The 56,652-nt window shown below is 63.0% G+C and carries 49 protein-coding genes, 2 tRNA genes and 5 pseudogenes (2 of these 56 cut by a window edge); 36 read left to right on the top strand and 20 right to left on the bottom strand.

What is annotated here, in order from left to right; all coding sequences use genetic code 11:
* Positions 1-97, top strand: partial view of a uracil-xanthine permease family protein gene (locus tag LN139_RS16645; protein WP_236360469.1) — the end only. Its footprint begins 1,145 nt before the window's first position; only the last 97 of its 1,242 coding nucleotides appear in the window; the start codon falls outside the window, past its left edge; it ends in the stop codon at positions 95-97.
* An 18-nt stretch (positions 98-115) separates the two neighbouring features.
* On the opposite strand, the gene hemH is transcribed toward LN139_RS16645, so the two are convergent.
* Together hemH and LN139_RS16655 are read right to left on the bottom strand one after the other, a co-directional pair.
* A complete protein-coding gene (gene hemH / locus LN139_RS16650) occupies positions 116-1,138 on the bottom strand; it encodes a ferrochelatase (protein WP_236355264.1) in 1,023 nt (340 codons plus the stop codon).
* A gap of 24 nt (positions 1,139-1,162) precedes the next feature.
* Entirely contained in the window at positions 1,163-2,065 is a 903-nt protein-coding gene (locus LN139_RS16655; RefSeq protein ID WP_236355265.1) for a TIGR01777 family oxidoreductase, read from the bottom strand.
* A gap of 210 nt (positions 2,066-2,275) precedes the next feature.
* Between LN139_RS16655 and LN139_RS16660 the strand changes: the two genes are divergently transcribed.
* The 4 genes and pseudogenes from LN139_RS16660 (at position 2,276) to phrB (ending at position 6,701) form a co-directional block, all read left to right on the top strand.
* On the top strand, positions 2,276-3,268 hold the full coding sequence (locus LN139_RS16660) for an NAD(P)/FAD-dependent oxidoreductase (protein ID WP_236355266.1): 993 nt from the start codon (positions 2,276-2,278) through the stop codon (positions 3,266-3,268).
* A 103-nt stretch (positions 3,269-3,371) separates the two neighbouring features.
* Positions 3,372-4,337 carry a 2-thiouracil desulfurase family protein gene (locus LN139_RS16665; RefSeq protein WP_236355267.1) on the top strand — a complete coding sequence of 322 codons (966 nt, stop codon included), beginning with the start codon at positions 3,372-3,374 and terminating at the stop codon, positions 4,335-4,337.
* Between the two features lie 2 nt (positions 4,338-4,339).
* Positions 4,340-5,272 carry a MerR family transcriptional regulator gene (locus LN139_RS16670; protein ID WP_236355268.1) on the top strand — a complete coding sequence of 311 codons (933 nt, stop codon included), beginning with the start codon at positions 4,340-4,342 and terminating at the stop codon, positions 5,270-5,272.
* Positions 5,269-6,701, top strand: a pseudogene (phrB, locus tag LN139_RS16675) (deoxyribodipyrimidine photo-lyase). The gene LN139_RS16670 and the pseudogene phrB overlap by 4 nt, the downstream one beginning before the upstream one ends.
* On the opposite strand, the gene LN139_RS16680 reads toward phrB, so the two are convergent.
* From LN139_RS16680 to hemA, 6 genes and pseudogenes are all read right to left on the bottom strand, one after another.
* Positions 6,702-7,220 carry an acyloxyacyl hydrolase gene (locus LN139_RS16680; RefSeq protein WP_236355269.1) on the bottom strand — a complete coding sequence of 173 codons (519 nt, stop codon included), beginning with the start codon at positions 7,218-7,220 and terminating at the stop codon, positions 6,702-6,704.
* Positions 7,221-7,341: 121 nt separating this feature from the next.
* Positions 7,342-8,138: pseudogene (gene murI / locus LN139_RS16685) on the bottom strand (glutamate racemase).
* A complete protein-coding gene (locus tag LN139_RS16690; RefSeq protein WP_236355270.1) occupies positions 8,131-8,886 on the bottom strand; it encodes a molybdopterin-synthase adenylyltransferase MoeB in 756 nt (251 codons plus the stop codon). Before LN139_RS16690 ends, murI begins: the two are co-directional and overlap by 8 nt.
* Positions 8,880-9,710 carry a peptide chain release factor N(5)-glutamine methyltransferase gene (gene prmC / locus LN139_RS16695; RefSeq protein ID WP_236355271.1) on the bottom strand — a complete coding sequence of 277 codons (831 nt, stop codon included), beginning with the start codon at positions 9,708-9,710 and terminating at the stop codon, positions 8,880-8,882. Before prmC ends, LN139_RS16690 begins: the two co-directional genes overlap by 7 nt.
* Complete coding sequence (gene prfA, locus LN139_RS16700; protein ID WP_236355272.1) at positions 9,711-10,793, bottom strand: peptide chain release factor 1; 1,083 nt, start codon at positions 10,791-10,793, stop codon at positions 9,711-9,713. It lies immediately after the preceding gene.
* On the bottom strand, positions 10,790-12,067 hold the full coding sequence (gene hemA / locus LN139_RS16705) for a glutamyl-tRNA reductase (RefSeq protein WP_236355273.1): 1,278 nt from the start codon (positions 12,065-12,067) through the stop codon (positions 10,790-10,792). Before hemA ends, prfA begins: the two co-directional genes overlap by 4 nt.
* Positions 12,068-12,247: 180 nt before the next feature.
* Here hemA and LN139_RS16710 point away from each other — a divergent pair, with 180 nt between their 5' ends.
* The 8 genes and pseudogenes from LN139_RS16710 to ychF all read left to right on the top strand — a co-directional run bounded on the left by LN139_RS16710 (position 12,248) and on the right by ychF (position 19,070).
* Positions 12,248-13,978: a tetratricopeptide repeat protein gene (locus tag LN139_RS16710; RefSeq protein ID WP_236355274.1), complete on the top strand. Its 1,731-nt coding sequence runs from the start codon at positions 12,248-12,250 to the stop codon at positions 13,976-13,978.
* Between the two features lie 3 nt (positions 13,979-13,981).
* Positions 13,982-14,598, top strand: a pseudogene (lolB, locus tag LN139_RS16715) (lipoprotein insertase outer membrane protein LolB).
* Position 14,599: 1 nt separating this feature from the next.
* A complete protein-coding gene (gene ispE, locus LN139_RS16720; protein ID WP_236355275.1) occupies positions 14,600-15,451 on the top strand; it encodes a 4-(cytidine 5'-diphospho)-2-C-methyl-D-erythritol kinase in 852 nt (283 codons plus the stop codon).
* Positions 15,452-15,485: 34 nt separating this feature from the next.
* Positions 15,486-15,560 (top strand) — tRNA-Gln (locus tag LN139_RS16725).
* A gap of 47 nt (positions 15,561-15,607) precedes the next feature.
* Positions 15,608-16,549, top strand: a complete 942-nt coding sequence (locus tag LN139_RS16730; RefSeq protein WP_236355276.1) for a ribose-phosphate pyrophosphokinase — start codon at positions 15,608-15,610, stop codon at positions 16,547-16,549.
* A gap of 138 nt (positions 16,550-16,687) precedes the next feature.
* Positions 16,688-17,296 (top strand): 50S ribosomal protein L25/general stress protein Ctc, encoded by a 609-nt coding sequence (locus LN139_RS16735; protein WP_236355277.1) that lies wholly within the window; start codon positions 16,688-16,690, stop codon positions 17,294-17,296.
* A gap of 68 nt (positions 17,297-17,364) precedes the next feature.
* Positions 17,365-17,948: pseudogene (pth, locus tag LN139_RS16740) on the top strand (aminoacyl-tRNA hydrolase).
* A gap of 21 nt (positions 17,949-17,969) precedes the next feature.
* Positions 17,970-19,070: a redox-regulated ATPase YchF gene (ychF, locus tag LN139_RS16745; RefSeq protein ID WP_236355278.1), complete on the top strand. Its 1,101-nt coding sequence runs from the start codon at positions 17,970-17,972 to the stop codon at positions 19,068-19,070.
* 53 nt (positions 19,071-19,123) lie between these two features.
* Here ychF and LN139_RS24930 read toward each other — a convergent pair whose 3' ends face one another.
* From LN139_RS24930 to LN139_RS16755, 3 genes are all read right to left on the bottom strand, one after another.
* Positions 19,124-19,444, bottom strand: a complete 321-nt coding sequence (locus LN139_RS24930; protein WP_268944765.1) for a DUF4276 family protein — start codon at positions 19,442-19,444, stop codon at positions 19,124-19,126.
* Positions 19,445-19,511: 67 nt separating this feature from the next.
* Positions 19,512-19,790, bottom strand: coding sequence for a DUF4276 family protein (locus LN139_RS24935; RefSeq protein ID WP_268944766.1), 279 nt, complete (start codon positions 19,788-19,790; stop codon positions 19,512-19,514).
* Entirely contained in the window at positions 19,787-20,890 is a 1,104-nt protein-coding gene (locus tag LN139_RS16755; protein WP_236355279.1) for an AAA family ATPase, read from the bottom strand. Before LN139_RS16755 ends, LN139_RS24935 begins: the two co-directional genes overlap by 4 nt.
* Positions 20,891-21,080: 190 nt before the next feature.
* On the opposite strand from LN139_RS16755, the gene LN139_RS16760 reads away from it, so the two are divergent.
* From LN139_RS16760 to LN139_RS16790, 7 genes are all read left to right on the top strand, one after another.
* Complete coding sequence (locus LN139_RS16760) at positions 21,081-22,280, top strand: GGDEF domain-containing protein (RefSeq protein WP_236355280.1); 1,200 nt, start codon at positions 21,081-21,083, stop codon at positions 22,278-22,280.
* Between the two features lie 205 nt (positions 22,281-22,485).
* Positions 22,486-23,337 (top strand): STAS domain-containing protein, encoded by an 852-nt coding sequence (locus tag LN139_RS16765; RefSeq protein ID WP_236355281.1) that lies wholly within the window; start codon positions 22,486-22,488, stop codon positions 23,335-23,337.
* A gap of 3 nt (positions 23,338-23,340) precedes the next feature.
* Entirely contained in the window at positions 23,341-23,703 is a 363-nt protein-coding gene (locus LN139_RS16770; protein WP_236355282.1) for an STAS domain-containing protein, read from the top strand.
* On the top strand, positions 23,700-24,104 hold the full coding sequence (locus tag LN139_RS16775; protein WP_236355283.1) for an anti-sigma regulatory factor: 405 nt from the start codon (positions 23,700-23,702) through the stop codon (positions 24,102-24,104). The genes LN139_RS16770 and LN139_RS16775 overlap by 4 nt, the downstream gene beginning before the upstream one ends.
* Positions 24,101-25,111 carry an ATP-binding protein gene (locus LN139_RS16780; RefSeq protein ID WP_442964331.1) on the top strand — a complete coding sequence of 337 codons (1,011 nt, stop codon included), beginning with the start codon at positions 24,101-24,103 and terminating at the stop codon, positions 25,109-25,111. The genes LN139_RS16775 and LN139_RS16780 overlap by 4 nt, the downstream gene beginning before the upstream one ends.
* Positions 25,104-25,955: a sensor histidine kinase gene (locus tag LN139_RS16785; RefSeq protein ID WP_236355285.1), complete on the top strand. Its 852-nt coding sequence runs from the start codon at positions 25,104-25,106 to the stop codon at positions 25,953-25,955. Before LN139_RS16780 ends, LN139_RS16785 begins: the two co-directional genes overlap by 8 nt.
* On the top strand, positions 25,945-27,888 hold the full coding sequence (locus LN139_RS16790; protein WP_236355286.1) for a response regulator: 1,944 nt from the start codon (positions 25,945-25,947) through the stop codon (positions 27,886-27,888). The genes LN139_RS16785 and LN139_RS16790 overlap by 11 nt, the downstream gene beginning before the upstream one ends.
* On the opposite strand, the gene rmuC is transcribed toward LN139_RS16790, so the two are convergent.
* A complete protein-coding gene (gene rmuC, locus LN139_RS16795) occupies positions 27,885-29,444 on the bottom strand; it encodes a DNA recombination protein RmuC (protein WP_236355287.1) in 1,560 nt (519 codons plus the stop codon). The genes LN139_RS16790 and rmuC overlap by 4 nt on opposite strands.
* A gap of 133 nt (positions 29,445-29,577) precedes the next feature.
* Here rmuC and LN139_RS16800 point away from each other — a divergent pair, with 133 nt between their 5' ends.
* From LN139_RS16800 to LN139_RS16830, 7 genes are all read left to right on the top strand, one after another.
* A complete protein-coding gene (locus tag LN139_RS16800) occupies positions 29,578-30,411 on the top strand; it encodes an EamA family transporter (RefSeq protein WP_236355288.1) in 834 nt (277 codons plus the stop codon).
* A gap of 294 nt (positions 30,412-30,705) precedes the next feature.
* Entirely contained in the window at positions 30,706-31,203 is a 498-nt protein-coding gene (locus LN139_RS16805; RefSeq protein ID WP_236355289.1) for a cupin domain-containing protein, read from the top strand.
* A gap of 117 nt (positions 31,204-31,320) precedes the next feature.
* Positions 31,321-32,247 (top strand): 3-oxoacyl-[acyl-carrier-protein] synthase III C-terminal domain-containing protein, encoded by a 927-nt coding sequence (locus tag LN139_RS16810; RefSeq protein ID WP_236355290.1) that lies wholly within the window; start codon positions 31,321-31,323, stop codon positions 32,245-32,247.
* A gap of 117 nt (positions 32,248-32,364) precedes the next feature.
* Positions 32,365-33,927, top strand: coding sequence for a non-ribosomal peptide synthetase (locus LN139_RS16815; RefSeq protein WP_236355291.1), 1,563 nt, complete (start codon positions 32,365-32,367; stop codon positions 33,925-33,927).
* Between the two features lies 1 nt (position 33,928).
* Positions 33,929-34,369, top strand: a complete 441-nt coding sequence (locus tag LN139_RS16820; RefSeq protein WP_236355292.1) for a VOC family protein — start codon at positions 33,929-33,931, stop codon at positions 34,367-34,369.
* A 10-nt stretch (positions 34,370-34,379) separates the two neighbouring features.
* Complete coding sequence (locus tag LN139_RS16825) at positions 34,380-34,829, top strand: GNAT family N-acetyltransferase (RefSeq protein WP_236355293.1); 450 nt, start codon at positions 34,380-34,382, stop codon at positions 34,827-34,829.
* 76 nt (positions 34,830-34,905) lie between these two features.
* Positions 34,906-36,300 carry a lysine N(6)-hydroxylase/L-ornithine N(5)-oxygenase family protein gene (locus LN139_RS16830; protein ID WP_236355294.1) on the top strand — a complete coding sequence of 465 codons (1,395 nt, stop codon included), beginning with the start codon at positions 34,906-34,908 and terminating at the stop codon, positions 36,298-36,300.
* 35 nt (positions 36,301-36,335) lie between these two features.
* On the opposite strand, the gene LN139_RS16835 is transcribed toward LN139_RS16830, so the two are convergent.
* Positions 36,336-37,373, bottom strand: coding sequence for a UV damage endonuclease UvsE (locus LN139_RS16835; protein WP_236355295.1), 1,038 nt, complete (start codon positions 37,371-37,373; stop codon positions 36,336-36,338).
* A 69-nt stretch (positions 37,374-37,442) separates the two neighbouring features.
* Positions 37,443-40,477: pseudogene (ydiJ, locus tag LN139_RS16840) on the bottom strand (D-2-hydroxyglutarate dehydrogenase YdiJ).
* A gap of 154 nt (positions 40,478-40,631) precedes the next feature.
* Here ydiJ and LN139_RS16845 point away from each other — a divergent pair.
* Positions 40,632-41,504 carry a LysR substrate-binding domain-containing protein gene (locus LN139_RS16845; protein ID WP_236355296.1) on the top strand — a complete coding sequence of 291 codons (873 nt, stop codon included), beginning with the start codon at positions 40,632-40,634 and terminating at the stop codon, positions 41,502-41,504.
* Positions 41,505-41,640: 136 nt separating this feature from the next.
* Here the strand turns inward: LN139_RS16845 and LN139_RS16850 are convergent, their stop codons facing one another.
* The 4 genes from LN139_RS16850 to LN139_RS16865 form a co-directional block, all read right to left on the bottom strand.
* Positions 41,641-42,006 carry a type II toxin-antitoxin system VapC family toxin gene (locus tag LN139_RS16850; protein WP_236355297.1) on the bottom strand — a complete coding sequence of 122 codons (366 nt, stop codon included), beginning with the start codon at positions 42,004-42,006 and terminating at the stop codon, positions 41,641-41,643.
* Positions 42,000-42,224 carry a ribbon-helix-helix protein, CopG family gene (locus LN139_RS16855; protein WP_236355298.1) on the bottom strand — a complete coding sequence of 75 codons (225 nt, stop codon included), beginning with the start codon at positions 42,222-42,224 and terminating at the stop codon, positions 42,000-42,002. Before LN139_RS16855 ends, LN139_RS16850 begins: the two co-directional genes overlap by 7 nt.
* An 85-nt stretch (positions 42,225-42,309) precedes the next feature.
* Positions 42,310-43,533 (bottom strand): MFS transporter, encoded by a 1,224-nt coding sequence (locus tag LN139_RS16860; protein WP_329610968.1) that lies wholly within the window; start codon positions 43,531-43,533, stop codon positions 42,310-42,312.
* Positions 43,534-43,627: 94 nt separating this feature from the next.
* Positions 43,628-45,685: a methyl-accepting chemotaxis protein gene (locus tag LN139_RS16865; RefSeq protein ID WP_236355299.1), complete on the bottom strand. Its 2,058-nt coding sequence runs from the start codon at positions 45,683-45,685 to the stop codon at positions 43,628-43,630.
* A 219-nt stretch (positions 45,686-45,904) separates the two neighbouring features.
* Between LN139_RS16865 and LN139_RS16870 the strand changes: the two genes are divergently transcribed.
* The 6 genes from LN139_RS16870 (at position 45,905) to acpA (ending at position 53,184) form a co-directional block, all read left to right on the top strand.
* A tRNA-Met gene (locus tag LN139_RS16870) sits at positions 45,905-45,981 on the top strand.
* Positions 45,982-46,093: 112 nt separating this feature from the next.
* On the top strand, positions 46,094-46,768 hold the full coding sequence (creB, locus tag LN139_RS16875) for a two-component system response regulator CreB (protein ID WP_236355300.1): 675 nt from the start codon (positions 46,094-46,096) through the stop codon (positions 46,766-46,768).
* Entirely contained in the window at positions 46,768-48,198 is a 1,431-nt protein-coding gene (gene creC, locus LN139_RS16880) for a two-component system sensor histidine kinase CreC (protein ID WP_236355301.1), read from the top strand. Before creB ends, creC begins: the two co-directional genes overlap by 1 nt.
* A gap of 91 nt (positions 48,199-48,289) precedes the next feature.
* Positions 48,290-49,627, top strand: a complete 1,338-nt coding sequence (gene creD, locus LN139_RS16885; protein WP_236355302.1) for a cell envelope integrity protein CreD — start codon at positions 48,290-48,292, stop codon at positions 49,625-49,627.
* A gap of 341 nt (positions 49,628-49,968) precedes the next feature.
* A complete protein-coding gene (gene proP / locus LN139_RS16890; RefSeq protein WP_236355303.1) occupies positions 49,969-51,414 on the top strand; it encodes a glycine betaine/L-proline transporter ProP in 1,446 nt (481 codons plus the stop codon).
* 78 nt (positions 51,415-51,492) lie between these two features.
* Positions 51,493-53,184, top strand: coding sequence for an acid phosphatase (acpA, locus tag LN139_RS16895; protein WP_236355304.1), 1,692 nt, complete (start codon positions 51,493-51,495; stop codon positions 53,182-53,184).
* On the opposite strand, the gene LN139_RS16900 is transcribed toward acpA, so the two are convergent.
* The gene (locus LN139_RS16900) at positions 53,165-53,863 is read right to left on the bottom strand and encodes a TerC family protein (protein ID WP_236355305.1); all 699 of its coding nucleotides are present in this window, start codon (positions 53,861-53,863) and stop codon (positions 53,165-53,167) included. The genes acpA and LN139_RS16900 overlap by 20 nt on opposite strands.
* 117 nt (positions 53,864-53,980) lie before the next feature.
* Between LN139_RS16900 and LN139_RS16905 the strand changes: the two genes are divergently transcribed.
* A complete protein-coding gene (locus LN139_RS16905) occupies positions 53,981-54,922 on the top strand; it encodes a 2-hydroxyacid dehydrogenase (RefSeq protein WP_236355306.1) in 942 nt (313 codons plus the stop codon).
* Between the two features lie 2 nt (positions 54,923-54,924).
* Here the strand turns inward: LN139_RS16905 and LN139_RS16910 are convergent, their stop codons facing one another.
* On the bottom strand, positions 54,925-55,476 hold the full coding sequence (locus LN139_RS16910; protein ID WP_442964447.1) for a YcbK family protein: 552 nt from the start codon (positions 55,474-55,476) through the stop codon (positions 54,925-54,927).
* A 49-nt stretch (positions 55,477-55,525) separates the two neighbouring features.
* Between LN139_RS16910 and LN139_RS16915 the strand changes: the two genes are divergently transcribed.
* Positions 55,526-56,652, top strand: the 5' portion of a protein-coding gene (locus tag LN139_RS16915; RefSeq protein ID WP_236355308.1) for a hypothetical protein. 40 nt of this gene lie beyond the right edge of the window; 1,127 of the gene's 1,167 nt are visible here — the first part of the coding sequence; the start codon lies at positions 55,526-55,528; its stop codon lies beyond the right edge, outside the window.

Below are 56,652 nucleotides of genomic sequence, written 5' to 3' on the forward strand. Positions count from 1 at the left end.
CGGTACTGGCGCAGGGGATTTTGGCCTCAAAGGCATCGCGCTGTGCGCCATCGTGGCGATCGCGCTGAACCTGCTGCTGCCCAAGGCGCAGGCCTGAGCCCGCGCCTGGCGCGCCTCACACCGAGGCGCGCTGGGCCAGCTGCGCCAGGGCCTGAGCCCAACCTGGGTGGTCATTCAGGCAAGGCACCAGCACAAGCTCCTCTCCCCCCGCTTCGCGGAACTGTTCCTGCCCGCGAATGCCGATCTCTTCCAGAGTTTCGATGCAGTCGGCCACGAAGGCCGGGCACATCACCAACAGGCGCTTCACGCCACGGGCAGCCAGCTCGTCCAACCGCGCATCGGTGTAGGGCTCGATCCATTTGTTCTTGCCCAGCCGCGACTGGAACGCTACCGACCACTTGCCCTCCGGCAACCCCAGTGCCTGGGCGACGGACTTTGCAGTCGCCAGGCACTGCCCGCGATAGCGCACGGCACGTTCTTCAGCAGTAGCCTGCGCGCAGCAGTCGGCGGTGCGCAGGTCATGCTTGCTGCCCTTGGGGAGCAACTTGCGGATGTGGCTTTCCGGCAGGCCGTGAAAGCTCAGCAGCAGGTGGTCGTATTCGTGCTCCAACCAGGGGCGTGCGCTGTCGGCGAGGGCCTGGATGTAAAGCGGCTCGTCATAGAACGGCTTGAGCGTTGTGAAGGTGATCGGCAACTTCTGCTCGGCAATTACCTGATGAGCCATTTGCACGACGGTTGTGACCGTGCTGTCGGCAAATTGCGGGTAAAGCGGCGCCAGCGTGACGTTGCGCACGCCCTGATCGGCCAGCTTCTGCAGCACATTTTGCAGCGACGGCTCGCCGTAACGCATGGCGATCTCGACCGGCCCGTGCGGCCACAGCCCGTGCATCTGCTGTTGCAGGCGGCGCGTAAGCTCCACCAGCGGCGAGCCTTCCTTCCACCAGATCGACGCATAGGCATGCGCCGACTGCGCAGGACGTTTTATCAGGATCAACGACACCAGCAGGCGCCGCAGAGGCCACGGCAGGTCGATGACATAAGGGTCCATCAGGAACTGGTTCAGGTAGCTGGCCACGTCACTTACTTCAGTGGAAGCCGGTGAGCCCAGGTTGACCAGCAGCAGCGCGTGATCGGTCATGCACAATCCTGTTTCGGTTCGAGTTCAACGCTGGCGGAATATATCGCCCAGCGCCGTTTGCAATTCGGTGTAGCGAAAGCTGAAGCCGGCCTCGGTGAGGCGAGCGGGCACCGCATGCTGGCCACCGGTGAGCAGGCCGGCCATTTCGCCGAGCATGAAGCGCAACAGCGAGCCGGGCATGGGCAGCACCGCAGGCCGGTGCAGCGCCTTGCCCAGGCGCCCGACGAATTCGCGGTTACGCACCGGGTGCGGCGCGCACGCATTATAGGGGCCGTCGGCGCTCTCCCGGTTCAATAAAAAATCTATCAGTGCTACCTGGTCGTCGATATGAATCCACGGCATCCACTGGCGGCCAGTGCCCAGCCTGCCGCCCAGCCCCAGGCGAAACGGCAATGCCATGCGCTTGAGCATGCCGCCTTCAGGCGCCAGCACCAGCCCGGTGCGCACCAGCACCACCCGCACGCCCAGGCTCCGGGCGCGCTCTGCGGTCTCTTCCCAGGCAATGCACAGCTGGCTGGCGAAATCCTCGCTGACCGGTGTGCAGGTCTCATCCAGCGTGCGCTGCCCTCCATCACCGTACCAGCCCACAGCGGAGCCTGAGATCAGCACGGTGGGCCGCTGCTTGCGATGGCCAAGCCACGCCACCAGCTCCTCGGTCAAGCCAATGCGGCTGGCCCACAACAGCTTGCGACGTGCAGCCGTCCAGGGCCGATCCGCGATGGGTGCACCCGCGAGGTTCACCACCGCGTCGAGCGGGTCGTCGTCCAGTTCGCTCAGATGGGCAACGCCGCGCACTCCGGCGCCGCAGCGCGCAGCCACCTGGGCCGGATCGCGGCTGAGCACTGTCAACCGATGCCCTCGTTCGGCCCAGAAACGGCACAGCCGCTGGCCGATCATCCCTGTACCACCGGTCAGCAAAATGTGCATGGCAGTTACCTCGTAGTGGCCGGCCCGGGGGCCTTTGTGATGTATTGCAGTTGAGGCGGGGCACTAATGGCCTCGTTCGTTCTCAGATAAAACATAGGACACCTCAACACGTATAGGTTTTAAGGACGCTCGAACTTATACCTGTTTTTCTGAATGTACCGGCTCCCGCAGCAAGCGTAGCCTGTGCATCGAGACGTATAGAGGTCACCCATGACGACTGTACCCATCGCAATCATCGGCACCGGCATCGCCGGCCTTTCCGCTGCTCAGGCCTTGACGCAGGCCGGGCACACGGTGCACCTGTTCGACAAGAGCAAAGGGCCAGGCGGCCGGATGTCGAGCAAGCGCAGCGACGCAGGTTCTCTGGACCTGGGCGCCCAATACTTCACGGCGCGTGATCGCCGTTTCGTTGCGCAACTCAGGCAATGGCAGGTTCAAGGGCATGTTGCCGAGTGGGCGCCTTCCCTCTACACCGCCGGCAGCAATGGCATGGCTTTTTCGCCGGACGAGCAAACCCGCTGGGTCGGCACCCCGCGCATGGGAGCGCTCTGCCGCGCCCTCGCCGCTGATGCGCAGGCCACCTACAGCTGCCGAATCGTCGAGGTGTTTCGCGGCAGGGACTATTGGCAACTGCTCGACGCCGATAACAACAGCCATGGCCCCTTCAGCCACGTGATTTGCGCAGTGCCCGCGCCCCAGGCCACAGCCCTGCTGTCAGCCGCGCCCAAGTTGGCGGCTCTGGTAGCGGGGGTGAAGATGGACCCGACCTGGGCAGTCGCCCTGGCCTTCGACACCCCGCTCGACACTCGCATGCAGGGCTGCTTTGTACAAGGCAGCCCGCTGGATTGGCTGGCCTGCGACCGCAGCAAACCGGGGCGCAGCAGCACGCTCGACACCTGGGTGCTGCATGCGAGCGCGCAGTGGAGCCGGCAACATATCGACCTGCCGAAAGAATCGGTGATCGAGCTTTTGTGCGGCGCCTTCGCTGAGCTGATCAATTGCCCTGTGCCGGAACCACAGCTCAGCCTGGCGCACCGATGGCTCTACGCCCGGCCTGCCGGCGCACATGAGTGGGGCGCGCTGGCGGACTCCGACCTGGGGCTTTATGTATGTGGCGACTGGTGCCTGTCGGGCCGAGTCGAAGGCGCCTGGCTCAGCGGCCAGGAGGCGGCACGCAAATTGATCGAACATCTGGAAGCCTGAGCGAGCGCCCCGCTGATCGGGGCTGGCTGCAATCGGCCTGAGTGAACCTGCACAACTTGTACAAATCTTTTAAGCTTGTACAACTCTACGTGCAGAGGTCTCCATGCTCGCCAACGTGCCTACTCGTAAACCCAAGATCGCCATCAGCGCTTGCCTGATGGGCGACGAGGTCCGTTACAACGGCGGGCATAAGCAGTCGCGCTACTGCCGCAACCTGCTCAGCGATCATTTTCAGTTCGTCAAGGTGTGCCCAGAGATGGCCATCGGCCTTGGCGTGCCGCGCCAGCCCATTCGCCTGGTAGGCGACCCCGAGTCGCCCAAGGCGCGCGGTACTGTGGACAAAAGCGTTGAGGTGACTCAAGCGCTTGCAGATTACGGTAAGGAAATGGCCGACACCCTGGGCGACATCAGTGGCTACATCTTCATGCAGAAGTCCCCCTCCTGTGGTGTAGAGCGGGTGAAGGTTTACCGTGAAGACGGCATCCCCCAGATGGAGGGTGGCAGCGGCGTCTACGCCAAGGCGTTCTGCGAAGCCCGGCCCGACCTGCCTGTGGAAGAAGAAGGCCGTTTGTGCGACCCAGTACTGCGGGAAAACTTCGTCACACGCGTTTACGCCTACGCTGACTGGCAGGCGTTGAAGGTAAATGGGCTGAGCCGCCGTGCCATCACCGAATTCCACGCGCGCTATAAATACCAGCTGATGGCGTGCAATCCCGAACAGTACAAAGTGCTTGGCGCCTTGCTGGGCAGCAGCGGCCAGCGCCCCCTGGAAGAAGTTGCCGAAGAGTATTTCCACGGCTTGATGCAAGGCCTGCGGCGCTGCGCGACGCGGGGCAATCATGCCAATGTGCTCATGCACATCAGTGGCTACCTGCGCCGCCACATGGATCCGCAAGACAAAGCGGAAATTCGCGACCTGATCCTGCAATACCGCGATGGGACAGTTCCACTGGTGGTCCCCCTGACATTGCTCAAGCACTTGTTTCGCTTGCATCCGGACCCTTACATCGCGCAGCAGGTCTATCTACAACCCCATCCTGAAAAACTCAGCTTGAGAAACGCAATCTGACCATGAGCCCTGCACTCGCTCTCGACAATGATTACAACCAGGCGCTGGCCGAAGGTTGGCTGCCTATTCGTGAAGTATCGCGCCGTACCGGAGTGAACCCGGTCACTTTACGTGCCTGGGAACGCCGCTATGGGCTGGTCGTGCCACACCGCACGCCTAAAGGCCACAGGCTCTACTCTGCCGAACATCTGGCTCGCATCGAGTCTGTGCTGACGTGGCTCAACCGGGGAGTGCCGGTAAGCCAGGTGAAGGTTCTGCTGGAAGCACCTGCCGAGCGCTTGCGGCAGCGTTCCGAGAACGAGTGGCAACCGATGTGCCAGCACCTGATCACTGCTGTTGCAGAGCTCGCGGAGCGCAAACTCGACGACAAACTCAACCAGGCCATGGCGCTCTACCCGCCCAGCACGCTGTGCGAGCAGCTACTCATGCCGCTGCTGCGGGAGCTGGAGTTGCGCTGGCAGGGCCAGCCTGGCAGCGCTGCCCAGCGGATCTTCTTCCTGAGCTGGCTGCGCAGCAAATTGGGCGCGCGGGTTTACCACAACAACCGCCAGGTCAGTGGCAAGCCTGCGCCGCCGATCAATCAATCGGACCTGCCCATGGAGCCTGCGCTGTGGATCACCGCCTGGCTGATCAGCAGCGCCGATTGCCCCGTTGAAGTGTTCGATTCCGCCTTGCCGCCTGGCGAACTGGCGGCCACCGCAGCGTTGCTGGAGGCCAGGGCGACGGTGCTGTATTCGAGCCGGCCGATCAGTGTCGAACGCCTTGCCATCCAGGTGGAGGGCGCTGGCCACGTGCTGTTGGCAGGGCCTTGTGTTGAAATCCACCGCAGCGAACTGGCGATGCACACAAGCCTCTCGAGCCTGCCGCTCGCCAGCGCGCCCTGGATGCCTACCAACAGCTTCAAACGGCCAACGTTTTCTAAGGGGTTTGCATGACAGCTTCGGCACCACGTCAACTGGCCTGGCTGCGCACAGACCTGCGCATTCACGACAACACGGCCCTTGCGCATGCCTGCTCTGCAGGGCCTACGATTGCACTGTTCATCCTGAGCCCTGGCCAGTGGCTGAGCCACGACGACGCTGCCAGCAAAGTGGATTTCTGGTTGCGTAACCTGCGCGAACTCGGCTCGCAGTTGGCGGAGCTGAACATCCCCCTGTTGATCAAACGTGCCGACACCTGGGACAAAGTGCCCGCTCTGATAGAGCGCCTGTGCAATGAACACAAGATCGAGGCAGTGCACTGCAACCGCGAGTATGGCGTCAACGAAGGCCGCCGTGATGCCGCGACCGCTGAAGCCTTGAAGCACAGTGACGTTCGGTGGCACAGCTGGCTGGACGGCACCTTGTTCGAACCGGGCGCGATCCTCACGAATTCGGGGGCTACTTCAAGGTCTTCAGCCAGTTCAAGAAACAGTGCCTGGCACGGCTCGAACACGGCTTGCCCAGCATTCACCATCGCCCCAGCAAGCAGGCCGCGCTCGATGTGCCCAGCGACGAGGCGCCGGCGACGCTCAAAGGCTTCGACGCGCCAAGCGAGGCCCTGCGCAAGCTTTGGCCGGCCGGCGAAGCGGAGGCCCGCAAGCGGCTTGATCATTTCACCGATGCCAACATCGATGACTATGACACCGAACGTGACCTGCCCGCGCACCCCGGGACCAGTACCCTCTCCACGTATCTCAATGCCGGCGTGGTGTCGATCCGCCAGTGCCTGCACGCCGCACTGCGTCATAATCGGGGTGAACTCTATTCAGGCAGCAGCGGTGCAACGACCTGGATGAGTGAGCTGATCTGGCGGGAGTTCTACCGGCACATCCTCGAAGGCTTCCCGCGTGTCTCGATGCACCGTGCATTTCGCCCAGAAACCGAAGCGCTGCCCTGGCGCGATGCACCTGATGAATTGGCCGCCTGGCAGGAAGGCCGTACCGGTATTCCACTGGTTGATGCGGCAATGAAGCAGTTGGTCGAAACCGGATGGATGCACAACAGGCTGCGAATGGTCACTGCGATGTTCCTGACCAAGAACCTGTTGATCGACTGGCGGGAAGGTGAGCGGTTTTTCATGAGCCACCTGATCGATGGCGACCTGGCGGCGAACAATGGCGGCTGGCAGTGGAGTGCTTCTACCGGCACTGACTCTGTGCCCTACTTCCGGCTGTTCAATCCGTTGAGCCAGTCACAGCGCTTCGACCCGCAGGGGGTGTTCCTGAAGCAGTGGCTGCCACAACTGGAGCCGCTATGCGCCAAGACCGTTCATGAGCCGGCCAAAGTCAGCGGTGGGCTGTTTGCGCAAGTGGACTATCCCAAGCCGATCGTCGACCTCAAGCGCAGCCGGGAGCGCGCGCTCAGCGCCTTTCGCAATCTGTGATCAGAGCGGCAGTTTGTAGTTGAGCGAGTAGGCTTCGATACCGTCGTTAGGCTCTTTGATGCCACCGTTCGAGTAATGGATCGCACGAACGCTCAACTCGTGGCCGCCCGGCAATTGAACGCCCAGGCCCAGGCGATCTTCGAAGTTGAAGGACGACCCGAGCTTGTTGTCTTCGACCTGGGTTTGCGAGAACAGCGATACCCCGATGCCCGCCTCGATGAAAGGCTTGATCGAGCCATTGCCGAACTCATAGCGGAACACCGGCGCGAATGAAACGCTGTGGACGCTGGAGTGCTTGTCGCCATCCCAGTAGGTATAGCCGGCGTCCCAATAGCCCGTCAGGCGGCCGGCACCGCTTTGCAGCCAGCTTTTGTCCCAGTCGATCTGGTAACCCAGGCGATAGACCTGAGTGGACTCGCCGGTTTCGCCGGCGGAGAACGTCACGCCATCGGCCTGTGCACCTACGCTGTACCCCAGAACCAACACCGCCGTGGCGGCCAACCCCATCAAGCGTTTCATCGACGTACTTCCTGTGTAGTGTTCTTTTCAGGTACGTAAAAGGTGCAAAGCCGAACTCAGCTATAGAAGCTTGGCCTGCGTTATAAGTTCACTGCTGCACAACGACCTTTTCACATCTTTTTTACACTGGCAATAGGCAGACAGGACCTGGCTCACACCCCAGTGCTGGGAGCACGGCCTGCAGAGCCTTCGGGGCACCGCTGGTCCAGTACTGCACCTTGCCCTCGCCTTCTTCACTCAACATCACATGCTGGCTCAACAGACGGTGCGCCTGCCGGGCCACCGCTGCCCCGGTGTCGATCAGGACCATGTCGGGCGGCAACAAGGTGGCGAGCAGTGGCCTCAAGAACGGATAGTGCGTACAGCCCAGGATCAGGGTGTCGCAACCGGCCTCCAGCAGCGGCCCCAGGTAACCTTGCAGCAAACGCAGCAATGCCGGGCTATGCAACTTCCCGGTTTCTATCAGCTCGACCAGCCCCGGGCAGGGCTGAGTGAACACCTGCACGTCGCTGGCGAACTGATCCAGCAAAGCTGCAAAACGAGCGCTCTGCAAGGTCCCGGTGGTCGCCAGCACTCCGACCTTGCCATTACGCGTGGCGCTGGCAGCCGGCTTGACTGCTGGCTCCATGGCGACGATCGGCCAATCAGGGTAGCGCTGGCGCAGGTCTGCGCAGGCGGCGACGGTTGCGGTATTGCAGGCGATCACCAGCGCCTTGGCGCCCTGCTCGCGCAAAAAGGCGGCCACGTGCGCCATGCGCTCGCGGATGTATTCGGGCTCTTTTCACCGTAGGGGCAGTGCCCGCCATCGGCGACGTAAAGCCAGTTTTCCCGAGGCAGCAACGCCTTGAGCTCGTGCAGCACCGACAGGCCGCCAACCCCTGAATCGAACACGCCAACGGGGGCGCTCGCCTCAGCCATGGGGGCCTCCACACACCGGGCACGCCGGGTCACGCTTGACCCTCAGCTCGCGAAAGCGGGTGCCCAGCGCATCGATCAGCAACAGCCTGCCCACCAGCGGTTCCCCGAAACCGGCCAGCAGTTTCAATGCCTCCAGCGCCTGCAGGCTCCCGACCAGCCCGACCAGCGGCCCGGCGACACCTGCCTGGCTGCAGGTGAGTTCCTCTTCACTGCCATGGCCGTACAGGCAGTGGTAGCACGGGCTGCTCGCCTGCCGAGGGTCGAACACCGAGAGCTGGCCCTCCAGGCGAATCGCAGCGCCGCTGACCAACGGCACCCTGGCGGCCACGCAGGCAGCATTGACCGCCTCCCGCGTGGCGAAGTTATCACTGCAATCGAGCACCAGGTCCACGCCGCCGATTACCTCAGCCAAGCAAGCTTCGCTCAATGCCTGGCGATGCGGCACCAGCTCGATACAGGGGTTCAATGCCTTCAGGCGTGCCAGCGCGGAGTCGACCTTGGGCAGGCCAATGTCGGCATTGCCGTGCAGCACCTGGCGCTGCAGATTGGTGACATCGACGCTATCGAAATCGGCCAGATGCAATTGGCCAATACCAGCGGCGGCCAGATAAAGGGCAACCGGCGAACCCAGCCCACCCAGCCCGACGATCAGCACGCGCGCCTGCTTCAGGCGCAGTTGCCCCGCTACGTCGATCTGCGGCAACAACACCTGCCGGCTGTAGCGCAGCAGTTCGTCGTCGCTCAGCATGCCCGCCGGCCCAGGCTGATGCGCTCGTGGCCGCCGAGGTCTTCGCGGCTTTCTATCTGTTCGAAACCGTGTTTGGCCAGCAACTCACGCACGCGCGGCGCCTGGTCGTAGCCATGCTCCAGCAGCAGCCAGCCGCCCCTGGCCAGGTATGCGGGGGCCTGAGCGATGATCTGGCGGATATCATCGAGCCCGTCCGTGCCTGAAACCAGCGCACTGGCAGGCTCGAAACGCACATCACCCGCCACCAGGTGCGGGTCTTGCTCTGCGATATAGGGCGGGTTGCTGACGATCACCTCGAAACGTTCATCGGTAAAGCCGGAGAACCAGTGGCTCGCCAGCACCTGAACGTTGTTCAGGCCAAGGCGCTGCCGATTGCGCTCAGCCAGGGCAACCGCCTCCTCGACACGGTCCACGGCGGTCACCTGCCAACCCGCACGCTCGCGGGCCATGGCCAGGGCGATAGCGCCGGTGCCGGTGCCCAGGTCCAGCGCCCGAGCACTTGGCGCCGGCACCAACTCAAGAGCAGTTTCCACCAGCAGCTCGGTCTCCGGGCGCGGGATCAGGGTGTGCGGCGCGACTTCGAGGTCGAGCGACCAGAAACCCTGCTGGCCAAGAATGTAAGCCACCGGCTCGCCTTCATTGCGCCGCGCCACGTAGCCCGCGAAGGCCTGGGCCTGGTCGTTGGCGACGATGCGCTCGGGCCAGGTGCGCAGGTAGCTGCGGGTTTTGCCCAGGGCAGCGGCGAGCAGCAACTCGGCGTCCAGGCGCGCGGTAGGCGACTGTGGGATCTGCGCTTCGCGCAGCAGGCTGGCAATAATGGTCATTCAGTCACCCAAAGCGGCCAGTTGATCGGCCTGGTATTCGGCCAGCAAAGGTTCGATCACCGCTTCCACGCCGCCTGCGAGTACTTCATCGAGCGCGTAGAGGGTCAGGTTGACGCGATGGTCGGTGACCCGGCCCTGCGGAAAATTGTACGTGCGGATGCGCTCGGAGCGGTCACCCGAGCCGACCAGCAGCTTGCGCTCGCTGGCAATGGCGTTCTGTTGCGCGCTGGTCTGCATGTCGTCCAGCCGTGCCTGCAGCCAGGACATCGCCCGCGCACGGTTCTCGCGCCGCGAGCGCTCCTCCTGGCACTCCACCACCATGCCGGTGGGCAAGTGGGTGATGCGGATCGCCGAGTCGGTCTTGTTGATGTGCTGCCCGCCCGCGCCGGAAGCGCGGTAAGTGTCTACCCGCAGGTCGGCCGGGTTGATCTGGATCGCTGCCTGCTCATCGGGCTCGGGCAGCACCGCCACGGTACAGGCCGAGGTATGAATGCGGCCCTGGGATTCGGTTTCCGGCACTCGCTGCACGCGGTGCGCGCCGGACTCGAACTTGAGCTTGGCGTAAACGTTGTCGCCTTCGACCCGGGCGATCACCTCTTTATAGCCGCCGTGCTCGCCTTCGTTTTCCGACATCACCTCGACCCGCCAGCCCTGGCGCTCGGCATAGCGCGAATACATGCGGAACAGGTCGCCGGAGAAGATCGCAGCCTCGTCACCGCCGGTGCCGGCGCGGATTTCCAGGAACACGTTACGGCCGTCGTTGGGGTCCTTGGGCAGCAGCATGCGTTGCAAGGCGCTTTCGAACGCGGCGATCGTGTCCTTGGCTTCGGCCACTTCCAGCACAGCCATCTCGCGCAGGTCCGGGTCGCTGTCCTTGAGCAGCGCCTGGGCGCCCTCGAGATCAGCCTGCGCCTTGCGCCAGCCGGCGAAGGCCTGCACGACCGGCTCGACTTCGGCGTATTCGCGCGAATAGGCGCGGAATTTGACCTGATCGGTAATGATCTCGGCGTCACCCAGCAGCGCGGTGAGTTCCTCGTAGCGATCCTGGAGGGTCTCCAGCTTGTTGAGCAGCGACGCTTTCATTGCGGGGGGTTATCCGGTGAGCCCTCGTTGAGGGCGAACAATTCCTGGGCCGTGGCCAGCGCTTCGACGCGGCCCTCGGCGGAAAACTTCTTCAGTTGCACGCTTGGGGCGTGCAGCAGTTTGTTGGTCAGGCCCCGTGCCAGCAGCGCCAGGGCCTGCTCGGCGGTGGCGCCATTGGCCAGCGCCCGCTGGGCCTTCTGCAGCTCGTCGTCGCGCAACCGCTCGGCCTGCTGGCGGTAGGCTCGCAGCACGTCCACCGCGGCCAACCCGCGCAGCCTGCCCATGAAATCGCCCACGCCGGCGGCGACCATGTCTTCGGCCGCTTGTGCAGCGCCCTGGCGGCTCTTGAGGTTTTCGGCGACCACTTCATGCAAGTCGTCCACCGAATACAGATACACGTCTTCGAGCTCGCCGACTTCCGGCTCGATGTCGCGCGGTACGGCGATGTCGACCATGAAGATCGGCTTGTGCTTGCGCAGCTTCAGCGCGCTTTCCACTGCGCCCTTGCCCAGGATCGGCAACTGGCTGGCCGTGGAACTGATCACGATGTCGCTGCCGGCAAGCTCCTGCGGGATGTCGGAGAGCAGAACGGCACGCGCGCCGAACTCCTCTGCCAGCAGGCACGCACGCTCCAGAGTGCGGTTGGCCACAACGATACGCTTTACACCCTGCTCATGCAGGTGCCGGGCGACCAGCGTGATGGTTTCGCCGGCGCCGATCAACAATGCCTGGCTGCGTTGCAGGTCGCTGAAGATCTGCCGCGCCAGGCTCACGGCGGCGAACGCCACCGACACCGGGTTTTCACCTATCGCGGTATCGGTGCGCACCTGCTTGGCGGCATTGAAGGTGGCCTGGAACAGCCGCCCGAGCAGCGGGCCGACCGTACCGGCCTCGCGCGCCACAGCGTAGGCCGACTTCATCTGGCCGAGGATCTGCGGCTCGCCGAGCACCAGCGAGTCGAGCCCTGAGGCGACTCGCATCATGTGGCGCACGGCGTCGTCGTCCTGGTGCACATAGGCGCTGGCCTGAAGCTCTTCGACACTCAGCTGGTGATAATCGGCCAGCCAGCGCAGCACCGCCTCCGCGGCGGGGCTCTCCTGTTCCAGGTAAAGCTCGCTGCGGTTGCAGGTAGAGAGGATGGCAGCTTCGCGGCTATCGGTGTGCCGGCAGAGCTGCTGCAAGGCGTCGACCAGTTGCTCGGGGGTGAACGCAACGCGCTCGCGCACGTCCACCGAAGCAGTCTTGTGGTTGATACCGAGGGCGAGGAAGGCCATTCAATGTCGCTGATGAGGACGAACAAGCCGGCAATTGTCCTACTTCGCAGAGCACAGAACAACCACCGTGCTCTATTGTCCCAATAGACGGCTCGGCCCACCGGCCTGTCGCTGGGTTTTGTGCAGTCGCTTGTGTCATCATGCCCGTCAATCGCAGGTCAATCGTTTGAATGCCCTTATATGAATAGATCCCCCGCGTTGCTTCTCGCCCTCGCCGTGCTCAGCGGTTGCCAGGCCCTGCCGCCAGTCGGCCAGCCCAACGGCCCGCAAGCCGACGAAGAAGCCCCGGCAAGCACTCCCGCCAAGCCCGAGAAATACGCAAGTTTTCCGCCTGGTGCCGTCTATAGCCTGCTGGCAGCCGAATTGGCAGGGCAACGCAACCGCTTCGACATTGCCTTGGCCAACTACGTCGACCAGGCGCGCAAAACCCACGATGCTGGCGTCGCCGAGCGCGCCTACCGTATCGCCGAATACCTGGGGGCCGACCAGCCCGCTATCGAGATGGCGTTGCTGTGGGCGAGCGAAGCGCCGGAAAGCACCGATGCACAGCGTGCGGCAGCCATCCAGCTCGCGCGCTCCGGCCGTTACGACCAGTCCATGGTGTACATGGAAAAGGTGCTGCAGGGCCGCGGCGAAACCCATTTCGATTTCCTTGCGCTGAGCGCGGCAGAAACCGACAAGCCAACCCGCGACGGCCTGAAGCAGAGCTTCGACCGGCTGCTCACCAAGTACCCCAACAACGGCCAGCTGATTTTCGGCAAGGCTCTGCTGTTGCAACAGGACGGTGACACCGCCGGGGCGCTGAAGCTGCTCGAAGACAACCCGCCCAAAGATGGCGAAGTGGCGCCGGTGCTGCTTGAGGCACGCCTGCTTCAGGCCACCGATCAGGGCAAGAAGGCCGTGCAATTGCTGGAGAAGTACATCCGCAAGAGCCCGGACGACAAACGCTTGCGCCTGACCTACGCACGCACTCTGGTGGAGCAGAACCGCATCGCCGACGCCAAGGTGCAGTTCGACCAGTTGCTCCAGCAGTACCCCGACGATGACGACCTGCGCTATTCGCTGGCGCTCATCTGCCTGGAGGAAAAGGACTGGGACCAGGCTGAAAGCCTGCTCAACGACCTGGTCGAGCGTGAAGCTCATGTGGACTCGGCGCATCTGAACCTCGGCCGGCTTGCCGAAGAGCGTGGCAACCTGGAACGCGCAGTGAACCAGTATTCGCTGGTGACGCCTGGCCCTGACTACCTGCCTGCCCAATTGCGCCTGGCCGATATCCTGATCGCCAATGGCCGCGCTGCCGATGCTTCCCGGCGCCTGGCCGACAATCGCCTGGCGGCCCCTGACTATGCCGTGCAGCTGTGGCTGGTCGAAGCCGAGGCGCTGGCCGACAACGACAAGGACTCGCTGGCCATGGGCGTGCTGAACAAGGCTCTGACCCAGCACCCGAATGACCCGAGCCTGCTGTATACCCGCGCGATGCTGGGTGAAAAACGCGGCGACCTGGCGCAGCTGGAAAAAGACCTGCGCGCCATCATCGCCCACGATCCGGACAACGCCATGGCCCTAAACGCCCTGGGTTATACGCTGTCGGACCGCACCCAGCGCTACGCCGAAGCCAAGGAACTGATCGAAAAAGCTCACCGGCTGACGCCGGAAGATCCGGCGATTCTCGACAGCCTGGGCTGGGTCAACTTCCGCCTGGGCAACCTCGAACAGGCCGAAACCTACCTGCGCCAGGCCTTCAGCCAGTTCCCCGACCACGAAGTGGCCGCGCACCTGGGCGAAGTGCTCTGGGCTCGTGGCAAACAGAAAGAAGCCCGCGACGTGTGGGCACAAGGCCTTAAAGATCAACCTGACAGCCCCGTCCTGCGCAGCACCCTGCAGCGCCTGACCGGCTCCGAGACCCTCTGACCCATGCAATTGCGCCACTGCCTCGCCCTGTTCTGTTTTTCCCTGCTCGCCGGCTGCGCCGGCCTTGGTCAACAGGAGGCGGTGCAGGGCAGCGGCTCTCCTGAGCAGTGGGCTGCGCACAAGGCCCAGGTGGGCACGGTCAATGGCTGGGAAATCAACGGCAAGATCGGCATCCGGGCACCGCAGGATTCCGGCAGCGGCACGCTGTACTGGCTGCAGCGTCAGGACTATTACGACATCCGCCTCTCCGGCCCATTGGGCCGCGGCGCCGCGCGCCTGACCGGCCGCCCGGGCAAGGCCAGCCTGGAAGTGGCCAACCAGGGCCGCTTCGACGCCGACAGCCCCGAGCAGTTGTTGCGTGACCAACTGGGCTGGAACCTGCCGGTTTCGAACCTGATCTATTGGGTGCGCGGGCTGCCCGCCCCGGCAGCAAGGCATCGATCACGCTCGACGGCGACAGCCATCTCGCTCACCTGGAACAGGACGGCTGGCGGCTGGACTACACCCGCTACAGCGAACAGGGCCCTTATCAACTGCCAGAGCGCATCAAGCTGCAAGGCCATGACCTGGACGTGACCCTGGTGATCAAGGACTGGCAGCCGCGCCAGCTGGGCCGCTGAAATGCCCAGCGAACGCCTGACGCTGCCCTCTCCGGCCAAGCTCAACCTGATGCTGCACATTCTTGGCCGCCGCCCCGACGGCTACCACGAACTGCAAACGCTCTTTCAGTTTCTCGATCATGGCGACGAGCTGGATTTCGCCGTGCGTGACGACGGTGAGATACACCTTCACAGCGACCTCGCCGGCGTGCCGCACGAGAGCAACCTGATCGTGCGCGCCGCACGGGCACTGCAACAGGCCAGCGGCACTTGCCTGGGCGCCGACATCTGGCTGCGCAAAGTGCTGCCCATGGGCGGCGGGATCGGTGGCGGCAGTTCGAACGCTGCCACCACTCTGCTGGGGCTGGATTACCTATGGGGCACGCAACTGGGCGAAGACCGGCTGGCGGCGCTTGGGCTGAAGCTGGGGGCAGACGTACCGGTTTTCGTGCGCGGCAAGGCCGCCTTTGCCGAGGGCGTCGGGGAAATCCTCACCCCTGTGGAACCTGAAGAACCGTGGTATCTGGTGCTCGTCCCGCAAGTCTCTGTAAGTACAGCAGAAATTTTTTCAGATCCGCTGTTGACACGTAACTCGAAGCCCATTAAAGTGCGCCCCGTTCCCAAGGGAAACAGTCGAAATGACTGCCAACCGGTGGTAGAGCAGCGTTACCCAGAAGTACGTAACGCACTGAATTTGCTAAACAAATTCACATGCGCTAGACTCACCGGCACTGGAAGTTGTGTGTTTGGGGCCTTCCCAAACAAGGTCGAAGCTGATAAGGTTTCGGGCCTTCTGACAGAGACCCTAACAGGGTTTGTAGCGAAGGGAAGCAACACTTCGATGTTGCATCGCAAGTTGCAGAGTCTGTTCTAAAGAACCGAGTGCCCAGCACTCGATGATCCGCTACAGGGGCGTCGCCAAGCGGTAAGGCAGCAGGTTTTGATCCTGCCATGCGTTGGTTCGAATCCAGCCGCCCCTGCCATTTTCCTATACTCATCCAGGTATACCCTCAGCCGGCAGGTACTGCGCGTGTCCAAGATGATGGTCTTTACGGGGAATTCCAACCCCGATCTGGCTCGGCGTGTCGTACGTCAGCTTCATATCCCCCTGGGTGATGTCTCGGTCGGCAAGTTCTCCGACGGTGAAATCAGTGCTGAAATCAACGAAAACGTTCGCGGTAAAGACGTCTTCATCATTCAGCCCACCTGTGCACCGACCAACGATAACCTGATGGAACTGGTAGTGATGGCAGACGCCTTCCGCCGCTCCTCGGCATCGCGAATCACCGCCGTGATCCCCTATTTCGGTTATGCCCGCCAGGACCGCCGCCCGCGCTCCGCACGTGTTGCGATCAGCGCCAAGGTCGTGGCCGACATGCTCACCGTGGTCGGTATCGACCGGGTGCTCACTGTCGACCTGCATGCCGATCAGATTCAGGGCTTCTTCGATATCCCTGTCGACAACATCTACGGCTCGCCCGTGCTGGTCGATGACATCGAAGATCAACGTTTCGAAAACCTCATGATCGTTTCCCCCGACATCGGTGGCGTCGTGCGTGCACGTGCCGTAGCCAAGTCGCTGGGCGTCGATCTGGGTATCATCGACAAGCGTCGCGAGAAAGCCAACCACTCCGAGGTGATGCACATCATCGGTGACGTGGAAGGCCGTACCTGCATCCTGGTCGATGACATGGTCGATACCGCCGGCACACTCTGCCATGCCGCCAAGGCGCTGAAAGAGCATGGCGCGGCCAAGGTGTACGCCTATTGCACCCACCCGGTGCTGTCGGGCCGCGCCATCGAGAACATCGAGAATTCCGTGCTTGACGAGCTGGTGGTGACCAATACCATCCCGCTGTCTGCCGCAGCACAAGCCTGTGCACGTGTCCGCCAACTGGACATCGCACCGGTCGTCGCCGAAGCGGTTCGCCGCATCAGCAACGAAGAATCGATCAGCGCGATGTTCCGCTGAGGGCCCTGCCCTCTCGGCATCACGCTGACGAAACGCGCCCCGCCCGAGCATTGTTTGCCGGGCGGGGCTTTTTTGCCTTGAAAGCCCTTGCGCTGGTCGCAAACGCAAGCGCCCAAAAGGCCAATCTGGAGATACAAAATGACTGATTTCATCCTGAATGCCGAAGCGCGTTCCGATTCGGGGAAAGGTGCGAGCCGCCGCCTGCGTCGCAATGCTGGCCAGATCCCTGCCGTTGTATACGGTGGTAACCAGGCCCCCGAGTCGATCACCCTGATCGCCAAGGACTTCAGCAAACTGCTGGAAAACGAAGCCACCTTCGCTCACGTCATCGAGCTGAACGTCGGCGGCAAAAAGCAGAACGTCCTGATCAAGGCACTGCAGCGTCATCCAGTAAAAGGCTTCCCGCTGCACGCTGACTTCGTTCGCGTCGTTGCTGGCCAGAAACTGACCGCCAAGGTCCCGGTTCACTTCATGAACCAGGAAGCTGCTGTCAAGAAAGGCGGCGAGATCTCGCACACCGAGACCGAGCTGGAAGTGTCCTGCCTGCCCAAGGACCTGCCTGAGTTCATCGAAGTGGACATGGCCGATGCTGAAATCGGTACCATCGTTCACCTGTCCGATGTCAAAGCGCCCAAAGGCGTCGAGTTCGTGGCCCTGGCCCACGGCAACGACCTGGCTGTCGCCAACGTTCACGCTCCGCGCGTGCAGGTTGAAGACGGCGAAGAAGGCGAAGAAGCCGCCGAGTAATCGAGCCGCTTGCGCCCACGGCCACCTTCGGGTGGCCTGACAGCGTGCAAAAAGGAAGAGCCCCTGACGTGACCGCCATCCAGTTGATCGTTGGCCTGGGAAACCCCGGCCCCGAATACGAACAGACCCGGCATAACGCAGGGGCTCTTTTCGTTGAGCGTATCGCCCGCGACCAGAACGTGAACCTGGCGGCTGATCGCAAGTATTCAGGCCTGGTGGGGCGTTTTACCCACAAAGGCCAGGACGTTCGTCTGCTGATCCCTACCACCTACATGAACCGCAGCGGCCAGTCGGTCGGTGCGCTGGCGAATTTCTTCCGCATTCCGGTAGACGCCATCCTGGTGGCTCACGACGAACTCGACATGCCCCGGGCGTTGCCAAACTCAAGCAGGGTGGCGGCCACGGCGGCCATAACGGGCTTCGCGACATCATCGCCTCGCTCGGCAACAACAACGGGTTTCACCGCCTGCGGCTGGGTATCGGCCACCCCGGTGATGCCAGCAAGGTGTCTGGGTTCGTTCTGGGCCGCGCTCCGCGCGAAGAACAGGACAAGCTCGACGCCAGTATCGATTTCGCCCTCGGCGTGCTGCCGACCATCCTCGCCGGCGACTGGCCGAAAGCGATGCGCGACCTGCACAGCCAGAAGGCCTGACTCTTCGAAGAGGGAAGCACCATGGGTTTCAACTGCGGCATCGTCGGCCTGCCCAACGTAGGCAAATCCACCCTGTTCAACGCGCTGACCAAATCCGGCATCGCAGCGGAGAACTTTCCGTTCTGCACCATCGAGCCCAACAGCGGCATCGTACCGATGCCCGATGCGCGCCTCGATGCACTGGCGGCAATCGTCAAGCCTGAACGGGTGATCCCCACCACCATGGAGTTCGTGGACATCGCGGGCCTGGTGGCCGGTGCCTCCAAAGGTGAAGGCCTGGGCAACAAGTTCCTCGCCAACATCCGCGAAACCGATGCCATCGCCCACGTGGTGCGCTGCTTCGAAGACGAGAACGTGATTCACGTTTCCAACAGCGTCGACCCCAAGCGCGACATCGAGATCATCGACCTGGAGCTGATCTTCGCCGACCTCGACAGTTGCGAGAAGCAACTGCAGAAGGTCGCCCGCAATGCCAAGGGCGGCGACAAGGACGCGCTGGCGCAGAAGGCCATTCTGGAAAAACTCATTCCGCACTTCACCGAAGGCAAGCCTGCGCGCAGCCTGATGAAGAACATGAGCCCAGAGGAAAAGGCCGTTATCCGTGGCTTCCACCTGCTGACCAGCAAACCGGTGATGTACATCGCCAACGTGGCTGAAGACGGCTTCGAGAACAACCCGCTGCTGGATGTGGTCAAGGCCATCGCCGCCGAGGAAGGCGCCATCGTGGTACCGGTCTGCAACAAGATCGAGGCCGAGATCGCCGAACTCGACGACGGCGAGGAGAAGGACATGTTCCTCGAAGAACTGGGCCTGGAGGAACCCGGCCTGAACCGCGTGATCCGCGCCGGCTACTCGCTGCTGAACCTGCAAACCTATTTCACCGCTGGCGTGAAGGAAGTCCGTGCCTGGACCGTACGTGTAGGTGCTACTGCGCCGCAGTCCGCTGCCGTGATCCACACCGACTTCGAGAAAGGCTTCATCCGCGCCGAAGTGGTCGCCTATGACGACTTCATCCAGTTCAAGGGTGAGAACGGTGCGAAGGAAGCGGGCAAGTGGCGGCTGGAAGGCAAGGAATACATCGTCAAGGATGGCGATGTAATGCATTTCCGTTTCAACGTTTGACGCCTGGCCTGCCCTTGGTTAACCACACAAGCCAAGGAGCGAGCTATCTGCCTTCAGCGCTTCAAAGATTCGATGCCTGCCAGCCAGGCATCGAATAGCGCACACTCCGCACGCATGGAGTCAAGTCCGATCTGCAGAGCGGCCAACGTGCCCATCAGCGGCTTCTCATACCCCGGCATCAATGCTTCGATGCGCTTGCTGGGTGCCGTCGCTGGGCTGTTGTTGATATGTTCAGGGCTTTCGAATTTGCCCACCACCTCTCGCAAACCCAGGCCCAGTTCGGGGCGATCAACGCCCTGAGCGAAGGCTTCAGGGTCACTGAACAGTAGTGACTCGAACTCGTACATCTGCACGAAGGGCACGAATCGCCGCATCGGCCCCGCGCAATCACCTTGGCGAGCTCCGCCACCATCGCCTGCTGAACAGCCGAGGCTTTTTCTTTTATGGATGCCGTTCCGGCCCCGAGCCTTTTCCTGGAAAAGACTCGGGCAAACCATAAAAGTCGAAGAATGAAGTGCAGTAGGCCGTAGCATCACCTAGCAGCCTGTTCTGAACGTCTGCACGCAGGCGTTCGAATTTGAAGTTGCCGCCCTTATGGCCAGGCTTGCCCACCAAGGCGGGAACCAACTGAATAGACAGTGCCTGGAAATAAGGAACCAGCAGCTCCTTGACGAACATCTCCTCAGTTTGCCCTTCACAGATGACATGCACCCGGATCATCGTGAAGGTCTCCCACCCAGGATGTTTTTCTCCCATAGCTCGCCAATGCAGTAGTCCTGCAACCATTCGGAAAAGTCGTCCTCATCCAGCCGCTTGAAAACCGACCCACCCGATTCGCGCTCCACGACGATCAAGTCTTGAATCCCGAACTCATTGAGCAACGATACCGATTGTGTCGAAACGATCACTTGCGTGCGCGTGGCTGCTGAACGTATCAGCGCGCCCAGCAACACGATTGCATAAGGATGCAAGCCCAGCTCTGGTTCATCGATGATGATGGTCGTAGGAGGCTCCGGTTGCAGCAACGCGGTAGCCAAGCAGATAAACCGAATCGAACCATCGGACAGCTGGCTTGGCCAAAGCGAATAGTCGCTGTCGTTCTGCTTCCACAACAGGCGAATCTGTTGCTCTTCGGTAGGCAATGTAGTCGGTTGAAGTACGAAGTCATCGAAAAACGGCACGGCAAGGCGCACTGTCTTTCTGATCTGGCTGTAGACCTGAGGTGAGTCATCACGCAGGCGATAGAGAAAGGCTGCCAGGTTCGAGGCGTCCATTCTCAGGAAAGCGTTATCGTGCAGTGAGCCTTGCCGCTTCACGCCCGCAGTATCGCTGGTATCGTGGAAGTGGAAAACCTTCCAACCGGAGATGGCGCGATGGCAGAACGTCGCAATCTTGCTGGAAGTGCCCCCATCCATTTCTTTCTTTAGATTCGACTCGGAGTGACCCGACCCTAGCCGTGGCCTCGATACCCCGTGAACAGGACCGTTGAAATAAAGCATTTCACTAATAAAGGTGAATCCGCCCTCAGGAGTGGCTTCCAATGCGACTTGGTAACCATTGGCGCCAAACCGGATGGACGTCACCAATTCCTGGGTTTCCTTGATCCCGTAACTCAGTACACGTTCTGCACCACCCTGCTTTGCAGCCCAGATCTGCAAACGCCCCTCTACCAATTCAGAGAGCATCCGAAAGTAGCCGACGAAATTGCTCTTGCCCACATCATTGGCACCTATCAGGACGTTCAAGCTCGACAGATGCAGGTTTTCCATCGTGCGGATGGACTTGAATCCACTGATCGAAAGCCTGTGGATTGCGCTCATAGGGTCACCGGCCAAACATTGAATAATGCTTGAAGGATACCCTCCCCCCGCCCATGGGCCACTCAGCATTCTGCTAGACCAACAACACGACCGGCGGTACCTCACAGTTTGCGCAAGCCACTCTGCCAAACACACCGCGAACCCTTACAATCTCCGCCGTTCCGTGCCCTGCCTGAAGGCTCGTCGGCCCATGACGCTCGATCCCATTACCCTTCTTTCCATGACCGTGGCGCTGGCCGCAGCGGCAGGCCTGTACCTGGCGGTCGAGTGGCGTAACGTGCGCGAGCCGTCGCTGCTTTACTGGTGCGCGGGGTTTTCAACAATTGCGATAGGTTCGACCCTTGCACTGCTGCGCAGCAGCGGTTTCCTGTTCATCGGGATCTGGTTCGCCAACGGGCTGCTGATTGCGGCTCACGGCCTGTTCCTGATGGGGGTGGCGCGCTTTACGCAAACACACCTCTCACGGGCCTGGTGCCTGATCGTGCCGTTGTGGACCGTGCTGCTAGCGCTGCCGGCCGGCCCACTCTGGTCGGCACTGATGCTGGCCAGCAACTCGGCCTTGGTTGCGCTGCTGAGCCTGCGCGCCAGTTACCTGCTGCGCCCGCATGGGGTCTCGCTCAGCGTAGGCGCGGTGCAATTACGTTTCGTAATGCTGGGGCACGGGGCGTTCTACCTGGCCAAGGCGTTGTCTGCAGTGATGCCTGGTGCCTTGATCGACCTGGCCGCGTTCAAGGGCCAGATCATCCAGATTTCGCTGATCGAGGGTGTTGTGGCGATCATGCTGATCGCCCTGTCGATGATCGGCACCGAGCGCCACCGGCGGGAGAAGCGCATCGCCCGCCTGGCTGCACGCGACCCGCTGACGTCACTCTATAACCGCCGGGCGCTGGAAGTGCGGGCGCCTCAACTGCTGGCCAGCGCCAGCCGGGAAGCACCCGGCGCCTTGCTGCTGATCGACATCGACCACTTCAAGCAAGTCAACGACCTGCACGGCCACAACGCTGGCGACCATCTGTTGGTGGCACTGAGCGAGATCATCCGCACTCACCTGCCCCAAGGAGCGGTGGCGGCGCGCCTGGGCGGTGATGAGTTCGTGATCCTGCTCAAGCACGCCTCTATCGACGGCATCGTGGAACTGAGCGGGGCGCTGCGAACGCACTTTCAGCAGATCGCGCAACAGCAATTCCCGACGCCGGATGCGGCTACCCTGAGTGTTGGTGCTACGTTCTTCGACCAGCCGCCGGCCAGTCTCGCGGCGCTGATCGAGCAGGGAGATGCAGCGCTGTACGAGTCCAAGCGGGGTGGGCGGGACAGCTTGCGGCTCAAGGACTGGACGACGAGGGCGCCCGGCGAACCGAAGAAACACGCGGTGACCGAGGCAATTCAATAGCCCTGAAGCGGCGCACGGCCACTCTCTGAAGCGCGCATGCGCATGCAAGCTCATCGCCCGGTACAGCCGGCCTCCCACAGGTTCAGGTCAATTAATGGCCTATTGAAACCACCCCCTATCCAACACAACTATTTCCCCTCAAAATGTCACTCAATCACAGTGGCCCATTCAGGGGAGCGGGCCGCATTCTGGAGCGTGGAACCTAATGGCAGCACTGCAACTGAGCACTCTCGAGGCGTTGTCGGCGAACCAGGCCGATACTATCAACCAATGGATTTCGCAACTTGAAGCCAGTGGCGCCACCCGCAACGTGCGTGAAAGCGACCTGCGCCAGCAGACTGCCGAGCTCCTGGGCCTGCTGCTCGCGGCGCTAGCCAAACAGGCTGGCACGCAGATCGGCGACAGTGGCTGGGACGACACCCGCCGCTTCCTCGAGCGGCTGTCGAACAGCCGTGCGCAGCTGGGCCATGAATCGCACCAGACCGCGCATTTCATTTTCGCGCTCAAAGGCGTGTTGTTCGCCCGTTTGCAAGCGGCCTACCGCGACCAGCCCGAGCTGCTGGCCGAACAGCTCTGGGAAATCTCCGAGTTGCTCGATGCACTGGCCATGCACACCATCGGCACTTTCCAGCGGTCCCGCGAAGCGGTGATCAAACGCCAGCAGGAGGAACTGCTGGAGCTTTCCACGCCAGTGGTCAAGTTGTGGGACGGCGTGCTCGCACTGCCGATGATCGGCACCCTGGACTCCCAGCGCAGCCAGACAGTGATGGAGTCGCTGCTGCAAGCGATCGTCGATACTGGCTCCGAAATCGCCATCATCGACATCACCGGCGTGCCCACCGTCGACACCCTGGTGGCTCAGCATCTGCTCAAAACCGTAACCGCGATCCGCCTGATGGGTGCAGATTGCATCGTCAGCGGCGTGCGCCCCCAGATCGCTCAGACCATCGTGCACCTGGGCCTGGACCTCGGCGAGCTGGTGACCAAGGCAAGCCTGGCCGATGCATTGAAACTGGCCCTGGCACGCATGGGTGTCACCGTCAGCAAGGCGGTATAAGCCATGGAACGTATTCCGATTCTGCAAATGGGCGAATTCCTGCTGGTGACCATCCAGGTCGACATGGACGACCAGATTGCCCTGCGCCTGCAAGATGACCTGTCCAAACGCATCTATGCAACCTCCGCCCGAGGCGTGCTGATCGATATCTCGGCGCTGGACATGGTCGACTCCTTCATTGGCCGCATGATCGCCACCATTGCGGGGCTGTCGCGCCTGATGGACGCGCGCACCGTGCTGACCGGCATGCAGCCGGCGGTGGCCATCACCCTGGTGGAGCTGGGCCTGGAGCTGCCGGGCGTGAGTACCGCGCTGAACGTGGATCGTGGCATGCAACGGCTGCGCGAGCTGGTAGGACAGGCATGAACGGCGAGCGCAGCGGTACCCTGCCGGTGAGAATCGAACAGGACGTGGTACTGGCTCGCCAGTTGGCGCGCAAGCTGGCCGGCGAGTGCGGCATGCGCCTGGTGGACCTGACCAAGCTGGTCACGGCCGTCAGTGAGCTGGCGCGCAACACTGTGGTGTACGGCGGTGGTGGCGACATGGATTGGCACGTGCTCGATGAATATGGCCGTACCGGTGTGCGCCTGGTGTTTCGCGACGAGGGCCCGGGCATCCCGGACATCAAGCTGGCGATGACCGACGGCTGGACCTCCGGCAATGGCATGGGCCTGGGCCTGACCGGCGCGCGAAGGCTGGTGGACGATTTCGAGCTCGACACTACGCCCGGAAAAGGCACGAAGATATCGATCACGCGATGGATATGAACGACCTCCCCCGCCTCACGGAAGTATTGCCGCTGCAGGACGACAGCCAGGTAGGCCATGCGCGTCGCATCGCGCAGAGCCTGGCTCGGCAGGTGGGCATGGACGAGGCCGACAGCGGCCGCGTAGCGCTGGTGGTCACGGAGCTTGCTACCAACGTGCTCGAACATGCCGGCCATGGCGAGCTGCACCTGCGCGCGCTGCCCCGCAGCAAAGGCGCCTGCATCGAAGTGCTGAGCGTCGATCGCGCGGGCGGCTTCGACTCTGACGCGTGCATTACCGATGGTTACTCCACCGGTGGCACTCAGGGCATTGGCCTGGGGGCGATCAGCCGCCAGGCGCAAGTGTTCGACCTGTACGCCGACGCACGCGGCGCCGTGCTGCTCGCGCGGGTTTTCCCAAGAAACGACAACGCCCCCGACATCCGCTTCGGCGTCAGCCACCACGCCCTGCATAACGACCCTGCCTGCGGCGACACCTGGCGCTTCGCTCACGACGAGGATTACCTCAGCGCACTGGTGATTGATGGCCTGGGCCACGGCGAGGAAGCCGAGCAAGCCGCCGAGGCAGGTGCTCGGGCTTTTGCCGAGGCGCCGTTCAGCACGCCGCAGATGCTGCTGCCGGACATTCACCAGGCCATGCGCGGCACGCGCGGCGGCGCAGTGGCACTGGCACGTTTCGACCGGCGCAACGGCAACCTGAGCTTCGTGGGCATCGGCAACATCAGCGCCAGCCTGCAAGGCGGTGAGCGTGTGCGCGGCCTGGCGTCGCTGCCGGGTATCGTCGGCGAGCAATACCGCAGCGCGGTGCAATACGATCACAGCGCCGTGGGCGGCCAACTGCTGGTGATGCATTCCGATGGGTTACAGTCTCGTTGGCGCCTGCAGGATTACCCTGGCTTGGCCTCCCGCCACCCAGCGATCATTGCGACAGTGTTGCATCGGGATTTCTGCCGGGCACGGGACGATGCCGCGGTATTGGTAATTGAACTGGACACGCACCATGACTGACACCACCGCCGCCCTCGCCCTCTTGCAACGCGAAAACGACGCCCTGCGCGCCGAGCTGGACGATACCAATCAGGGCGTATTGGCGCTGTACGCCGAGCTCGATGCCCAGGCTGACCAGTTGCGCCAGGCGTCCGACCTGAAAAGCCGCTTCCTGTCGTACATGAGCCACGAGTTTCGCACCCCGCTGGGGTCGATCCTGAGCATCACCAGCCTGCTCTCCGATGAGCTGGACGGCCCGTTGAGCCCGGAGCAGCATCGCCAGGTCACCTTCGTCAGCAACGCGACCCGCGAGTTGAGCGACATGGTCGACGACCTGCTTGACCTGGCCAAGCTCGACGCCGGCCGCATCTCGATCTCGCCAGCCTGGTTCGACATGCTCGACCTGTTCGCCGCTCTGCGCGGCATGTTCCGGCCGATCCTGTCCTCCAGTGCCGTGGACCTGATCTTCGAAGAGCCGCAGGGCTTGCCGCGGCTGTACACCGACGACAAGAAGCTTGCACAGATTCTGCGTAACTTCATCTCCAATGCCCTGAAGTTCACCATGCAGGGCGAGGTGCGCGTATCGGCCCGTATCGAGGATGAACAGCGCGTGCGCTTCTCGGTGAGCGACACCGGCATCGGCATCGCCCAACCCTTGCACGACACCTTGTTCGAAGACTTCACACAAGTCGACTCGCCCCTGCAGAAACGCCTGCGTGGCACCGGCCTGGGCCTTTCCCTGTGCAAGCGCTTTGCGGCGCTGCTGGGCGGCGAGGTGGGCATGCACAGCGAGCCCAACCAAGGCTCGACCTTCTACGTGATCATCCCGCTTGCCATTACCCAGGTACCTGCCGATGAGGCCTGAAGCCCGCTTGTTGGTCGTCGACGATAACGAAGCCACCCGCTACGCGTTGAACCGTCGGCTGACCGCCCAAGGCTTCAAGGTGTTCGAGGCTGGCACCGGTGGGGACGGCCTGGCACTGGTGGCGTCGGTGGCGCCGGATGCCGTGATACTGGATGTGAACCTGCCGGACATGAGCGGCTTCGACGTGGTGCGCCTGCTGCGCGCAGCGCCTGCCACCGCGCTGTTGCCGGTGGTCCACGTTTCGGCCGCCTCGATCATGAAGGGCGACATCATCACCGGCCTCGAAGCTGGCGCCGATGCCTACCTGGTGCACCCGGTCGACCCCGATGTGCTGCTGGCGACGCTGCGCTCGCTGCTGCGGGTGCGCGACGCCGAACGTGCTCTGCGCGAAAGCGAGGCGCGCTTTCGCGAGATCTTCACCGGCGTGCGCGCGCCGATCGCAGTGATCGACACCGAGCTGAACGTGCAGGAATGCAACCATGCTTTCGCTGAACTGGTGCCTGGCGGCTTGCTCGCAAGCCTTTCGGACGACCAGGCGCCGGGCGTCAATGCACTGCGCCAACACCTTGAGCGAGGCGAGCGCTGGCAGGGGTCGCTGGTCCTTGGCACCAACGGCCAGGCACGCGAAACACTGTGGCAGGTCTCGCCCTACCGCGTACCGAACCTGAGCCTGCTGTTCATCGAAGACATCACCGAGCACCGGCACCGCGAGCGCGCTCACCAGGCCCAACTGGCCAGCGCCAATAGCCAGCTGGCGCTTGAAGTCGCCGAGCGTACCCAGGCGCAGGCACAGCTGCTGCAGTCGCAGAAGATGGATGCCCTCGGTCGCCTCACCGGCGGCATCGCCCACGACTTCAACAACATGCTCAGCGGCATCATCACCAGCGTCGAGCTGATCAAGCGGCAGCTGGCACAGGGGCGCAGCGACAAGCTGGCGGTCTACGCCGATGCGGCACTGCACTCGGCCACCAGCGCCGCATCGATGACGCGCCGGCTGCTGGCCTTTGCACGCCAGCAACCACTGGACACCTGCTGCATCGACGTCAACCAGCAGCTACGCGCGCTGGAACAGATGCTGGAGCGCAGCATCGGCGAAAACATCACCCTGGTGATGGACCTCGCCCATGGGCCGCTCGCAACCGTTGCGGACGCGGCGCAGTTGGACAATGCGGTGTTGAACCTTGTGATCAATGCCCGCGACGCGATGCCTGAGGGCGGCCACATCGAAATCCGCACTTACCCTTCCTGGTCACAGGGCGACCCGGCGCTGGCGGACGGTGCCTACGTGAACATCGCGGTCAAGGACAACGGCACCGGTATCGACCCGGCCTTGCTCAGCAAGGTATTCGACCCGTTCTTCACTACCAAGCCCGTTGGGCAAGGGACGGGTTTGGGCTTGTCGATGCTGTACGGTTTTACCCGGCAGTGCGGCGGCACGGTGAACATCCGCAGCGCTCCTGGCCTGGGTACCGAAGTCACCCTTCAACTGCCCGCCAGCGAGCAGGTGCTTGCTCAGCCGAGCCAGCCGGCGCAAGCCGAGCCGGTGGGCAATGGTGAACACATTCTGGTGGTCGAAGACACGGCCGCCGTGCGCCAGAGCATCGTCGACGCCTTGAACGACGGTGGCTATCACTGCAGCGCAGTAGCCACCGCAGCCGAGGCTTTGCAGGCACTGAGCCAGGGGCCTGCGGTCGACCTGCTGCTTACCGACATCGGCCTGCCCGGCCAGAACGGCATGGACCTGGCGCGCCAGGCCAGGGCATTGCAGGCGCCGCCCAAGGTGATGTTCATGACCGGCTACGCGGAAAACCGCATGAGCCGCCAACAGTTCGCCGATGATGGCAGTGACGTGCTGTTCAAGCCCTTCCCGATCGATGAATTGCTGCGGCGCGTGCGGGCCCGGATCGACAAGGTCAGCGACCTGGTGCTCTAGAGAGCGGGCCCGGGCTTGCGCTCAGGGCCCTTCCCGCTCAACCGCTCCAGCTCGAGGTCTGCCCGGTCGGCCCATTCCCCGCTCAGCTCCGCTTTCACCGCCACACCCAGCTGGCGGAAGTCGCCGACCTGCTTGACCAGGTTGCCACGCCCGCTGACCAGCTGGTCGCAGGCTCGGCGATAGGCGTCCTGGGCTTTCTCCAGGCTTGAACCCACTGCATCCATGCTGCCCAGGAAGGTGCGCAGCTTGTCGTAGACCCTGCCGGCACGCTCGGCCAGTTCAGCGCTGTGCTTGTTCTGGTCTTCGAAGCGCCACAGCTGGCGCACGATGTTCAGGCTGGTAAGCAAAGTGGTGGGGGTTGCCACCAGCACGTTTTGCTCGATGGCTTTCTGGAACAGGGTTTCGTCGGCCTTGAGCGCCTCGACGAACGCCGACTCGATCGGCACGAACATGAACACCATCTCCGGCGCATTGAGGCCTGGGAGCTGGAAGTAATGCCGGTCGCTCAGCTCCTTGATGCGCGCGGCCACAGCGCTGACGTGCTCGCTCAGGGCAAGCCGGCGCTCGGTTTCGTCCTCGGCATTGATGTAGCGCACGTAGGCGTTGAGCGAGACCTTGGCATCGATGATCAGGTGCTTGCCCTGCGGCAGGTAGACGATCGCGTCGGGGCGCTGCCGGCCGTGCTCGCCCTGCAGGCTTACCTCGCGCTTGAAGTCGCGGCCCAGCACCAGGCCTGAGCGCTCCAGCACGTTTTCCAGGATCAGTTCGCCCCAGTTGCCTTGAGCCTTCTTCTGGCCTTTGAGGGCGGTGGTGAGGTCGTGGGCTTCCTGGGTGATCTGGCGGTTGAGCTCCTTCAGATGCAACAGCTCCTGCGCCAGGGCAGCCTGTTGTTGAACGTCCTTGTGATGGATGTCCTCGACCTTGGCGCGAAAACCTTCGATCTGTTCGCGGAAGGGCTTGAGCAGTGCATCGAGCGATTGCTGGCTGTGCTGCGAGAAAGCCTGCCCCTTGGCTTCGAAGATCTGCCCGGCCAGTTGCTCGAATTCCAGCTTGAGCTGGTCGCGGCTCTCCTTGAGCAATTGCTGCTGTTCATCGAAGTGCTGCTGCTTGTGCGAGAGCGTGTTGCTCAGGGTGGCGTGCTCACGGGCGAGCTCGGCGTGCTGGGCCTGCAAACCTTCGTAGGCGGCTTGCAGGCGAGCCTGGATGCCCTTGAGTTCCTGATGCTGCTCCAACAGTTGGCCAAACTGGGCTTCGGCGGCACTGGCGCGGCCGTGAGCCTGGGTCGCCTGCATCTGCGACTGGCGAGCATCTTCGCGCAGTTGGGTGAGGTCACCGGCCTGCTGGCGGCTGGCGCGCAAGGCGGCGTTGAGCTCACCCAGCTCCAGGGTTTGTGCCAGGTTGGCATCGCGCTGTTGTTCGAGCTGCAGCTCGCGGGCTTCGAGCAGGGTTTGCGTGTCGCGCCGGCGCAGTACCTGCCAGAACAACCCCGCAGCGAGCGCTGTGCTCAACGCACCGAGCCCGGCCAGGGCCCAGCCCAATGTAGCGATATCGAGCATCGCAAGGTCTCCCGCGCAAAGCGGCCATCATAAGGCATCAGCGCCACTTATAGGGCCTGGCAGGCAAAGCGATTGGAACGCGGCATGCGCACTGACGCATGCTGGCAGCCTTCTCGCTCACGGAACACGCCCCATGGCCCACGCGGACCTCTCCACCACCCTGGTGCTGATTTCGGCACTGATGCACGCCAGCTGGAACGCGGTGGTCAAGGCCAGCCCAGACCGGGTACTGACCATGGCCTCGGTGGACATCGTCGCCTTCATCATTGCGCTGTTGGCCATGCCCTGGTTTGCTCCACCGCCGTTGACCGTGTGGGGGCTGATCGGGTGCTCGGTGCTGGCCAACCTGCTCTACCGGGCGGGTTTGTTGCGCGCCTATCGGCTGGGCGATTTCGGCCAGGTGTACCCATTGGTGCGTGGGCTGCCACCGCTGCTGGTGGCGGTGCTGGCGAGCCTCTGGCTGGGCGAGCGGCTCAGTGCATTGGGGTGGGTGGGGGTGGCGCTGATTTCTGCCGGCATCCTCAGCCTGCTGCGAGGGCACGGGCATTGGCCGGCGACCGTGGCTGCACTGGGCGCGGGTGCATGCGTGGGGCTGTACACCGTCATCGACGCCACCGGCGTGCGGCAAAGCGATGCAGTGGGCTACATGGTGTACTTCACCCTGGCGCTGAGTTTGCCGACACCGGCCTGGGCACTGGCCAGGCGCGGCCGCGCCAGGTTCGCCGAGCATTGGCAAACGCGGTGGCGTCTGTCGGTGTTCGGCGGCATTACCTACACCGGGGCCTACACGCTGGTGCTGGTGGCCATGGCGCTGGGCAGCGTTGCACAGGCAGCGGCGCTGCGCGAATGCAGTGTGATCCTGGCGGCGTTGATTGCCCGTTGGTTGTTCAGGGAGCCGTTCGGAACGCGGCGTTTGATAGCAGCAGTAGTGGTCGCGGCAGGCATCGTAATCATCAAAGTTCAATAGCGCCAGGGCAAGTACACCGCTGTAAATGCCGAACCGGCGCATCTGCGCATCCCTGCCATAAGCAGTGAAGGCTATACCTGTTTCTTGTCACATCAACACCCATCAATACTGATTCAATCTCTAACTGCAATACAGTTGCAACAAACCACACACCTGTAATTACCTGCCGTCGGCAGAACGCCCGTGCCAAATACTCAGCCTGTCGGTTCTCTGCACGGCACTCTATTTCTTTTGACGCGGGCAAGTCTGCCGACTATATTCGCACTCCTTATTTGCGGCACCCTATGGAAGAGCTTGATCAAGGAGCCTGATCACGTGACTTATCCCTTTGCCAAATACATGTTCCCTTTCACGGTGAGCCTCAGTGCATTGCTGGCAGCAAACGCCTGCCTGGGTGAACAAGCCCCCGCCCGCCATACTCTGCGAATCGAGCAAAGTGTTGGCCAGGACGTCCAGACCGTCGTCGCTCCCGACAACTCCAAGTACTACAGCACACTCAACGGCACGCATTTCTCCTACCGTTGCTACGACCCCTACACCGCCCCGAGCAAGCAGGCGGCGGTGGAAGTATGCGAAATCGCCCCGGTCGACCTGAAGTTGACGGGCTGGCCTGAAACAGAAGTCATTCATCTGATCTCCGGGCAGGTGGATATCACTGAGTTGGGGGGCGAGCAAGTTCATTATTCAGCCGGTGATATCTTCGTATTACCACAAGGCTTCAAAGGGCTGTGGCAACAAAAAGCCCCCCTGACCAAGGTGACCGTCCGGCACCCTTTGTTCTGGAAAGAATAAGCAGTGCGCTAAGGCGTTTCACCCGGCGGCGGACAACCGAGTCTTCGATTATTTCTTCATCGGTGTGCCCTTGCACCAAGGGCGCGGGCCTTTTCATTTCATACAAAAGAGCAGAACGTGAAAATACCGGTTTTTCTGGGCGGCGTTTATTACGAGGCAGGCGAGCCTGTGGATATCGGCGAAGCGCCGCTGTCCGAAAGCACTTGCGCACTTTTGCGCGCACCGGAGAACGGCCTGATGCACTTTTCCTGCTATCCAGGAAACTTGCATGAAAAAGTAGTGGCTGCCGCCAAGGGTGCTTTGACGATCAGCCAGCGCAGTGCCGAGCACATCAGTACCGTCTTCGTCATCTCGAGCATGGTCGATGCGCGCAACAACCTTGACGGGCAATGGCTGGCGGCACTGGCCAAGGACCTTCAGCTGGAGCACGCAGACTTCTACAGCGTGGGCCTGGCAGGCTGCGCAGGCTTTCACGCAGGCCTGAGGCTCGCGAGCGCCATGGTCGGTGCAGGCGACACAGACAATGCTCTGATCATGAGCTTCGACCAGGTTGGCGAGGCACTGGACAGGGTCTATGGCGAAGGGACCGACTTCATTTACGTAACGGGTGATGCAGCATCGGCCTGCGTCGTCAGCCGCCAGCCTGAGGGCCTGAGCTACGCCTTGCCGGGGGGTGTGCAGTACACCTCCAACACGCGCCAGATCGAGCACTTCTCCAATGAAACCGACATGCGCAGCCTGTCGGCGTTGATCAAGAAGGCCTACCGCCAGGCGGATGTCACAGCCCAGGCGATCAACCACTTCGTCTGCAACAACTACACCTTGCAAGCCACACAGCTGTTCAGCCAACTCGCCGGCCTGAGCCGCAGCAAGGCTACGCCAGGGCAGTTGCCGCGCTACGGGCATTGTTTCAGCTCAGATAACCTGATCAACCTCAAGCGATTGGAAGACGACAGCGCGCTGCATCCGGGTGACCAGATTCTGCTACTGAGTACCGGGCCCTTCCAGGCAGGTGCGTGTGTCATCACCCGCCTGGAATGTTGACATGAAAACGCTCATCGAACGCTTCGACGCTACTGTGCAGCGCTATCCCGAGGCTATGGCACTGGCAGCCCCGGGGCCGAGCTGACCTATGCTCAATTGCACGCCTGCGTCCGTCGGATGGCCGCCGCGCTGGATGCGTGGAGCCTGGCGCAACGCCAGAGGCCACTGAGCCCGGGCGACAGGATCGGCCTTTCGCTGAGCAAGGGCGTGGATCTGTATGTCGCGATCCTTGCGATCCTGGCCAACGGCGCCAGCTATGTTCCGATCGACCCGGCGCTCAGCGAGGCTGCACAGCTTCAGTTGCTCGAACGCTGCCAATGCCCTCTGGTGGTGACCGATCAATGGCTCGCCAGCTGGCAGGCAGTTGATCTGGCAATGCCCCCGCGCCGCGAGCCTGTGCTACCGACCGATCTTGCCTACACACTGTTCACCTCAGGCTCCACCGGCATTCCCAAAGGGGTCAACGTTACTCACCTGAACGTTATCAACCTCGTCGACTGGGCCATCGAGCAATTCGAAATGGGCCCGGGCGTTCGGGTGCTGCAGTATTCAACGATCAACTTCGACGCTTCGGTACTGGATATTTTTCCGGCGCTGCTCAGCGGCGCCACACTGTGCGTGCCCGATGAAGAACAGCGGATGTCACAAGCTGCACTCGCCGCCTTCTGCAATCGCCACCGAATCAACCAGGCCTTCCTGCCACCGCCGTTGCTGAACGTTTTCAGCCCTGGGCGTTTCCCCACGCTGGCCACCGTCCTCACCGGTGGGGAACCCTGCCATCCACACGCTATCGAGCAATGGGCCGATGGCCGCCGGCTGTTCAACCTCTACGGGCCTACCGAGGCAACGGTGCTGGTCACTTGCAAAGCCATGGGCGGCGCGACACCTGCATCCACTATCGGCCAGGCCATCGCCGGCACTCGCCTGTATATCCTCGATGAGCAGCAACGCCCCGCCCTGCGCGGTGAGCTCTACATCGCCGGGCTTTGCGTAACTCTTGGTTATCTGGGGGACCCGGCAGCCACTCAACAGCGCTTTGTCACGCTTGAGCATCTGGACGCGTCGAGGCTCTATCGTACCGGCGACCAGGTGGTACTCGGCGAGGACGGGGATATTCAGTTCCTCGGCCGCCTGGACCGCCAGGTCAAGGTGCGCGGCTTTCGTATAGAACTGGAAGAGATCGAGGCGGCGCTGTTGCGGCTGGGGTGCAAGGAGGCCGCCGTCATGGCGACCGAACACGGGAGCCTGGTGGCCTATGTCGTCATCGGCGAGGGGCAGGATTCAGCAACACTGCGTGATGAGCTTGCACACCATTTGCCTGAATACAAACGCCCGCAAGCCGTCGTGCCGCTACTGCGAATGCCCTACAAGGCCAACGGCAAAGTCGACCTGAGCCAATTGCCCGCACCCGCCGTGCACTGCCCGGCGGCCACCTCGCCAGAAGGCGGTGGCGAAACCTTCACCGCCCTCGCACAGCTCTGGGCAGAGGAGCTCAGGCTACCGCCAGGCAGCCTCCAGGCCGGTTCCGACTTCCGAGCCTTGGGCGGTACTTCGATCAACATCATGCACCTGCTCTCTAGCCTCGAAGCGCGCTACGGCGTGCTGGTGGACTTCATCGATTTTCTGGAACAACCCACCCTCGAATTTCTTGTAAATGCCGTGGACAACAGGAAGCCCTGACATGCTGGAAACACTGAATCACGTCGGCCTCACCGTGCTGAACATCGATCAAACCCTGGCCTTCTACAGGCAACTGACGACCGTGGAAATCTACGAAGAGGCTGTGCACATCACTGGCGATGGCGTGGGTGAGGTCATCAAGGTCAAAAAGCCCGACTACAAATCCTGCATGGTTCGCATCGGCCGCCGCGACTTCGAGCTTATCGAGCACTTCTCCTCGAAAGGCCGCCACGTGGTCACTCACCACAATGATTCGGGCGGTATCCACCTGGCCTTCATGGTCGACAACATCGACGAGATCTTCGAACGCGTCAAAGCGATGGGCATCACGCCAACCACCGATGAGCCCTATACCGCACGTGAACTCGAAGGTTACAGAGCGTTTTTCTTCCGCGACATCAACGATATCCAGATCGAAATCGGCCAAATCAACCCAGCGTGAGGCTCCTGACATGAAACTGATCGCCTGCGGGCTCGAACACCTGGAAATGGCAGCGGACCTGTTCAATCAATATCGCCAATTCTATGAAGAGGCCGATGACTTGCCGGCCTCACAGGCTTTTTTGCAAGCCAACCTGGCCTCGCAACAATCCAGAATCTACCTGTTGCTCGACGACGAGGGCCAGGCAGTAGCGTTTGCCCAGTTGTACCCGGCCATGTGCTCGCTGGCGATGCAGCGCTTTTACTGGCTTTACGATCTGTTCGTAGTGCCGACGGCACGCAAGCACGGGTATGCGCGAGCGCTGATGACGAGCCTGATCGACATTTTCGAAGAAGAAGGCGCCCAGCGCATCAGCCTGGATACCGCCCGCAGCAACTTGCCGGCGCAGGCACTGTACGAGTCGCTGGGTTATGAACAGGAACAGGCGTTCATCACTTATCACAAGATGCTCGACCATTGATGCAAGCGGCTGTATCCCTGGCAACTTTTCAAGGAACCCGGCTGCCCTGGGCAGCGATGAGCATGGAATCTCTGGCGTGAAACATTCAACCGACGCAATCTACGACCTGCTGGGCATTGGGGTGGGGCCTTTCAATCTGGGGCTATGCTCGCTGCTGCAGCCTCTGGAAGGGATCGACAGCCTGTTTTTCGAAGCCAAGCCCCAGTTCCACTGGCATGAAGGCATGCTGATCAGCGACGCCACCCTGCAGGTTCCGTTTCTGGCCGACCTTGTGACCATGGTGGATCCCAGGAGCCGCTTTACCTACCTCAACTATCTCCATGAGGCCGGCCGGCTGCATCAGTTCAGCTCCTACGAGAGCTTCTACGTACCCAGGGTTGAGTACAACCGCTATTGCCAATGGGTCAGCCAGCAACTGGGCAACATCCGCTTCTGCTCTGAAGTGATCGATATCCAGATCGTGGATGAGCTGTTTCATGTCACCCTGCTCGACACACGCAGCGGCGAGCGCTTGACCTACCGAGGCCGGGATATCGTGATGGGTATCGGAACGGCACCCATCTGGCCAGCGATTGCCAACGACCTCATTGGCCAGGAAAACTGCATCCATTCCGCCCAATACCTGCAATCCAAAAGTGCACTGCAAAACCAAAGATGCATAACGATTGTGGGCAGTGGGCAAAGCGCTGCAGAGATATTCCTCGACCTGTTGAGGGACCAGCCCCGGTTCGGTTACGAGATCAACTGGTTATCGCGCAGCCGCGGCTTCATTTCCATGGAGTACTCCAAGCTTGGGTCCGAGCACTTCTCCCCGGATTACGTCGAACACTTCCACGGTTTGTCCGAAGCCAACCGGCTTTCGGCGATCCAGGGCCAGGGCCTTTGGTACAAAGGTATTTCGACCGATACGATCAAAGACATCTACGACTGCCTGTACATCCAGTCGGTGGAAAGACAGTTGCCGGTGGTGATCCAGTCACGCACCGAGCTTGAGCACATCAGCTCTGCCGAAGGCTCGTTGCGCCTCAACTTCAAGCAACTGGACATGCAGAAGAAGTTCGCTTTCGACACCGATGCGTTGGTACTTGCCACTGGCTATGGTTATCAGTTTCCGGCGTTCATGCGCGGCCTCGAAGCGTGGCTGGAGTTCGACAGCAAAGGCCATGCAGTGGTCAACCGCGATTACACACTCAAGACGGCAGGGCCTATTGCAGGGCGAATCTTCGTGCAGAACGCCGAACTTCACTCTCATGGAGTCGGGGCACCGGACCTGGCAATGGGCGCCTATCGCAGTGCGACCATCATCAACCGGCTGACCGGGCCGACCATTACCTTACGCGCACAAAGAACATGTTCCAGACATTCGGCATCGCGCCTCAATGGCAACCGTTGGAAGAGCGGCCAGTTGCCCCGCTGTATGCCGCGGGCTCACGGGCATAAGGTATTTGCGGTGCCGGCTCGAATCGGATGAAGTACCCTCGGGCCGGGCCGAGGGCGCGTAGCAGGTCACGCCAGGTAACGCCGATAGAACTCCAGCACCGCGACATTCTTGTCCTTGGCCTCGAACATCACATCGAAACGGTCGAAGAACTCGAGCGCATAGCGGTTCACCGCATCGTTCCACATGCCCAGGCTGTGGGCGTACAGCTCGGTTTTACCGACCTTTTCCAGCACTGCGTCCATGTTCAGCGGGTTCTCCAGATCAAAGCCCAGCGCCTGCAAGCGCTCCACCGGCTGCGAGTAATGCAGCACCGGGCGTACGCCGCGCCAGCTGTCGATGATCCGCGCCACCCGCTCGCTGTGTGCGCCGATGCGCAGGCCTTCGTGAATCCAGCTGTGGTGGATGTCCAGCACCACCGGGGCGATGTCGGCCAACTCAAGGCAGGCGTCGATGCCGTAGGTTTTTTCGTCGTTTTCGAAGGTGATGCAGTGGCGTGCTTCGGTGGAGAGCTTCGCCCAGCTCTCACGTACGCCTTCGGCACCTCGGCGCCCGGCGATGTGCACGTTGCACTTGAGGTCCTGGAAACGCTGGCCGTAACCCATCCAGCGGATCATGTCGGCGTGGTATTCGAATTCGGCCAGGCTGTTGGCGACCACCTGAGGATTGTCGGAGCCAAGCACGCAGTATTGGCCGGGATGGAACGACAGGCGGATATCGGCGCTGCGGGCCCGCTCGCCCAGCGCAGCGAAGCCCGGTTCGAGCACCGCTCGCAGCGCTGGCGCCTGGTAGAACGTCGCCCACTGCGGGTGGCTGTAGAACGGCAGCAGGTCGCTGCTCAGGCGCAGCATGTGCAAGGCCGGTGGCAGGCTCTGCACGTAGGCCAACAGCCTGTGCTGAGCCGCAATGTTGTGGTCGATGATCTCCAGCATTTTCGCCTCGGCCACGGCCGGCTCCACGCTGTTCAGCCAGCGCAGGGTGGTGGTGCGCGGGTTGTAGGGGCGCTGGATGGCCTCCACGGCCTTGGGCGTTTCATTGCCTACAGGATGGCGATACTGGCAGGCGAAACCGAGCCGGCCGTGGGCGTTGGTTGTGTGAGTGTTCATGCGGGCTCCGGGCGCGTTCAGGCAGCAGGGGCGGCCTGAACACGTAAGACCGCGCCCGCGCGCCAAGGATCACCCGCGCTTGAGTTGCAGCAGCACCTCCAGCGGGTGGCGAAGGGTTTTATCGGTGTAGCGCTTGGTTTGGCTGCGGCAGGAATAACCGGTGGCCAGCGCCTCGCCCTGCTCTTCGGCCGGTGCCGAGACCTGGCGCGCCCAGGACTGGTCGAAGATCGTCCGGGAGGTCTCCTGGTTGCGCGCTTCGTGCCCGTAGGTGCCGGACATCCCGCAGCAACCAGTGGCCTGAGTGCTGAGCTTGAGGCCGGCGCGGGCGAACAAAGTTTCCCACTGCTTGCTGCTGGCCGGCGCGTTGGTTTTCTCGGTGCAATGCGCCAGCAGGCGGAAGCGCCCAGCTTCTGCTGCCGGCACCCCCTCGGGCAACGCATCGAGCAGCCACTCCTGCGGCAGCTCCACCTTCGGCGCCAGGCCGATGCCCGGGACCTTCTGGTATTCCTGGCGGTACACCAGGGTCATGGCCGGGTCCAGCCCTACCAAGCGCACCCCGAAGCTGCTCAAGGCCTGCAACTGGCTGGCATTGCGCACCGCTGCCTTGTTGAAGGCGCCGAGAAAGCCCTGCACGTGCAGCGGTTTGCCGTTGGCACTGAACGGCGCCAGGAACACCTGGTAACCCAGGCGGGCAGCCAGCTCGATGAAGTTCGCCAACAGCGATGTTTCGAAGTAACGGGTGAAGGCGTCCTGCACGATGATCACGCTGCGCTCCCGTGCCTCGGCGCTGAGCCCAAGGAGCGCCTCGGCAGTGGCAGCGCGCACGTTCCAGCGGCGAGTGACTGCATGGAAATCGAAACGGCTGATCAGCGGGCTGTCGACCATGCCCACTTGGTTGGCCAGCAGTTTTTTAACCCAGGCGGCGTTCATGAGGCCGTTGTACAGCGCCGGGAAACGCGCCAGGTACGGGATGGTGAATTCCAGTGAGCCGATCAGGTAATCACGCGCCGGGCGCAGGTAACGGCCGTGGTACAGCTCTAGAAAGCGCGAGCGGAATTCCGGCACGTTGACCTTGATCGGGCATTGCCCCGCGCAGGATTTGCACGCCAGGCAACCGGCCATGGCGTCGTATACCTCGTGGGAGAAATCCTCGGCGCCCCGGCGCTGCGCCCGGCTGTTGCGGATGCGCTCGGGCAGGCTCCTGAAGAAGCTCGGCATGCGCTGCGCCGGTGCCAGCACATCGACCCCGGCCTGGCCTTGCAGGCGCAGCCATTCGCGGATCAGCGAGGCGCGGCCCTTGGGCGAGTGCTGGCGCTGGCGGGTGGCCTTCCAGGACGGGCACATGGCGTCATTGGGATCGTAGTTGTAGCAGGCGCCATTGCCGTTGCAGTGCACGGCGGTGCCGTAGCTTTGCCACACGCGTTCGTCGATCGTGCGGTCGAGGTCGCCGCGCAGGGTGACTTCGTCGACCTTGAGCAATGCCTCGTTGCTCTCCGGCGGGGTGCAGATCTTGCCGGGATTGAGCTGGTTGTGCGGGTCGAAGGCGCCCTTGAGCGCCTGCAGTGCCGGGTATAGCTCACCGAAGAAGGCCGGTGCGTATTCAGAGCGCACGCCCTTGCCGTGCTCACCCAGAGCAGGCCGCCGTAACGCTGGGTCAGCTCGGCGACGGCGTCGGAGATCGGCCGCACCAGCGCGGCCTGGGCGGGGTCTTTCATGTCCAGGGCGGGGCGCACGTGCAGCACGCCGGCATCGACATGGCCGAACATGCCATAGGCCAGGCCGTGGCTGTCGAGCAGGGCGCGGAATTCAGCGATGTAGTCGGCCAACTGCTCGGGCGGCACGGCGGTGTCTTCCACGAAAGGCTGCGGGCGGACCTCGCCCTCGACATTGCCCAACAGGCCCACCGAGCGCTTGCGCATGGTGTACACACGCCCCACCGCTTCGGCACCTTCGGCCAAGGTGTGGCCCAAGCGCTCGACGCTGGTGTCGCCTTGCAAGTGCTGAACGAACGCCGCCACACGAGCGCCGACCTCCTCGGCATCGTCGCCGCTGAACTCCACCAGGTTGATGCCCAGGGTCGGCCGCGCCTCATCGGCGGGGAAGTACTCGGCCACGCTGTGCCAGACGATGTCCTTCATGGCCAGCAGCAACACTTTGGAGTCGACCGTCTCGATAGACAGCGGGTTATGCGCAAGCAGCGCGCGGGCATCGCGCAGGGCATCCATGAAGCCTGCGTAGCGGATGTTCACCAGCACCGAATACTTGGGAATCGGCAGCACGTTCAGCCGTGCCTCGACCACGAAGCCCAGTGAGCCTTCGGCGCCGCACATCACGCTGTTGAGGTTGAAGCGGCCCTGTTCGTCGCGCAGGTGCGCCAGGTCGTAGCCGGTCAGGCAACGGTTGAGCTTGGGAAAGCGCGCCTCGATCAGTTCGCCCTGGGTTTCATTGATGCGCCGAGCCACGCGGTACACCTCGCCGACGCGGTCCTCGCGGGCGCACTGGCGTTCGAGCTCGGCGTCGTCCACCGGGCGGCTGTGCAGCCGTTCGCCACCGAGCAGGACGCTGTCGAGTTCCAGCACATGGTCGCGGGTTTTGCCGTAGGTGCAACTGCCCTGGCCGCTGGCGTCGGTGTTGATCATGCCGCCGACGGTGGCGCGGTTGGAGGTGGACAGCTCCGGCGCGAAGAACAGCCCATGGGGCTTGAGGGCAGCGTTGAGCTGGTCCTTGACCACACCGGCCTGCACCCGCACCCAGCGGCCTTCGACGTCGATCTCCAGGATCTGGTTCATGTGCCGGGAGAGGTCGACCACGATGCCGTCGGTGAGCGACTGGCCGTTGGTGCCGGTGCCGCCGCCACGCGGGGTGAGCTTGATGGCACTGAAGGCCGGCTCACCCATCAACCGGGCGATCAACGTCACATCACCCGTGTCGCGGGGGAACACCGCGGCCTGCGGCAGGCGTTGGTAGATGGAGTTGTCGGTGGCCAGCACCGTGCGGCTGGCATAGTCGGCGCTGATTTCGCCTTTGAAGCCAGCGCTCTTGAGTGCGGCGAGAAAATCACGGTAGCTGGCGGCAGCGGCGGCCGGTTGAAGGGCGGCGATCATGAAGGGCCTCGTCAGGCAGGTAAGCGAGAAACACGGGGCGCGCGCTTGCCATCAGGCGGTGGCTGCGGCAGCCTCTCATTCAGTGTTGTCATGCTCGCGCGATTGAGCGGGCAGGACAAACGGAAAATCGACCTGCTATCGATGACTTTTACGAATGAATTATCGCCACCTGACGCCGTCGATGTCTTTGTTGCTCGCCTTCGAAGCCGCCGCCCGGCACGAGAGCTACACGCGCGCAGCTGAAGAGCTTTCGCTCACCCAAAGCGCGGTGAGCCGCCAGGTGCAGGCGCTGGAGAAGAGCCTGGGGCTGACGCTGTTTCGTCGCGAAGGCCGCCAGGTGCAGTTGACCGATGTCGGCCGGCTGTATCAGCGCGAAGTGGCCGAGGCGCTGGGCAAGATCCGCAGTGCGACCCTGCAGGCGCTGGCCTTTCAATCCGGCGTAGGCACCTTGCGCCTGGCCACATTGCCCACCTTCGGCTCGAAATGGCTGCTGCCGAGGCTGCATCGCTTTTATCGGGCGCATCCCGGCATGCTGGTGCACATTCATTCGCGCATCGAACCCATTGACTTCGCCACCAGCGAGATCGACGCGGCCATCGCCGTGGGCACCGGCGAGCTGCGGGGGTTGGTGTGCCACCGCTTGCAGGCCGAGGAACTGGTAGTGATCCACGCACCCGGCACTGCGCCATTGGCGCCGGCGGATGTTTCCGGGCAGGTGTTGCTGAATGTCGCCGACAATCCACAGGCGTGGCCGGAGTGGTTCAGCCATCACGGCCTTGCTCACCGTGCCATGCACCTGGGGCCAAGTTTCGAACTGACCTCGCACCTGGTGCAGGCGGTACGTGCCGGGATCGGCATCGGGCTGGTGCCGAGAGTGTTGGTGGAAGAGGAACTGGCCAAGGGTGAATTGGCGTGGAGCGGGGAGGCATTCGCCAGCCGGCGCAGTTATTACCTGACCTATCCACCGCGTAATGAGGGGCTGCCGTCGTTGCGGGCGTTCAAGGGGTGGTTGTTGGGGCAGATATGAATGCGATGGGATTGAAGCCTGGCGCGTCGCGCGGCACAGCCGTCCTCCCACGGGCTTGACGGACGCCGTGTAACGGACGCCGTGTAACGGGCGACGCGCAGAACTTATTGCATCGCAAAACGCGCCGATGAAGAAATCAGAGCAAATAAGGCACCCGGACATCCGCCTCCTGAGGAGGAAAATCCTTCACGTTTCGAGAAACCAGAACCGCAGAATGTGCCTTCGCGCTCGCCCATACAATTGCGTCAGGCAGCTTGATTCGCCTCAACTTGCGAATACTGACAGCCACATCCGCAATCTTGCTATCTAGCCGTATGAGCTGGAAGGTTTCCAGCCATGCGCGGATGTCACCCTCCTCCGCCGCACTGGTACCGGCCATAACCTCCATCCAGGTAATGACACTGATCATTGGGTTCGCCGCCTTATCGAGCTCAAGCTGAGCGGGGACGATGCCATTGAGGTAGTCGATCAGAATATTAGCGCCGTATAGGAGCTTCACCATTCTTCGCGCAGCTCCTGCTGGTATTTGACCCCATCGACTGCACGGTCCCTCCAGAGGCCAAACACTTTCGCACTCGTTTGCTCGGCAGACCGATGAGACGACAGGTATTGCGCTACCGCATCCCGAATGAGGGCCGCACGCGGCCGCATTTCTCTGGCACCGATAGTTGCCAGGCTTTCGAGTTGATCGTCAGGTAAGTCGACAAGGATTCTGGCCATGATGCACCCTCAAAGGATTGATACCGGGACCATATATCAATCCTCAAAGAGTGCGACCCTCTAGGCTTGCGGGAGAGCCCATTCTTTAGACTGAATGTTTCTTGTCAGTCGAAGGCAACAGAATCGTCAGAATCCCCAGCAACGGCATGAACGAGCACACCCCGTACACGAACTCGATGCCCTTCGCATCCGCTACCGAGCCCAGCGCCGCCGCGGCGATGCCGCTGAAGCCGAACATCAGGCCGAAGAACACACCGGCAATCATGCCGACGTTACCCGGCACCAGTTCCTGCGCATACACCACGATCGCCGAGAAGGCCGAGGCCAGCACGAAGCCGATGATCACGCTGAGCACGCTGGTCCAGAACAGGTCCACGTAGGGCAGCGCCAGGGTAAACGGCGCAGCGCCCAGGATCGAGAACCAGATCACCGCCTTGCGCCCGATGCGGTCGCCGATCGGGCCGCCGAAGAAGGTGCCGGCCGCCACCGCGCCGAGGAACAGGAACAGGTGCAACTGCGAGCTGGCCACCGACAGGTCGAATTTTTCGATCAGGTAGAAGGTGTAGTAACTGGTGATGCTCGACATGTAGATGTACTTGGAGAACACCAGCATCGCCAGCACTACCAGCGCCCAGGCCACACGGCGGCGGCTAAGACCGTGGCTGGCCTCGGCGCGTTTCTTGCCCTTGGCGCTGTTGAGGTGGTTTCGATACCAGAGGCTCAGGCCGTACTGCACGCCGATGGCGAACACCGCGAACAGGCCGAACCAGGCCACGTGGGTTTGCCCGAACGGGATGATGATCGCCGCCGCCAGCAGCGGCCCGATGGCGGTGCCGGCGTTGCCGCCCACCTGGAAGGTCGACTGCGCCAGGCCGAAGCGCCCGCCAGAGGCCAGCCGCGCCACGCGGGACGTCTCCGGGTGAAAGGTGGAGGAACCAATGCCGATCAGCGCCGAGGCCAGCAGGATCGTTGGGAAACTGGTGACGAACGCGAGCATCACGATGCCCACCAGGGTACAGACCATGCCCGCCGGCAGCAGGAACGGTTTGGGATGGCGGTCGGTATAGAAGCCGATCCAGGGTTGCAGCAAAGAGGCGGTGACCTGGAAGGTCAGGGTGATCAGGCCCACCTGGGTAAACGTAAGGCCGTAATTGGCCTTGAGCAGCGGGTAGATCGACGGCAGCACCGACTGGATCAGGTCGTTGATCAGGTGCGCAAGGCCGCAGGAGAGCACGATGCTCATCACCAGCGTCTGGGCGTTGGGCGAGGCGGAAGGCGCCGCGGGGCTTGCGGCATTGCTGGTGGCCATAGGAAATACCTGAAGAGGAAGTGATGCACGGTTCAGGTGCATCACTGTGCCACTTTGGCGCAGGTAAGGCCAGATTGCAGTTACAAGATGTTTCTCAAGCCAACTGGAACCGAGCGGTATTTTCGCTCAGGCTGCGGCTGCCCGCACTCAGCTGGTCTGCAGCGCCGTTGACCGCCCGTGCCCCGTCGAGCAGGCGCATGGCTGCCTGATCAATCTGCTGGATGTTGCCGCTGACCTCATCGGCCGTGGCTGCCTGTTGCTCCACGGCGGTGGCGATGAGGGTGAGGTTGTCGGTCACATCCTGGACCGCACCGGCAATCTTGCCCAGGCTTTCGCCGAGGCCCGTCACCGCTTCTGCATCCTGCAGCGCCTGGGCGCAGGCCACTTCCATCAGCTCCACGGCCTGGCGCACCGTACCGCGCAAGCTGTCGACGGTACTGGCGATCTGAGCCGTGGAGGCCTGGGTGCGCTGCGACAGGCTGCGGACCTCGTCGGCCACCACGGCGAACCCCCTGCCCTGCTCGCCGGCGCGCGCAGCTTCGATGGCGGCGTTGAGCGCCAGCAGGTTGGTTTGCCCGGCAATGCCGCCGATCACATCCACCACTGACTGGATCTGCTGGCCCTGCTCGCTTACCCGGCTCAACGCCTGGGCGGTGTCGGCCAGCCGTTGATTGAGCTGCTGGATGCTGTCGGTGGTGCGCTGGCTGTCGCGGCTGCTGGCCATGGCGATCTGCCGAGTCTGCTGCGCGGTACTGGAGGCTTGCTCGCAGCTTTGCGCCACACCTTGCGAGGTTGCAGCCAACTGGGTGGCGGCGGTGGCGATCTGGCTGATCTGCTGCTGTTGCTGCTCCACCTCAACCAGCGTGGCGCCGGCCTGGCTGTTCAGCGCCTGTACCGTGCTGCCCAGCGCCACGGTCTCGCGGTCGACCCCGCCCAGGCTGCCGCGCAACTGCACCACGGCGCTGTTGAGCGCGGTACTGATGACCGCCAGCTCGTCCTTGCCGCTGACGGGCACCTGCACACACAGGTTGCCGTCGCGCAGGGACTCGGCCAAGGTCGTGATGCCGCGGGCGCTGTTGCGGATCGATGCTTGCAGGCAAACGAACAGATAAAGCGCCGCCAGCAACAGGACCGCAAAACTGCCCGCCACCGGCATGAACTGCATCACCGCCTGGCCGTGGTAGAACGCCAGGCGCTGATCGAGCGAGAGCAACGCCTGTTTGCGCAGCGCCGACATTTGTGCCAGCAAGCCATCGATGTTTTTCTCGAAATCCGCCGCCGCCAGAGTGACCGAGCCACCGAACAACCCATCGTCCAGGCGCTTGAGCTCCTGGTCCAGGCGGTCGGTGCTGGCCTGGTATTGCGTGGTCCAGGCGCTCATGCCCTCCGGCAGGCGCGCCTTGAGCATGTCGCCGCTCTTTATCAATTGCTCGCGAGCATCGCCCAGGCGGCTGCGCAGGTCGCGCATCTGCAAACGGCTTTGCAGGCTGAACTGGCCCGCGACCACCGAAGCTTCACCCACACTGGCCAGGCGGCCCACGCGCTCGATCGCATCCGGCGCCTGATGGGTGCTGATCTGCATGAGCAGATAGGTTTCCATCCAAGGGTCGAGGATCAAGCCACTGTCCATGGCCAGTTGCTCACGCAGCAACTGCAGGCTGCCGATGGCGGCAGTGAATTTCTCATAGCCGTCCGGCCACCAACCTGAGGCGCGAATACCCTCCACGTCCAGGCCTTGGGCAGCCTGCTGTAGCGCTTGGTAACGTTTTGAAGACTCAGCACTGGCACCTGAGGCCTTGAGCGTATCTCCCAGTTGCTTGATCGCCTCTGCCAATGGAGCGCTGCCGCCCTGCAGGGCCGCTATCGCCTCCCGGGCGGCGGGGGTAGGTTCGCGAAGAATGTCGACGGCTTTCCAGCGGGCGGCACGATTGCGCTGCGCAACCAGCAGGTCGTCCACGCGTTCGAGCGCCAGCAGCTGAACCACGCCGTTTCGCTCACTGGCAATGGCGCCCAGGCGCTGCCGGTAGTCGCTGGCGACCATCCACAGGCTGGCTGCCAAGGGCAACATGAAGAGCAGGAACAACAGTTGAAACTTGCGAGCAAAACGGAATCGGCCAAGCAGGCCAATCCCCGGTGCCAAAAACGCATTCATAGGCCGACTTCTCCACTGGACCCGCGCCACGGCACGGATCAGGCCATGGCATATTGAAATCACTGCAAGAAGCGAACCGCCGCCCCACCTGCTTATCGGCGGGATCCATAATGGGCGCAGTGCAGAAGAGAGAATTGGCTAAGCCGTTGATCGGTTGAAGAAATATTTTGCTGCGAGGGTTGACACATGCCCAGCCAGCGCGAATAATGCGCGCCACTTGGCTACATAGCTCAGTTGGTTAGAGCATAGCATTCATAATGCTGGGGTCCGGGGTTCAAGTCCCTGTGTAGCCACCAAACGCTGTAAGGCAAAGCCCACCGCAAGGTGGGCTTTGTCGTTTCAGGCCGTCACGATTGACGCCTCCCCTGCCCTGCGGCACTTTGGGCTCCTTTTGCCAGGGCCTGCGCCATGCCGCACATTCTGATCGTCGAAGACGAACCTGCCATCGCCGACACCCTGACCTACGCGCTGCGCGCCGAGGGGTTCGCCTGCACCTGGCTGGGCACGGCAGGCGAGGCGCTGGCCAGCTTGCGCGAGCGCTCGGCGGACCTTGTGATACTCGACATCGGCCTGCCTGACCTTTCAGGCTTCGAAGCGTGCCGGCAGCTGCGCAGCTTCAGCGATGTGCCGGTGCTGTTCCTCACCGCCCGCAACGACGAACTCGACCGCGTGCTGGGGCTTGAGCTCGGCGCCGATGACTACGTCACCAAACCCTTCAGCCCGCGCGAGGTGTGTGCAAGGGTACGCGCGATCCTCAGGCGCCTGGCGCCGCGCAGCGAGCCGGCAGCGCCCGGCCCGTTCCAGGTGGAACCCGAGCGCGCGCGGATCCGCTTCCACGGCCAGCCGCTGGCGCTGACGCGCCTTGAATATCGGTTGCTGGAGCACCTGCTCAGCCAGCCCGGCCGAGTGTTCAGCCGCGAGCAGTTGCTCGATGCCGGCGGGGTCGCCAGTGGCGCCGGCTACGAGCGCAACATCGACAGCCACATCAAGAGCCTGCGCGGCAAGCTGCGTGCAGCAGGGCCCGGCGAGCCGATCCAGACCCACCGCGGCCTGGGCTACAGCTATGACCCGGAGCACAGCTGATGCCGTTGGGGATACGGATCTTTCTGGTGTACTTCCTGTTCGTGGGGCTGACCGGCTGGTTCGTGCTCAATGCGGTCACCGATGAAATCCGACCTGGGGTGCGCCAGTCCACCGAGGAAACCCTGGTGGACACCGCCAACCTGCTGGCCGAGCTGGTGCGCGACGACGTCAAGGCGGGCACCCTGGCCCAAGGCCACCTGCCGGCAGTGCTCAAGGCGTATGGCCAGCGCCAGCCAGGTGCCGACATCTGGGGCCTGACCAAGAACAGCGTCAACCACCGCATCTACGTGACCGATGCCCGTGGCATCGTACTGCTCGACTCGCTGGGCCTGGCCACCGGCCAGGACTATTCGCGCTGGAACGACGTGTACCTCACCCTGCAAGGCCAATACGGCGCCCGCTCGACGCGGGAGAACGCCGACGACCCTGCCAGCTCAGTGATGTACGTCGGCGCGCCAATCATCGACGGCGGCCAGATCATCGGCGTGGTAACGGTGGCCAAGCCCAATGCCACCGTGCAGCCCTATGTGGAGCGTTCCGAACAGCGCTTGCGGCGCCTGGGCATCGCGCTGGTGGTGCTGGGGCTGATGGCCGGCGGGCTGCTGGCCTGGTGGATGACCCGCTCGCTGCGCCGGCTCAGCGCCTATGCGCTGGCCGCCAGTGAAGGCCAGCGCGTCGCGCTGCCACGCTGGCGCACGGGGGGCGAGATGGCGCAACTGGCAGGCGCCGTGGAGCACATGCGCACGCAACTGGAAGGCAAGGCCTATGTGGAGCGCTATGTGCTGGCGCTGACCCATGAGCTGAAAAGCCCGCTTGCGGCCATTCGCGGGGCCGCCGAATTGCTGCACAGCGACATGCCAGCCGAAGCGCGTACGCGTTTCGTCGAGAACATCGACAGCGAGAGCGCGCGCATCCAGCGCCTGGTGGAGCGCTTGCTGGACCTGGCGCAAGTCGAGCAGCGCCAGGCACTGGAGGCGCCTGCGGCGGTGCGGCTGGCGCCATTGGCGCAGCAAGTGGTGCAGGCGCAGGCCGCACGGGTTCACTCGGCCGGGCTCGTGGTCACGGTGCAGATAGCCGACCACCTGGCAGCCCTGGGCGATGCGTTTCTGTTGAGCCAGGCAGTGGGCAACCTGGTGGAAAATGCGCTGGCGTTCATGCCCGACGGTGCCAGCCTGCACCTGAGCGCCGAGGCGTTGGCAAACAACCGAATTCGCCTGAACGTATTCAACGAGGGCCCGAGCATTCCGGATTACGCACTGCCACGCCTGACCGAGCGCTTCTATTCCCTGCCCCGCCCCAGCAGCGGGCGCAAGAGCAGCGGGCTGGGCCTGAGCTTCGTCGCCGAGGTAATGACCCTGCACAACGGTCAGCTGGTGATCACCAATGCTCCGAACGGCGTGCTGGCGAGTCTCGAACTGCCTGCTGCCTGAAACTCCACACAAACTCCACACAGCCACCATCAGCTCCCCACAGGCGCCCAGCACACTGGCCGGCATCCGAACCGGCCAGGAGCCTGATGCCATGAAACACCCGTTAGTGAGCCGTTTGCTCGCCATCGCCCTATTGATGCTGCTGTTGCTGATTCCGCTGACGATGATCGGCAACCTGGCCAGTGATCGCCAGCAGAGCCGCGACAGCGCACTGGCCAGCATCGCCAGCAGCGCAAGCGGCAGCCAGCAGGTGGTAGGCCCGTTGCTGATCGTTCCCTATACCCGGCTGATACCCGCGCAGGGCGAGGTGGCAGCCAAGGAAGAACACGGCCAGCGGGTGCTGCTGCCCACTACTTTCAATGCCGAGGTCAATGCACAAACAGAGCTGCGCTCGCGGGGCATCTACGATGCCCGGCTGTTTCATGCGGCGCACACGCTCAGCGCACATTTCGACCTCACGCCCGGCGCTGGCCTTGAGGTAGACCAGGGAGAGTACCGGTTCGGCACGCCTTATGTGGTCGTGGGCATCAGCGACGTACGCGGTATCGAGAACGACCCGCAGATGACCGTCAACGGAAAACCCGGCGAGCGCTTCGAGCCCGGCGCAGAGTTGGGTTGGCTGGGCGATGGGATCCATGCCGCGCTGCCTGGCGTGCAAACCGCCGAGGGCGCCAGCCTGGATATCAGCCTGCAATTGAACCTGCAAGGCACCGGCCAGTGGCTGATCGCCCCGGTGGGCGACAACAGCCACATCGCACTTCGCGCCGACTGGCCGCACCCGGGGTTCATCGGGCGCTTTTTGCCTGCCCAGCGCAGCATCACGGCTCAAGGCTTCGAGGCCAGCTGGGCGACCACACGGCTGTCTAGCAACCTGGCCGACACCTTGCGCAGTTGCGTCAAGGGCCACTACTGCGCCAGGGTCGATGACAGCAGCCTGGGAGTGGACTTCGTCGACCCGGTGGACAGCTACGCGCAGAACAGCCGCGCGATCAAATACGGGCTGCTGTTCATTGGCCTCACGTTCATGGGGTTCTTCCTGTTCGAAGTGCTCAAGAAGGTCGCGGTGCACCCGCTGCAGTACGCGCTGGTGGGCCTGGCCCTGGCGATGTTCTTCCTGCTGTTGCTGTCGCTGGCCGAACACATCGGCTTCGCCTGGGCGTACGCGGTGTCTGCGCTCGCCTGCATCGGGCTGATCGGTAGCTACGCAAGCCATGCCCTGCAGGGGCGGCGCAACGGCTGGCTGCTGAGTGCTGCACTGGCGGTGCTGTACGGCGTGCTCTATGTGCTGTTGTCCGCCGAAGACTACGCCCTGCTGATGGGTGCAGTGCTGGTGTTCGCCATGCTGGGGCTGTTCATGACCCTGACCCGGCGGCTGGACTGGTACAGCGTCAGCCCTCGGCGCGGGGCGGGAGGTGAGCATGTGCAGTGACGCATTTCGGCTGCGCGAAGAGCGCGAGCTGGCGCGGTTGATCGTGGCGCTGTTCGGGGTGGTGGGGGCCGCGGCAAGACCTGCGAAGGCCAGATAGAGCCGCCGGGAAGCGCGGGGTCGCCGCCCACAGGGGGTGACGCTCGGGCCTCAAGCCGGATGCAACCTGTCGCGCGGCGCAGCCGCCCTCCCACGAGGGTTTCGGGGTGATGCGTTGGCCGCCGTGGCCTGCCCTGCGCTCAAACCTTTGGCTGGCCAACGCTTTTTTTCACAAATACTTGCTCGCCCATAGCACTCTCGGCGCGACGCCTGGGTCATACCTTCCACTGAAAGAGGAGATCCCCATGGCCCGGCATCACGCCCATATCGGCTGGTTCAAACGCCGCAACGAAGTCAAACCCCAGGACCTGACGGTCGTCGACGATGCGATGCTCAAACGCGCCGTCGGCGCGGCAGCCCTGGGTAACGCGATGGAGTGGTTCGACTTCGGCGTTTACGGCTACATCGCAGTCACCCTGGGCAAGGTGTTCTTCCCCGAGGGCGATGCGGCTGCGCAGCTGATCGCGACATTCGCCACCTTCACGGTGGCATTCCTGGTACGCCCGCTGGGCGGCATGGTTTTCGGCCCGCTGGGCGACAAGTTCGGCCGGCAGAAGATTCTTGCCCTGACCATGATCATGATGGCGCTGGGTACGTTCAGCATCGGGTTGATCCCCAGTTACGCCAGCATCGGCATCTGGGCGCCGATCCTGTTGCTGCTCGCACGCCTGGTGCAAGGCTTCTCCACCGGCGGCGAGTACGGCGGTGCGGCCACCTTCATCGCCGAGTATTCGACCGACGCCAAGCGCGGGCGAATGGGCAGCTGGCTGGAGTTCGGTACGCTTGCCGGCTACATCGCCGGCGCCGGCACGGTGACCTTGCTGACGACGATGCTGTCGGCTGAACAGTTGCTGGACTGGGGCTGGCGCGTGCCGTTCTTCATTGCCGGCCCGCTGGGTTTGCTGGGCCTTTACATGCGCCTGAAGCTCGAAGAGACGCCAGCCTTTCAGGCGCACAACGAGGAAATGGCCAAGAGCAAGGATGAGGCGCCAGCGCACAAGCTGCGCGACCTGTTCACCCTGCACCGCGCCGCGCTGCTCAAGTGCGTGGGCCTGGTGCTGGTGTTCAACGTCACCGATTACATGCTGCTGACCTACATGCCCAGCTACCTGTCGGTCACCATGGGTTACGCCGAAACCAAAGGCCTGCTGCTCATCCTGATCGTGATGCTGGTGATGATGCCGCTCAACGTGTTGGGCGGGCACTTCAGCGACCGCATCGGGCGCAAACCGATGATCATCGGCGCCTGTGTGGCCTTGCTGGTGCTGGCGATCCCTTGCCTGAAACTGGTGGGCAGCGGCCACGATGGGCTGATCTTTCTTGGCCTGATGCTGCTGGGCATGGCGCTGGCGTGCTTCACAAGCTCGATGCCGTCCACGCTGCCGGCGTTGTTCTACACACCGATCCGCTACAGCGCGCTGTCGATCGCCTTCAACATCTCGGTATCGCTGTTCGGTGGTACTACGCCGCTGCTGACCGCCTGGCTGGTGGAGAAAACCGGTGACCCGATGGTGCCGGCCTACTACCTGATGGTGGCCGCCGTGATCGGCATCCTGACCATGCGCACTGTGCACGAAACTGCCGGCAAGCCCCTGCGCGGCTCGCCACCTGCGGTGGGCAGCGAAGAAGAAGCGCGTGAATTGCTGGCCAGCGACGCGCCGATGACTGTGGATAAAAAGCCGCCGGTCTGATGTAAACCTGTCACGGTTTCGTCATGCGTGATTGTTAGCGTCCCGGAAATATTTAGAAATATCTCCGGAGCCGCTGACATGAGCCGCAAGCACGACGACGATGCACCCGACCAAGCCCTGCCAGACACCTCACGCCGCCGGTTCCTTGGCGGCATGGCAGTGGTGGGAGCCGGCGCTACGCTGGCCGCGTGCGGCGCCACTGACGGCGGCAAGGGCACAGGCGGCAAGCCTGACGACAAGCCGCTGACCGGCGCCGAGCTGGACAAGGCGCTCAGGGGCAACGTCAAGACCGTCGTCGTCATCTATGCGGAAAACCGCAGCTTCAACAACCTGTTCGCCGACTTCCCCGGTACCGAAAAGCCGCTCGGCGGCGTGCAGGCGGCGGGTTACCAGCAGCGCGACCGCAACGGCGACCTGCTCAAGCAACTGCCCCAGGTGTGGGGCGGCACTGTGCAACTGGGCCCCCAAACCGTCGAGGGCGTGACCTACCCCAACGGCACGCAGTATCAGCAAAACCTGCCCAACGCCCCTTTCCCCCTCAAAGGCCCCACTGGCGAGGACCTGCCGCTGGGCGTGATCACGCGCGACCTTTGGCACGTGTTCTATCAGAACCAGATGCAGATCAATGGCGGCAAGAACGACATGTTCGTGGCCTGGGCCGATTCCGGTGGCCTGCCGATGGGCTACTACAGCCAAAGCAAATACGCGCTGCAGTTGTGGGACATGGCACGCAATTTCGTGCTGTGCGACAACTTCTTCCAGGGCGCCTTCGGCGGCTCGTTCCTCAACCACCAGTACCTGATCAGTGCCACCGCACCGGTATATCCGAACGCCCGGACATCCGTGGCCAAGGATCAGATCGCCACGCTGATGAGCGACGACCCGCTGGATTATCGCTTGAAGCCGCTGGAGAAGTCCCCGGCCAGCGCCATGGACGGGCCGCCGCAGTTCGGCCCGAGTGCGCTGACCCCGGACGGCTTCGCGGTCAACACCATGGCCCCGCCCTACTGGCCAACCTGGCTGCGCGACACTGCGCGGCCGGACTACTCCAAGCCCGATCTGCCCAACGTGCTGGTGCCCCAGAGCCACGAGCACATCGGCGATAAGCTCTCGAAGAAGAACGTCGACTGGGCCTGGTACGCCGGTGCCTGGCAAGCCACCATCGACCAGTTCAAGGATTCCGGCGGCATCCCGAAAATCCCCAACTTCCAGTACCACCACCAGCCGTTCAACTACTTCAAGCAGCAAGGCCCGGAAAACCCCGAAGAGCGCCAGCGCCGCCTGCGCGATGGTGGCCTGGGCGATGATTCGAGCACCAATAAATTCCTCGCCGACGCAGCAGCCGGCAAGCTGCCGGCGGTCACTTTCTACAAGCCGCAGGGCAACCTGAACCTGCACGCCGGCTATGCCGATGTGGCCTCCGGCGACCGCCACATCGTGCGTGCGCTCAAGACACTGATGGAAAGCCCGCAGTGGCAGAACATGGTCGTGGTGGTGACGGTCGACGAGAACGGCGGCTGGTGGGACCACGTAGCGCCGCCCAAGGGCGACCGCTGGGGGCCGGGCTCACGGATCCCGGCACTGGTGGTCTCGCCCTTCGCACGCAAAGGCACCGTGGACCACACGGTTTACGACACCGCCTCGATCCTGCGCCTGATCACGCGGGTGTTCGGCCTCGAAGTGCTCGACGGCCTCAAGGCTCGCGACCAGGCCATGACCGGCCGCGGCCAGGCGCCGATGGGCGACCTGACTAATGCGTTGCGTTTTTGAGCTGGCGGGCGCGCCAGCGCGCCATGCCCAGGCCTAGCGCCAACACCAGCGCGGCGCCCACCGCGCTGGCCAGGTAATGCAGCCACCACGGCTGCAACGCCGGCAGCCAGCGGTGCAAGGCCGGGTCGGCGATGCCCAGGCCGCCGGCGATCCAGCCGATCAAGGCACCGCCGAACAGCACCACCGAAGGGAAGCGGTCCATCAGTGCCAGCACCAGGCGGCTGCCTAACACGATCAGCGGGATGCTGATCAACACGCCCGCCGACACCAGCCAGAGATTGCCCTGCCCTGCCGCTGCCACGGCAATCACGTTGTCCAGCGACATCACCACGTCGGCGACGATGATGGTACGGATTGCCGTCCACAGCCGTACGCCGCCGTCGACTTCCTCGTCGTCATCGTTGGCTGCGATCAGCTTGATACCGACCCACAGCAACAACAGCGCGCCGACCAGCTTCAGCCAAGGCAGCGCCAGCAGCTGCATGGCGAAGAACAGCAACACGATACGCACCAGGATTGCGCCGAGCATGCCGCCCCAGATCGCCTGCTTGCGTTTTTCCCTGGGCAGCCGGCGGCACGCCATGGCAATCACCACTGCGTTATCACCGCCCAGGAGAATATCGATGGCCAGGATCTGCAACAAAGCGATCCAGATGCCGGGATCAGTCAACCACGTCATGAGGGTTCCTTCGGATGGAAGCCGCAGCTTCACAGGTTCAGACAGTGCCCGGGTTGCGCCGGTGGCGCGCAGGCGGTATTTAAGGATGCCCTGAGGCTGGTTTAATGGAGATTGCCCATGAGCGCTAAGGTTCTGGTGCTAGTGGAAACCATCGGCGATTACCTGCCGATCCTTGAAAATGCCGGCTTCCAACTCATCCTGGCGACCAACCCGGCAGCGCGCGCCGAGGCGATCGCGCAACAGGGCGAGCACATCAATGCCGTACTCACCCGCGGCCCGCTGGGCCTGCGGGCCGACGAGATCGCCGCGCTGCCAAAGCTTGAAATCATTACTGTAATCGGCGCCGGCTATGAGCACGTCGACCTAGAGGCCGCCCGCAGGCGCGGCATCATGGTCACCAACGGCGCGGGCGTCAACGCCTCGACCGTCGCCGACCACGCCATGGCCTTGCTGCTGGCGCTGGTGCGTGACATCCCGCGCGCGGATGCCTCGGTGCGGCGCGGCGAATGGAGCAAGGTGATGCGCCCCTCTCTGGCAGGCAAGCGCCTGGGCGTGCTGGGCCTTGGCGCAGTGGGCATGGCCATCGCCAAGCGCGCCGGGCTGGGGTTCGGCATGGCCGTCAGCTACCACAACCGCCGCCCGCGCACCGATGTCGACTACCGCTACCACGGCACCGTCGAGGCTCTGGCGGCTGACAGCGACTTCCTCATCGTGGCAACCCCCGGCGGCTCCGACACCCAGCAGCTGGTAGGTGCCGAAGCGCTGCAGGCCTTGGGCGAAGAAGGCTTCCTGATCAATATCGCGCGCGGCAGCGTGGTCGACTCCGCAGCACTGCTGGCCGCGCTGCAGGCAGGCGAGCTGGCTGGCGCGGGCCTGGATGTATTCGATGACGAGCCCACAGTGCCGGATGCTTTGAAGGTGCTCGAGAATGTAGTGCTGACACCGCACGTGGCCGGGCTTTCACCGGAAGCCGTACGGGCGACGGTGGAGATGGTTACGCAGAACCTGTTGGCGCACTTCTCCGGCCGCCCGGTGCTGACCCCGGTGCCGGGCTTCTGAGCTCACTGGCAGAAGGCGGTGGCGCGGGTATAGTCCTGGCCCCAGGTGCGGTAGCCGGCGGTATCGATGTGGATGCGCCCTGACGGGTAGCGTGAGAGGCCCATCTGCCAGGCCTGCCCCTCTGCCTTCCAGAAAGCGCACAGCTCAGGCGCAGGGGCCTCCAGCCAGAGGTCGACTGCGTAGGCACGGCTGTGGGCACTGTTGGCGGCGCCACCGGCGCACCGGTTCAGCGCCGGCGAGCGATAGGCCGAGACCACCTCGAACGGGCCGATCACACGTTTATCCCTCAGTGCCTCGAGCAGCTCCAGGGTTCGCTTCACAGAAGGCCACAGCGCTTGAGGAGGCACGGCGAAAGGCTCTGCACCGCAGCGCTGCCAGTCGCTGGCACTGCGCAGCAATTGGTACAGCGGCGCTACTCGATCGAGGTGTTCGCGTGCCAGATAGGCCTGGAAGCCTTGGGCCTGGCCGCTCTTTTGCCATTGCTCGAAAAGCGCCTGGCCGCGGCCATCTTGAGCCCCCTGCGCAAAGCCCGGCAGCGCCAGTAGCCAGGCCATGGCGATTGCGCCATGATGCGGCTTCTTCGCCAACAAGGAGTGGTTGCTCATGCTCAAGTGTTCTCCTGCTGTTGTTGCCCTCGGGCTGGCCTTGGCCAGCGCCGCCGCCCAAGCCGATACACAACTCGACCTGGGTTCGCGCGAGCGCGTAACCCGGCTGTTCGCCTTTCCCAACAACTGTTCGGTGATCTGCTACCGCCCCTGGACGCTGGAACAGACGGTGCAACACTACCTGACCCAGAGCGTTCAACGCGACGGCTACCCCAGTGCGCAGGTGACCGTGACCGAGGCCAACGGCAACCTCAGCGCCAGCATCACCGAGGTGCCGCAGGATTACGCAACGCCTCTGCAGCAACTGCTCGATGCCGGCGACCTCGCCTGGCAGGGCGCCAACGAGCTGAACCAGGCCGGTGGCTGGGCCTTCAACTGGGCATTCTTCCTGCCGCTGGGGATGGCGCTGGAAAACCGCAAAAGCGTCGAGCTGCTGCACTTCCCGCCGGATTATTCGCTCACCCAGGCGCAGGACTACCTGGAATCGAAGACCACCGACCGCTGGGACACCCTGTTGCAGCTCAATGGTGTGCCCAAGGCGCAGACCGCCCAATACCAGACCATCGTCGACATCGCGCCGATCGCAGCGCCGGCCAACGCTGGCGATACGCTGGCGAAAACCTACAACTACTTCACCCCTTACCAGACCCGCATGGTGCAGAACCTCACCGCTGGCCAGCAGGGCCAGAGCCTGCCGATGGTCGCCTTCGGCGCACCGGTACGCAGTTGGGTGCAGCAGCAGTACGGCGCCAAGGTCGGCGTGCTGGGCCTGGGCAGCATCAGCCCTGCCGCCGGCCAGACCGTCGCGGTGCTGGGCGCCAACCACCCCAGCTACATCTGGTACGCCGCCGACCCCGACACCTACAAAGGCAACGAGCAGGAAGCCGACGCGGTGGGCCTGAAGGTGATGGGGCAAGACCTGAGCGCCGCCTGCTGGCAAGCCGGCATGGGCGTGAACCCGGGCGCCGACCCGAAAACCACCCTCAGTGATTGCACCAACAAGTGGCAGGTGGCGCAGGCGACCCAGACCTGCGAGCTGTTCTACACCCAGATCCGCAACCTCACTGCCCAGCAGGCCGACGCCAAGTGCACCACCCCTCAGGCCAAGGCCAGCGCCACGCAACT

The organism is Pseudomonas sp. KNUC1026, assembly GCF_021650705.1.
Classification (GTDB): Bacteria; Pseudomonadota; Gammaproteobacteria; order Pseudomonadales; family Pseudomonadaceae; genus Aquipseudomonas.

Excerpts from the sequence above, each read along its gene's own strand:
- LN139_RS16665 (WP_236355267.1), top strand. The coding sequence starts at position 3,372 with ATGCTCGCCAACGTGCCTACTCGTAAACCCAAGATCGCCATCAGCGCT.
- LN139_RS24930 (WP_268944765.1), bottom strand. The coding sequence starts at position 19,444 with ATGCGGCGATTCGTGCCCTTCGTGCAGATGTACGAGTTCGAGTCACTA.
- creD (WP_236355302.1), top strand. The coding sequence starts at position 48,290 with ATGAAACACCCGTTAGTGAGCCGTTTGCTCGCCATCGCCCTATTGATG.
- LN139_RS16775 (WP_236355283.1), top strand. The coding sequence starts at position 23,700 with ATGAACGGCGAGCGCAGCGGTACCCTGCCGGTGAGAATCGAACAGGAC.
- LN139_RS16790 (WP_236355286.1), top strand. The coding sequence starts at position 25,945 with ATGAGGCCTGAAGCCCGCTTGTTGGTCGTCGACGATAACGAAGCCACC.
- LN139_RS16865 (WP_236355299.1), bottom strand. The coding sequence starts at position 45,685 with ATGAATGCGTTTTTGGCACCGGGGATTGGCCTGCTTGGCCGATTCCGT.
- LN139_RS16825 (WP_236355293.1), top strand. The coding sequence starts at position 34,380 with ATGAAACTGATCGCCTGCGGGCTCGAACACCTGGAAATGGCAGCGGAC.
- prfA (WP_236355272.1), bottom strand. The coding sequence starts at position 10,793 with ATGAAAGCGTCGCTGCTCAACAAGCTGGAGACCCTCCAGGATCGCTAC.
- creC (WP_236355301.1), top strand. The coding sequence starts at position 46,768 with ATGCCGTTGGGGATACGGATCTTTCTGGTGTACTTCCTGTTCGTGGGG.
- prmC (WP_236355271.1), bottom strand. The coding sequence starts at position 9,710 with ATGACCATTATTGCCAGCCTGCTGCGCGAAGCGCAGATCCCACAGTCG.
- rmuC (WP_236355287.1), bottom strand. The coding sequence starts at position 29,444 with ATGCTCGATATCGCTACATTGGGCTGGGCCCTGGCCGGGCTCGGTGCG.
- LN139_RS16755 (WP_236355279.1), bottom strand. The coding sequence starts at position 20,890 with ATGAGCGCAATCCACAGGCTTTCGATCAGTGGATTCAAGTCCATCCGC.
- hemH (WP_236355264.1), bottom strand. The coding sequence starts at position 1,138 with ATGACCGATCACGCGCTGCTGCTGGTCAACCTGGGCTCACCGGCTTCC.
- LN139_RS16710 (WP_236355274.1), top strand. The coding sequence starts at position 12,248 with ATGAATAGATCCCCCGCGTTGCTTCTCGCCCTCGCCGTGCTCAGCGGT.
- LN139_RS16690 (WP_236355270.1), bottom strand. The coding sequence starts at position 8,886 with ATGCTGAGCGACGACGAACTGCTGCGCTACAGCCGGCAGGTGTTGTTG.
- LN139_RS16860 (WP_329610968.1), bottom strand. The coding sequence starts at position 43,533 with ATGGCCACCAGCAATGCCGCAAGCCCCGCGGCGCCTTCCGCCTCGCCC.
- LN139_RS16800 (WP_236355288.1), top strand. The coding sequence starts at position 29,578 with ATGGCCCACGCGGACCTCTCCACCACCCTGGTGCTGATTTCGGCACTG.
- LN139_RS16845 (WP_236355296.1), top strand. The coding sequence starts at position 40,632 with ATGAATTATCGCCACCTGACGCCGTCGATGTCTTTGTTGCTCGCCTTC.
- LN139_RS16905 (WP_236355306.1), top strand. The coding sequence starts at position 53,981 with ATGAGCGCTAAGGTTCTGGTGCTAGTGGAAACCATCGGCGATTACCTG.
- LN139_RS16735 (WP_236355277.1), top strand. The coding sequence starts at position 16,688 with ATGACTGATTTCATCCTGAATGCCGAAGCGCGTTCCGATTCGGGGAAA.
- creB (WP_236355300.1), top strand. The coding sequence starts at position 46,094 with ATGCCGCACATTCTGATCGTCGAAGACGAACCTGCCATCGCCGACACC.
- ispE (WP_236355275.1), top strand. The coding sequence starts at position 14,600 with ATGCCCAGCGAACGCCTGACGCTGCCCTCTCCGGCCAAGCTCAACCTG.
- LN139_RS16670 (WP_236355268.1), top strand. The coding sequence starts at position 4,340 with ATGAGCCCTGCACTCGCTCTCGACAATGATTACAACCAGGCGCTGGCC.
- LN139_RS16850 (WP_236355297.1), bottom strand. The coding sequence starts at position 42,006 with ATGGTGAAGCTCCTATACGGCGCTAATATTCTGATCGACTACCTCAAT.
- LN139_RS16760 (WP_236355280.1), top strand. The coding sequence starts at position 21,081 with ATGACGCTCGATCCCATTACCCTTCTTTCCATGACCGTGGCGCTGGCC.
- hemA (WP_236355273.1), bottom strand. The coding sequence starts at position 12,067 with ATGGCCTTCCTCGCCCTCGGTATCAACCACAAGACTGCTTCGGTGGAC.
- LN139_RS16770 (WP_236355282.1), top strand. The coding sequence starts at position 23,341 with ATGGAACGTATTCCGATTCTGCAAATGGGCGAATTCCTGCTGGTGACC.
- ychF (WP_236355278.1), top strand. The coding sequence starts at position 17,970 with ATGGGTTTCAACTGCGGCATCGTCGGCCTGCCCAACGTAGGCAAATCC.
- LN139_RS16655 (WP_236355265.1), bottom strand. The coding sequence starts at position 2,065 with ATGCACATTTTGCTGACCGGTGGTACAGGGATGATCGGCCAGCGGCTG.
- LN139_RS16660 (WP_236355266.1), top strand. The coding sequence starts at position 2,276 with ATGACGACTGTACCCATCGCAATCATCGGCACCGGCATCGCCGGCCTT.
- LN139_RS16815 (WP_236355291.1), top strand. The coding sequence starts at position 32,365 with ATGGCCGCCGCGCTGGATGCGTGGAGCCTGGCGCAACGCCAGAGGCCA.
- LN139_RS16910 (WP_442964447.1), bottom strand. The coding sequence starts at position 55,476 with ATGGCCTGGCTACTGGCGCTGCCGGGCTTTGCGCAGGGGGCTCAAGAT.
- LN139_RS16785 (WP_236355285.1), top strand. The coding sequence starts at position 25,104 with ATGACTGACACCACCGCCGCCCTCGCCCTCTTGCAACGCGAAAACGAC.
- LN139_RS16835 (WP_236355295.1), bottom strand. The coding sequence starts at position 37,373 with ATGAACACTCACACAACCAACGCCCACGGCCGGCTCGGTTTCGCCTGC.
- acpA (WP_236355304.1), top strand. The coding sequence starts at position 51,493 with ATGAGCCGCAAGCACGACGACGATGCACCCGACCAAGCCCTGCCAGAC.
- LN139_RS16820 (WP_236355292.1), top strand. The coding sequence starts at position 33,929 with ATGCTGGAAACACTGAATCACGTCGGCCTCACCGTGCTGAACATCGAT.
- LN139_RS16680 (WP_236355269.1), bottom strand. The coding sequence starts at position 7,220 with ATGAAACGCTTGATGGGGTTGGCCGCCACGGCGGTGTTGGTTCTGGGG.
- proP (WP_236355303.1), top strand. The coding sequence starts at position 49,969 with ATGGCCCGGCATCACGCCCATATCGGCTGGTTCAAACGCCGCAACGAA.
- LN139_RS24935 (WP_268944766.1), bottom strand. The coding sequence starts at position 19,790 with ATGATCCGGGTGCATGTCATCTGTGAAGGGCAAACTGAGGAGATGTTC.
- LN139_RS16855 (WP_236355298.1), bottom strand. The coding sequence starts at position 42,224 with ATGGCCAGAATCCTTGTCGACTTACCTGACGATCAACTCGAAAGCCTG.
- LN139_RS16780 (WP_442964331.1), top strand. The coding sequence starts at position 24,101 with ATGAACGACCTCCCCCGCCTCACGGAAGTATTGCCGCTGCAGGACGAC.
- LN139_RS16900 (WP_236355305.1), bottom strand. The coding sequence starts at position 53,863 with ATGACGTGGTTGACTGATCCCGGCATCTGGATCGCTTTGTTGCAGATC.
- LN139_RS16765 (WP_236355281.1), top strand. The coding sequence starts at position 22,486 with ATGGCAGCACTGCAACTGAGCACTCTCGAGGCGTTGTCGGCGAACCAG.